The sequence below is a fragment of the Streptosporangium sp. NPDC002607 genome (assembly GCF_053592655.1).
Genome location: NZ_JBSFWD010000047.1, coordinates 1 through 55,017, shown reverse-complemented (window position 1 = coordinate 55,017; position 55,017 = coordinate 1). Strand labels below are relative to the sequence as shown.

Here is a 55,017-nt window from a genome sequence, read left to right as displayed (position 1 = left end):
ACCTCCGTCAGCGTGGCGGGGGTGTCGTAGAGGTCGAGGCCGAGCGCCTGCTCGACGGTGTCGATGCCCTTGGTCGTCAGGTGGACGTTGCGCGCCTGATCGTCGAGCTCGTAGTGGTAGCCCTTGACCAGCTGCCTGACCAGCGCCGCCATCTCCGGCACCGCGTCACCGGGGTCGGCGGCCCCGGCCAGCACCAGCGGCACCCTGGCCTCGTCGACCAGCACGGAGTCGGCCTCGTCGACCACCGCCACGGCCGGCGCGGGCACGATCAGGTCCTCCACCCGGGTGCTCAGCCGGTCGCGCAGCACGTCGAAGCCGATCTCGCTGACCGAGCCGTACGTCACGTCCGCCGCGTACGCCGCCCTGCGCTCCTCGGGCGTGGAGTTCTGCCCGATCCAGCCGCAGGAGACGCCGAGCGCCTCGTACAGCGGGCCCATCCACTCGGCGTCACGCCGGGCCAGGTAGTCGTTGACCGAGATGACGTGGACCCGCTTGCCCTGCAGGGCGTATCCGGCGGCGGCCATCGCACCGGACAGGGTCTTGCCCTCGCCGGTCGCCATCTCCGCGACGTTTCCCGACAGCATCGCCAGCATGCCGACCAGCTGCACGTCGTACGGCCGCAGGTCGAGCGTGCGGCGCGCGGCCTCCCTGACGATCGCGCAGAACTCCGCCAGGTCGTCGACCGAGGGCGTGGGCACCTCGTCGAGCGCGCGGATCCGCTCCTCGCGGGTCCCGGCATCCGCCACGACCTGCTCGAACTTCGACAGGTCGATGGTGCCGGGGCGTTCGAGGAAGCGCCTGAAGAGCTGAGTTATCGAGGCCACGTCTCCTCCAACGCCCGTTTACGGGCTCGCGTTCCGTCTCTTCGCACATTGTGATGCAAAGATCGATTGTTCATGGATCGGAGCGGGTTCGCGAGGCCTCGGAAGCGGCAGGCGGCTCGCCGCGGACATCGGGCCGGTGGGACGCCGAGGCGCCAGGTCACCGGCCCGGCGGATGACGCAAGATACGGATTTATCTGCGGTTTGTTATGTCATAGCGTAATAAATCGGACTTATTCTCTGCCGGGGAGGCGTGGACATCCCCGATGATCGGCACGAAGGTTGTGAGACCGCCGAACGTACGACGACCACCGAACATACGATGACCGCCGCGGAAACGACGACCGCCCTGGAGGCACGATGAGCCTGTCCGACCTGCAGCCCGTTCCCACAGACCAGCTCGCCTTCCGGCTGCCGCAGAAGTTCGAGACCGTCGCCGAGGAGCGCCGCCACCGCCAGGAGCGGCTGGCCGCCGCGCTGCGGCTGTTCGGCAGGTTCGGCTTCGAGGAGGGGGTGGCCGGACACATCACGGTCCGCGACCCCGAGCACCTGGACCACTTCTGGGTGAACCCGTTCGGCATGTCGTTCAAGCACATCAAGGTCAGCGACCTGATCCTGGTCAACCACGACGGCCAGGTGGTCGAGGGCCGCTACCACGTCAACCAGGCCGCGTTCGCGATCCACTCGATGGTCCACCAGGCCAGGCCGGACGTGGTCGCCGCCGCGCACAGCCACTCGGTGTACGGCAAGGCGCTGTCCTCGCTCGGCACGCTCGTGGAACCGCTCACCCAGGACGCCTGCGCGTTCTACGAGGACCACGGCCTGTTCGACGACTACACCGGCGTGGTGGTGGAGACCGAGGAAGGCCGCCGCATCGCGCAGGCCCTCGGCTCGCACAAGGCAGTCATCCTGCGCAATCACGGCCTGCTCACGGTCGGCGACAGCGTGGACGCCGCCGCCTGGTGGTTCATCACGATGGAGCGCTCGTGCCAGGCGCAGCTGCTGGCCAAGGCCGCGGGGCCCACCGTTCAGATCAGCCACGAGAACGCCAAGCTCACCCACGGCCAGATCGGCAACGACACGGTCGGCTGGATCAACTTCCAGCCGCTGCACGACCAGATCGTCGCCACCGAACCCGACCTGTTCGACTGACGGCCCGCGAGCCGCACGCCCTCCTTTCCGGGGACGGTCGTGCGGCTCGCGGGGACCCCGTACGGCTCAGGTCGTGCCCCTCTCGCCTCCCCTCTCGCCCGCGGCGAGCAGGGCGACCGCGCCGAGCAGCAGGACACCGCCGCACGCCGCCGGCACGGTGAGCCGCTCGCCGAGCAGCAGGATGCCGAGGAGCGCCGCGCCGACCGGCTCCACCAGGGAGATCACCGAGGCCGTCGTGGCACGCACCGCGGCGAGACCGGTGAAGAAGAGGCCGTAGGCCAGCGCCGTCGGAACCGTGCCGAGAAAGGCGATGATCGCCCAGGAGACGAACGGGTCGCCGGAGGGCAGCAGGCCCTGGGCCAGCGCGACGGGCAGCAGACAGAGCCCGCCGACGACGAAGCCGCCCATGGCGGTGCGGTACGGCTCGCCGGAGGAGGCCCGGTTGAGCAGTGTCACGCCCGCGTACCCGGCCGCCGACAGCAGCGCCCACCCGATGCCGGCCGCGGAGAAGGTCGCGGAGCCGTCGTCGAGGGTCAGCATCGCCAGACCGGTCAGGGCGATCGTGACCGCGCCCAGCCCGGCCGCGCCCAGCCGCTCACCCAGGAGCAGCCGCCCGCCCGCGGCGACGAGGACGGGAGTGGCGCCTATGGTGACCACCGTCGCCACGGCCAGCCCCGATCCGGCGATCGCCGCGAAGTAGGCGGTCTGGTAGACGGCCATCGCCACGCCCGTGACCAGGATCCGCCCGAGGGCGGCCCCGCGCCGGGACCTTCGGATGGTGAGTGGTTCGGCGGACCGGGTTCCGCCGAGGGCCGGGTCGTCTCCGGCGGGCCGGGTTTCCCCGAGGCCGAAGAGACAGCCGGCCAGCAGGAGCACGGCGGCTCCGGCGGCGAACCGCCAGAAGGAGACGGCGACGGGGCCGAGCCCGCCCGCCTGGTAGAGCAGCGCGCCCGCGGCACCGCCGGTGCCCCAGGCGGTCGCCGCGATGGACACGTACAGCAGGCCCCGCCGCACGGAGACATGCGTCATGGAGGTCTCTCCAGATGAGGTGATCGTCGTCAGGTCGCACGTATGCGGACGGCAAGCACCCACCGGACCGCTCGGGTCCGGTCGTCAGGAGAGAGGCCGCCCGCTAGTGGGCGGTCGGCGGGGCAGTGATCAGAAACACGGAGCCACCATAGCGAGGTGTTCCTCGCGACGGCCAACGTGTATCCCGCCCGTACCTGACAGCAGGTGACAGGTATGGGCGGGACGATCGTGCCATGACCATGACAGCGAAATTCCTCGCCGTGAACATAGACTGCGCCGAGCCCAGGCGACTGGCCGAGTTCTACGCGGCCGTCTTCGGCTACCAGGTGCAGTACGCGGAAGACACCTACGCCGGTATCGGCGACGGCACGATGACCATCTACTTCCAGCAGAACCTCGACCGCAAGCCCGCCGCCTGGCCCGGCCCCGACAAGCAGTTCCACCTGGACGTCCGCGTCGCCGATGTGGAGACGGCGGTCCGGGACTACCTGGAGATCGGGGCCACCAGGCCCGCCTTCCAGCCAGGCGAGGGAAAGTGGGTGGTGCTCGCCGACCCCGAGGGCCACCTGTTCTGTGTCTGCCCGATGGGCGACCAGTAGGTCGTCCCCGAAGCCCTCCGCTGCCGAACCCGGCGAGCGTGGACGGTCATCGCACCGGGCGGCCCGCCGCCGGGTGAGATAAGAGGCGGCGCAAGTATCTACCCGTTCGTCTCGCGCTCTAAGCTTGCGGGGTGACCCAAGAAGCGCTTCCTCCCAGATGCCCTGTTCGCTCCGCGGGGTGGCGATGACCTGGGTCGGGATATCGATCGCGTTGGTCGGTGCGCTGGGCTACGCCCTGGGGGCCGCGCTCCAGCAGTTCGAGGCGGTCTCCGAGGGCGCCTCGCTGAAGCTGATGAGGCGGCCCCGCTGGTGGATCGGCGGTGTCATCGGGTTCACCGGGGCGTCCCTGCACGCCGTCGCCCTCAGCTTCGCGCCGCTGATAGCGGTGCAGCCGATCAGCGTGGCGACACTGGTGTTCGCGGTGCCGCTGGCGGCGATACTGCACGGCAGACGCCCGCACCGGGCGGAGATCAGTGGTTCGATCGCGGTGGCCGTCGGGCTGCTCGGCCTGCTGCTGCTGGTTCCCGTGCACCCGGTGAAACCGCACATGACGAACCAGGAGGCGCTGGGCTTCCTCGGCTGCGTCGGGCTGGTCATCGTGGCGACCCATCTGCTGGGGCGGAAGATGGGCGGCTCGGCCAAGGCACTCATGCTGTCGGTCGCCGCGGGAGCGATGACCGCCAGCGTCTCCACCTTCGTCCGGGTGGTGGGCGGCAACTTCGGCGGCGACTTCGGCACGCTGCTCAGCTGGTTCACGGTCGCCATCCCGGTGCTGCTCGTCTGCGCGGTCGTGTTGCTGCAGAAGACCTACGAGGTGGGTTACTTCGGCATCTCCTACGCGGCGGTGCAGGTGGTCGACCCGATCACCTCGATCCTCGCCGGTGTGCTCCTGCTCGACGAGGCGGTGCCCACCGGCTGGCTGAACGTGGTCCCCGCGCTCTTCGCGGGCGCGCTGCTCGTCTGGGGGACGGTCACCCTGGGGAAACTCTCCCCGGACCACGGGGTTCCGGCCTCGGTGCGCGAGCAGGCGACGGTCTCGCCTTAGCCGTCCCGCGCCGGGTCACCCGGAGGGCGGTGTCCAGCCGAGCAACTCGTCCATCGCGCCGTTCACGCGCGAGGGGGCGAGCCGCCAGCTGAGCGCCGTCATCGTGTCGCGCAGCCGCACGGCCAGCGGGTTGCGCATCCGGGTGACGCGGCAGATCGCGGCGGACCTGGCCACGATCCCGGAGGTGCGCTCCAGCCGGGCGGCGGTGTAGCCGGCCAGCACGTCGTTCCCGCCAAAGGACACGGCACCCGTGCCGTCGCCGACCACGTGGGCCAGCACCACCGCGTCCTCGATCGCCTGGCAGGCGCCCTGGCCCAGGTTGGGGGTCATGGCGTGCGCGGCGTCGCCCAGCAGTGCGACCCTGCCGCGGTGCATGGCGGGCAGCGGGGTGGTGAGGTGGTGGACGTCGTTCCGCAGCACCCGCTCCGGCGTGGCGGCGGCGAGCAGCTCCGGGATCGGGGAGTGCCAGTCTCCGAACAACCGGCGCAGCTCGGCCGGCTGGTCCCCGCCGCCACCGCCCGCGGGGACGGTGTCGGTGGCGTAGCAGTAGGCCGTGTCCCCGGCCAGCGGCATGACCCCGAAGACCTTTCCGTGCCCCCAGCTCTCGTAGGCCTGGTCGGGTACGCCCGAGGCGGGGACGAGCAGTCGCCAGGCGGTGACGCCCGAGTAGCTCGGGGCGGGGTGAGCCGGAAACAGCGTGGACCTGACGGGGGAGTGGATGCCGTCGGCTCCGACCACCAGGTCCGCCTCCGTCCGCCCGCCGGCGAAGGTCACCAGGCCGCTGTCCGGGTCGACCCGGGTGACCTCGGTGTTCAACCGGACCGTACCGGTTTCGAGGCGCGAGGAGAGCGCGTCGAACTGCTGCGCGGCATGCTCGGCCGGGAAGACCCGTAGGGCTCGGCCGGAGCGTCGCGGAAACCGGAGAGGTCCGGGGCTCGAAAGGTTCGGCGGCGATCAGGGAAGCCGGAGAGGCCCGGAAGGGCGGATGGGCCGGTTCGGGAGCCGTTCAGCGGGCCGTGTCGGTGAGGCGGGTGCGGTGGGCGGGCCACTCGTCGTCCAGGATGCTGAAATAGGCGGTGTCGCGCCAGGTGCCGTCGGGGCGCCGGCGCTGGCGGCGCAGGGTGCCCTCGGGAACACCGCCGATGCGCCTGATCGCGTCCTGTGAGCGGATGTTCAGGTTGTCGGTCTTGAGCTGCACCCGGTTCACGCCCAGCTTGTCGAAGGCGTGGTCGATCAGCAGGATCTTGCACGCGGTGTTCACCGCGGAGCGCCACACGGTTCTGCCGTACCAGGTCCAGCCGATCTCGATGCTGTCGGCGTACCCGGGCGTGTCGATGTAGGTGGTCCAGCCGACCGCGCGGCCGGTCTCCCTCGGCACCACCGCGAACGGCACGTAGTTCGGTGCCCCGACCAGCCGTGCCGCGATCCGGGCCAGCTCGGCCTCGGTGCGCGGGGTGGGGGCGGGCATCCAGCGCCACACCTCGTCGTCGCCGCCACCGGCCAGGAACAGGTCGGGGATGTGGCCGCCGGTCAGCGGTTCCAGTCGTACGGTGTCGTCTTCGAGGGTGAGGGGAGCGGGCATCTGCGCGGTCATGGAAGGGACTTTAGGGCTCCGGGTGGACCTGTCCGAAGGTCCACTCGGCAGCTCTTCCCGGGGACCACTCGGGGGCCCGTCGCGTCCCGCCGCGTCCCGTCGCGGAACGGGGATCCCGTGAATTTCGGCATGGCCAGGTGTGTCGACAGGCGTACCGTCTGGTCGGTACACTCTCGGGAGACCGTGAGGAGACCCCATGGATTTCGCGTTCCACGCCGGGACCGGGCAGTCGCGGGGGCGGCCGCTCGACTTCATGGACGAGCTCGCCCGTCCGGTGCTCACGGCCCGGGTCGCCGGGCGCTGGGGATCTTTTGAAAAGCACATGACCTGACCTCGCCGTTCTCCCTCCCGCGTGCCGGGACTGCGGGCGGTGCCAGGGGGCCCGGGGTCACCGGGCCCCCGAATCGATGAAGATCGACGAAGGGAGCGTTCGTGGCGCTGGACGAAGAGGCGGTCAGGGAGCGCGCTGTCGCGTTCCTGGCCGCGCACGACCCCGCGGGGGATCGGCTGGAGTTCCTGCGGGCCAGGTTCGACGCCGGGCTGGCCTGGGTGCACTTCCCCGAGGGGCTCGGCGGGCTCGGGGCCGCCCGCGAGCTGCAGCACGTGGTGGAGCACGAGCTCGCGGGGACGCCGCAGATCAACCCCGGGCTGCAGACGATCGGGCTGGGGATGGCCGCGCCCACGATCCTGGCGTTCGGCACCGACGAGCAGCGCAGCCGGTTCCTGCGCCCGCTGTGGACGGGCGAGGAGATCTGGTGCCAGCTCTTCAGCGAGCCCGGCGCCGGCTCCGACCTGGCCACGCTCGGCACCCGCGCGGTCAGGGACGGGGACGAGTGGGTCGTCGACGGGCAGAAGGTGTGGACCTCCGGTGCCCACCACTCCCGGTGGGCGATCCTGGTCGCCAGGACCGACGTGGACCTGCCCAAGCACCGGGGGCTCACCTACTTCGTGTGCGACATGCACGCCCCCGGGGTCGAGGTCAGGCCGCTGCGGCAGATCACCGGCGAGGCCGAGTTCAACGAGGTCTTCCTCACCGGGGTACGGCTCGGCGACGACCTGCGGCTGGGAGAGATCGGCGACGGCTGGCGGGTCGCGCAGACCACGCTCATGAACGAGCGGGTCGCCATCGGCGGCGCGCCGGTCAAACGGGGCGGCGGCATGGTCGGCCTGGTCGCCGAAGCCTGGCGCACCCGGCCCGAGCTGCGCACCCACGACCTGCACCAGCGGCTGCTGCGCCTGTGGGTGGAGGCGGAGGTGACCCGCCTGGCCGGGACGCGGCTGCGCGAGCAGCTGTCCGCCGGGCAGCCGGGCCCCGAGGGTTCCGGTATGAAGCTCGCCTTCGCCTCGCTCAACCAGGCCCTGTCCGGGCTGGACGTCGAGCTGCGCGGCGAGGAGGGCCTGGCCTACGACGACTGGACCTTCCGCCGCTCCGAAGGCGTCGACTTCGTCGGCCGGGGTTCCGGATACCGCTACCTGCGCGCCAAGGGAAACTCCATCGAGGGCGGCACCTCGGAGATCCTGCGCAACATCGTCGCCGAGCGCGTGCTCGGCCTGCCCTCGGAGCCCCGCGTCGACAAGGACGTGCCCTGGAAGGACCTGCCCCGATGACGTACGACGCGAAAGCGGTGAGCGACCGGTGACACTGCTTTACACCGAGGTCGAGGAGGAGCTCCGCGCCTCCGTACGGGGCCTCCTCGCGGACCGCTGCCCGGCCGACGCCGTGCTGAAGCGGGTCGAGTCCGAGGCGCCGTACGACATGGACCTGTGGAAGACGCTGTCGCGGGAGATCGGGGTGGCGGGCCTGCTCGTGCCGGAGGACTACGGCGGGGCGGGGGCGTCGGCGCGCGAGGTCGCGGTGGTGCTGGAGGAGCTGGGGCGGGCGGTGGCGCCGCTGCCGTTCTTCACCAGCTCGGTGCTCGCCACGAAGGCCCTGCTGAACGTCGGCGAGGAGGACCTGATCCAGGAGCTCGCCTCGGGCGAGACGACGGCGGCGCTGGCGGTGTCGCTGGCGGCCTCGCCGTACCGGCCGCTGCCGGAGACCGTCACCATCACGGACGAGGGGCTCCTGAACGGGGAGGTCAGGGCGGTGGCCGGCGCGGACGTGGCGGACGTGCTGCTGGTGCCCGTCGGAACGGCGCTCTACCGGGTGGACGCGGAGAACGTCCGGATCGACGTGCTGCCCTCGCTGGACCTGACCCGGCCGATCGCCACCGTCACGTTCTCGGACACTCCCGGGCTGGCGCTCGGCGGGCTCGATGTGCGGAGCGTGCTGAGCTTCGGCGCGGGGCTGCTCGCCTCCGAGCAGCTGGGTGTCGCGGAGTGGTGCCTGGGCACGACGCTCGCCTACATCAAGGAGCGTCACCAGTTCGCCCGCCCGGTGGGGTCCTTCCAGGCGATCAAGCACCGGATGGCCGATCTGTGGCTGGACGTGGTGCGCGCCCGCGCCGCCGCGAGGAACGCCGCGGACCTGCTGGCCACGGCCCCGCACCCGCTCTCGCCTCCCGACGGTGTGGAGGCGGCCGGTGAGCGCGAGCTGGCGGCGGCGGTGGCCAAGTCGTGGTGTTCCGAGGTGGCGCTGCACGTCGCCGAGGAGAGCGTCCAGCTCCACGGCGGGATCGGGATGACCTGGGAGCACCCGGTGCACCTGTATCTCAAGCGCGCCAAGGCGACCGAGATCGCGCTCGGTACCCCCGGCGCCCACCGGGAGGCCGTGGCGGCTCTCGCGGATCTGCCCGCCCCCGTCTGACCCTCTCCCCGCTCGCGGGCCTGCCCCGCCCGGCCCGCGAGCGGGTGGGAACTGGAAGGCTTACTTGGTAAAGGGGGTCTGCTCCGGGCGGAGCGAGGTGAGGAGCAGGTCGGCGAAGTGCGCCCCCAGTTCCGCGCCCGAGAGCGGGCCCTCCGTGCTGTACCAGGTGCCCAGGTGGTGCACGGAGCCGAAGAAGAAGTCGACGACGATGTCGGCGGGCACGTCCTTCCTGAAGGTGCCCTCCTGCTGGCCCTCGATGACCAGGTCACGGAAGCGCTCGTGGTAGCGGCGCCGCTCGGCGCGGACGACCTTGCGGACGTCGGGCGTGAGCAGGTGCATCGACCGGAAGAAGATCTTGGAGTCGTCCAGGTTCTCCACGGTGGTCGCCACGACGTCCGCGGCGGCGGTGTGCAGGCGCTCGGCCACCGGCCCCGAGCTCTCGGCGAAGTGGGTCAGCCGCTCCATCTGCATGCGCAGCACCCGGCCGTAGATCTCGCGGAGCAGGTCGTCCTTGGAATCGAAGTAGTGGTACATGGCGCCCTTGGTGACACCGGCCGCCGAGACGATCCCCTGCACCGAGGTGCCCTCGAAGCCCCGCTCGGCGAAGAGGCGGGTGGCCTCGCTGAGCAGGCGCTGCCGCACCGGCTCCTGGTCCTGAGTCATGCGTGTCCCCCATGGTGTGGTGGAGGAAAGCGTACCGACTGGTTGGTCAAGCAGGCGGCCGATTGACGGAGACGTGTTACTTGCGTCACCTTCGTGATTGGACGATAGCTGGAGCCCCCAATTGGGTATTTCATAGTCCAAGGATCTTCAGTGTGGCAGGTCCCCCCACTTTCCTTCACGACCGCATCGAGCCAGGGGGGTTCGTCATGCCCGGCGGATCTATCTACGTGACGCCAGTCGACCAGGTTCACGGCCTGTCGCCCCAGGTCATGTACGAGCAGTTCTGGCTCAAGGAAGTCGCCCATCGCAGGAAGATGCGCGGGGTCAAGGCGGCGGTCGGCCTGGCGGTGGGCGTCGCGCTGGCCTACCGGTTCAACCTGTCCCCGCCGATCCTCGGGCTGCTGTGCGGCCTGCTCGTCGGTGCCGCGGACGCGTTCTGGACCTGGCGCGAGTACGACTCCACCGCCGTCTGGCGAGGCAAGCGCAGGGGCGAGACCATCACCGGCAGGCTGCTCCGCCGCAGGCTGCGCAGGGCCGGCTACCACGTCCTCGACGGCCGGGCCATCCCGGGCAAGGCCTCGATCGACCACCTCGTCATCGGTCCCGGCGGCGTCTGGGTGGTCGACAACGAGGCCTGGCACCCGGAGACCGAGATCGCCCGGTACGGCGACCGGCTGTTCCTCGGCGAGAAGTACGGCACGAAAACGGCGAAGGCGCTCGTCGAGGTCTCCGATTCACTGGCCGAGGTGCTCTCCCGCGAGACGGGCATCCCGGTCACCATCGAGCCGTTGCTCGCCGTGCACGGCGGGCAGCTCAGGCGGTCGGTCACCGCGGAGGGGCTCACCCTCCTCAAGCCCCGCCTGGTCGCGCGCTGGATCAAGGACGGTCCGCGGGCGGACTTCGACGACGCCCAGGTGGAGGTGCTCGCCAGGACCGCGGCCCGGGTGCTGCGCCGGATGAGCTGACCGTACGAGCCGACCGCGCCCGGCCCGCTCACCATGGGTGGGAGGGCCGGTGACCGCGAACGCCTCCGCCCGGTGGAATCCGCTCAGGCGAGTTCCTCGATGAAGGCCGCCAGCTGCGCGACGTTCCGGCACTCGTACATGGGCACGATCCCCCCGTACGCCGTCGCCACCGAGTCGCCGGTGTCCCACTGGGCGGTCGGCTCCGGGTTGAGCCAGTAGCTGTGCCGGGCGTCCCTGGTCAGCCGCTTCAGCGTCTCCAGCGCGGGCGGCTGGTAGTTGGACCGGGCGTCGCCCAGGATCAGCAGTGACGTCTTCGGTCCGATGGCGTCGCCGTACCGCTCGGCGAACGTCTCCAGCGCGTGGCCGTAGTTGGTCCGGCCGAACCGCACCATGTCGGCCTCCCTCACCAGCCGGGTCATCGCCTCCGCCACGTCGGCGCCGGGCACGAAGAACCGGGTGATCTCGTCCACCGTGTCCACGAACCCGAACGCGCGGACCTTGGTGAACTGCTCGCGCAGCGCGTAGGTCAGCAGCAGGGTGAAGTGGGCGAAGGCGGCGACCGAGTCGCTGGTGTCGCAGAGCACGACCAGTTCGGGCTTGTGCGGGCGGCGCGGCCTGTTGAAGGTGGTCAGCGGCACCCCGCCGCTGGACAGCGAGGCCCGTACGGTCCTGCGGAAGTCGAGGCGGCCGCGGTGGCCGAGCCGGTGCTTGACGGTCAGCCTGGCGGCGAGGCGCCGGGCGAGCGGGTGCACCTCCCTGCGGAGCCTGGCCAGGTCGGCCTTGGTGATCCGCAGGAAGTCGAGCTGCTCCAGCGGCGGGCGTACCGAGGATCGGGCGATCCGCTCGATTCCGGAGTCCTCGGCGATCCGGCGGCGCACGTCGCGGGAGACGGCGTCCTCGAAGCGCCTGGTGTTCTCGCCGATCCGCTGCCGGGCGACCTTCTCGGCCAGCCCGCCGCGCTCCTGGCCGGCGAGGACCTCGGCGAGCAGGCGCGCCATGAGCGTCTCGGGGGAGAGCGCCCGCATCACCGAGTAGGAGAACCAGTTCTGCCTGCCGGGACTCGCCACCTGGCGGCCGAAGCGCTCCACCATGGCCCGCGCGAACTCGTTCATCCCCTCGGCGCCCAGCAACAGCTCGGCCAGCCTGTCGCGCAGCTCGGGGAGTTCGGCGGTCTCCAGGTCCGGTTCGGCCTCGTGCGAGGGCCGCAGGCCGGTCGTGGAGGCGGGGAACCACAGGTCGAACAGCGTGTCGAAGCCCGGCCGGTGCGAGGGCCGCTTGACCAGCGTCGTGGCGTACGCGGCCCGCAGCGACTCCCGCTCGGTCAGGTCGATCACCTCCAGTGCCCTGGCCGCGTCCAGCCCCTCGGCCAGCGACACCGGCAGCCCCGCCTCGCGTAGCGCGTGCACGAACCCCACGTGCCGGTCGAGCAGGCTCACCTTCCGCCTCCCGCCCCGTGGGCCGAGCGCTCCGTGCCGGTCACAGGGCCAGCTCCTTGCGTGCCCGGGTCTGGTCGGAGGCGTGCTTGAGCACGACGCCGAGGGTGGCCCCGATCGCCGCCTCGTCCAGCTCGGTCCTGCCCAGCGCGATCAGGGTGTTGGCCCAGTCGATCGTCTCGGCGATCGAGGGCGCCTTCTTCAGCTCCAGGGCGCGCATGGTGGCCACCGTACGGGTGAGTTGCTCGGCCAGGGCGGTCGTGATCGTGGGCACCTGGGCCAGCACGATGTCGCGCTCGCGCTCCGGCGTCGGGTACTCCAGGTGCAGGTAGAGGCAGCGCCGCTTCAGCGCCTCGGAGAGCTCGCGGGTCGCGTTGGAGGTCAGCACCACGTAGGGCCTGCGTACGGCGGTGATCGTGCCGAGCTCGGGGATGGTGACCTGGTAGTCGGACAGGATCTCCAGCAGCAGCCCCTCCACCTCGACGTCCGCCTTGTCGGTCTCGTCGATCAGCAGGACGGTGGGCGTCCGGGAGCGGATCGCCGCGAGCAGTGGCCGCTCCAGCAGGAACTCCTCGGTGAAGATGTCGTCGTGGGTGGCGTCCCAGCTCTCGTCCTGTCCGGCCTGGATGCGCAGCAGCTGCTTCTTGTAGTTCCACTCGTACAGCGCCCTGGCCTCGTCCAGCCCCTCGTAGCACTGCAACCTGACCAGTTCCGCCCCGGTCGCCGCCGCCACGGCCTTGGCGAGCTGGGTCTTGCCCACACCGGCCGGCCCCTCGGCGAGGAGTGGTTTGCCGAGCGCTCCCGCCAGGAAGACCGAGGTCGCGATGGAGTCGTCGGAGAGGTAGTCGACGGCGCTGAGCCGCTCGCTGGCGTCGGCGGGCGAGGCGAACCACATGTGTGCTCCCAGTACAGGACCGAATGTTGTTCTAGCTTAGCCGCTGATCGTCGCGGATTTCGAAGCCCTGCCCGATGTGCGCTATCCTTCAAGAGCTTCAAGCGCCGCTAGCTCAGTTGGTTAGAGCAGCTGACTCTTAATCAGCGGGTCCGGGGTTCGAGTCCCTGGCGGCGCACCACGGTTGATACCGATGACTCGGGCATTCTCCATATCACGGAGGATGCCCACAGTCATTTCTGGCCCCGTGCGAGTTTGTGAGGGCTTTTACGGCCGCAGCCGGGTCGCTGATCTCCCCGCTTCGAGGGGGCGGTGACGGCCCGGTGGGGTCGGCGGTCGGATCGGTCGTATGCCGACCCGGAAGCCGAGGCCGGTCGAGCGGGCCGGGGTGATGGAGTCGCCGCCGACGCGGCAGGGGTAGCCGTTGGGAGCGTCGTCCGCGACCGCGGCGGGTGCTGTCACCGGGGCCGCGCCGAACATGGCGAAAACCAGCGGCGGGGGCCATCGGATCGGCGGGCGGCCGCCTTGGGCGATCAGAGCAGGCTTCGCAGAAACGCCCTGGTACGGATGGCGTCCGTGCCGGAGGCGTATTCGGAGGCCACGAAGTCGCTGACACCGGCATCGGCCAGGAACCGAATCCGAGCGGCCACCGTCTTCTCGTCGCCGACCAGGGCGACATCGGCGGGGCCGTCCACACCCTCCCGGTCGAGCATCGCCCGGTAGGACGGCACGTTGGCGTAGACCTCGTAGATCTTGGCGGCTCTCGCGCGTGCCGCTTCCACGTCGTCGGTGACGCACACGGGGAGAGCGCAGACGATCCGCGGCCGGGGGCGTCCCCCGGCCGCTTTGGTGATCGCGGGAATCGCGTACTCCGCGACCGTCTTGGGGCCGGTCATCCAGAGGATGGATCCGTCGGCTGCTTCGCCGGCCAGTCTCAACATCTGAGGGGCGAGGGCCGCGATGAGGACCGGCATCGTCCCCCTGCTGGGTGTTGTCAGGTGTATGTGAGCGCTGGCCGTCTCGCCGTCGAAGTCGACCCGCCCCTCGCGCACCAGCGGGATGAGGACGGAAAGGAACTCGCGCATGTGCCGGATCGGCCTGTCGTAGCTGTATCCGAACATGCCCTCGGTGATGAACCGGTGGGACAGTCCGACGCCGAGGGCGAGTCGTCCGCCGAGCGCGGCATCGGCGGTCAGCGCCTGCTGCGCGAGGGCCGCGGGATGTCGTGGATAGCTCGGGACGACCGCGGTGCCGAGCTCGATGTCCGGAGCGTCCTGCCCCGCCACGGCCAGGGCCGTCAGCGCGTCCAGCCCGAAGATGTGCGGCATCCAGGCGGATGCGAAGCCGTCCTCTGACGCGCGGATCAGCTTCCCGCGCAGTTCGTCGATCGCCTCCGGCCTGTTCGGCGCATCGAGCAACAGTCCCATCCGCATTCGTGTCCCCGTTCTCTTCGGTCGCATCTTTTGTTAACGACGAACAACCTTGATACACGTGTAGTTCGGTTCTACACAAGGGCTTGAATCGATAAGTTAACCTGAAGTAACCTCCTCGAAAGCAGGAGGCCGCAGTCGGCTGCGGTCTGGGCGGAGGGAGCAGCGGTGGAACGTCGGGTGTATGTCGCGGGTGTTGGGATGGTCCCCTTCACGAAACCCAGCGCTGGTCAGACCTATGACGCCATGGGAGAGCGTGCGATCCAGGCCGCGCTCAAGGACGCCGCGGTTGACTACGACCTCGTCCAGCAGGCATACGCGGGCTACGTCTACGGGGACTCGACCAGTGGCCAGAAGGTCGTCTACGGGGTGGGACTGACCGGGATCCCCGTGATCAACGTCAACAACAACTGCTCGACCGGCTCGTCGGCCCTGTGGCTGGCCCGTCAGGCGGTGGAACACGGCGCGGCCGAGTGCGTCCTGGTGGTGGGCTTCGAGCAGATGAACCCCGGGGCGCTCCAGAACGTGTGGAACGATCGGCCGCTGGTGTTCGACCGCTTGTCCGAGGCCATGTCCATGGTCCAGGAGCCGTCGGACGCACCACTCGCCGCGCAGTTCTTCGGCGGTGGCGGCGCCGCCCACATGGCCAAGTACGGCACGGCGCCGGGGACGTTCGCGAAAATCGCGGTGAAGGCACGCCGGCACGCCGCGAACAACCCGTACGCCGTCTTCCGGGCACCTGTGACCGAGGAGGAGGTCCTCGCCTCACCGCATGTGTACGGTCCCCTCACCAGGCTGCAGTGCTGTCCTCCCACCTGCGGGGCGGCGGCCGCGGTGCTCTGCAGCGAGGATTTCGCGCGCAGGCACGGCCTGAGAACCGACGTGGCCATTCGCGCCCAGGCGCTGACCACCGACACGGCCAGCAGTTTCACCTCGGGCGACATGATGCGGGTCATCGGCTACGACATGACCCGCGAAGCGGCCAGGCAGGTGTACGAGTCCTCGGGAATCGGCCCTGAGGCCCTCGGCGTGGTGGAGCTGCACGACTGCTTCACCACCAACGAGCTGGTCACGTACGAGGCCTTGGGGCTGACTCCGGAAGGTACGGCGGAGCGGTTCGTGATCGACGGAGACAACACCTACGGGGGCCGGGTCGTCACCAACCCCTCCGGCGGTCTGCTGTCCAAGGGGCATCCGCTGGGCGCGACCGGGCTGGCCCAGTGCGCCGAGCTCACCTGGCAGCTACGCGGCGAGGCGGCGGACCGCCAGGTCGAGGACGTACGGCTGGCCCTTCAGCACAACCTCGGTCTCGGTGGGGCCTGCGTCGTCACCCTCTACGAGAAGGTGTCATGAACATCACCGGTGCGATCGGGATGACCTTCCCGGAACACACGATCGAGGTGGAGCGGGGCAGGCTCCGCTTCTACGCCAAGGCGATCGGACAGCAGGATCCGCGCTTCGTCCACGTCGACGCTGCGATCGAGGCCGGTTACCGCGATCTGCCGGTGCCTCCCGCGTTCCTGTTCTGCCTTGAGATGGAGCGGCCGGGAGATCCGTTCGGCTACCTGAAGGAGCTCGACATAGACCTTCGCAAGGTGCTCCACGGAGAGCAGCGTTTCGACTATCACGCCATGGCCTTCGCCGGCGACACGCTGACCTTCGACACGAGCATCACGGACGCCTACCGGAAGAAGAACGGAGCGCTCTGCTTCCTCGTCCGCAGCACACGGGTGACCCGGGAGGGCGCGCCGATCGCGGATCTCAGTTCCACGATCGTGGTGACGCGATGAAGCTGGAGATCCCGCCGATCACCCGCACCACTCTGGCTCTGTACGCCGGTGCCTCCGGAGACCACAACCCGATCCACATCGACCTGGACGTCGCCCGGTCAGCGGGCCTGCCGGACGTGTTCGCGCAGGGCATGCTCTCGATGGCCTACCTGGGGCGCCTGCTGACCCAGCTGGTCGACCAGGAACGCATCCGCACGTACGCCGTGCGATTCACCGCCATCACGCCGGTTCACGCCAGGCCCACGTGCACCGCGGTCGTCACGAAGGTCGAGAACGGTCTCACCCATCTCGAACTGACGGTGACGACACAAGACGGCACCGAGACCCTCAAGGGACAAGCGATCATCGAAGGAGAATTGTGAAACTCGACGAAAGAGTAGCGATCGTCACCGGCGGCGGTCGCGGTATCGGGCGCGAGATCGCGCTGAAGCTGGCCTCCGAAGGCGCTCGGATCGTCGTCAACGACCTGGACAACGAGCCGGCCGAAGAGACCGCGGAGGCCATCCGCGCTTCGGGCGGCCAAGCGTCCACCTGCGTCGGCAGCGTCACAGAAGAAGGTTTCGCCGATCGAGTCGTCGCGGAGGCGGTCGAGCGCTTCGCCGGGCTGGACATCATCGTCAACAACGCCGGCTACACCTGGGACAACGTCATCCAGAAGATGAGCGACGAGCAGTGGGACGCCATACAGGACGTCCACGTCAAAGCGCCGTTCCGGATCCTCCGTGCGGCTCAGCCCTTCATCAGGGCCAATCCGACCGACCATCACCGCAAGGTCGTGAACATCTCCTCGGCCTCGGGTCTCGGCGGTCATCCCGGCCAGGCCAACTACTCCAGCGCCAAAGCCGCGGTCATCGGGCTCACCAAGGCGCTGAGCAAGGAGTGGGGCCGATACAAGGTCAACGTCAACGCGGTCGCCTTCGGGTTCATCGAGACGCGGCTCACGGTGGCGGCGGCCGGGGAGGAGACCATCCAGGTCGAGGGACACGAGATCAAGGTGGGGATCAGCACAGCGTTCCTCGACGCCTCGAAGTCCGCGATCCCGCTGGGCAGGGCGGGCACACCTGCGGAGGCGGCCGGAGCGGTCTACCTGCTCTGCGTTCCGGAATCCGACTACATCAGCGGCCAGGTCCTCCTCTGCGGCGGAGGCCTGTCCCTCTAAGGAGGTCCGATGTACCCGAGCCCGACGGCGCACGAGGACGCGGACCCGCCGTTCGACCTGGCCCACGTGCCGCTCTCCATGCTCGTTCCGACCATGGACTGGCTTGACGAGACGGAGGAGAAATGACCTACACCTCCTCGTGGATCACCGCCGACGTCGCTCTGCTGCGTGACACCGCCAGGCGGTTCTTCACCACCGAGGCCGTTCCCCGGCGGCAGGAATGGGAGGCCGAGCGGCGTGTCGACCGCGCCTTCTGGGCCCAGGCGGGCGAGATCGGCCTGCTGTGCGCGGGCGTTCCCGAGGCGTACGGCGGAGGCGGGGGCGGTTTCGCCCACGACTTGATCATCCTGCAGGAGCAGGCGCGAGCTCTGGAGCTCGGATTCGGCAACGCCGTACACAGCGGGATCGTCGCCCACTACCTCACCGCCTTCGGCACCGAGGACCAGAAACGACGTTGGCTGCCCGGCATGGCGTCGGGAAAGACGGTCGCCGCCATCGCCATGAGCGAGCCCGGCACCGGTTCGGACCTGCAGTCGATCACGACTCGTGCGGTACGCGACGGTGACGACTACCTGATCAGCGGGGCCAAGACCTTCATCACCAACGGCGGCGGCTGCGATCTGGTGCTCGTCGTCGCCAGTACCGATCCGCCGAGCCGAGCCCGCGGCATCTCCCTGTTTCTCGTCGATGCCGAGACACGGGGGTTCAGGCGAGGCCGGGTTCTGGAGAAGATCGGACAGCACAGCGCCGACACTGCCGAACTGTTCTTCGACGAGATCAGGGTGCCGTCCAGCGCACTGCTCGGCGGCGTCGAGGGGCAGGGGTTCGTCCAGCTCATGCGGCAGCTCCCGCAGGAGCGGCTGATCATCGGGATCATGGCGGTGACCGCCGCGGAGGAGGCGCTGGCTCAGACGGTCGCCTACGTCAAGCAGCGTCACGTCTTCGGCGAGCCACTGATCGCCAAGCAGAACACCCGCTTCGAGCTCGCCGAATGCGCCACGCTCGTTCACACGGGACGGGTATTCGCCGACTCGTGCGTCGAACGGCACCTGCGGGGCGAACTCGACCCGGCCACCGCCTCGATGGCCAAGTGGTGGCTGAGCGACGTGCAGTGCCAGGTCATCGACCGCTGCCTCCAATTGTTCGGGGGATACGGCTACATGCGGGAGTTCCCGATCGCCCGCATGTACGCGGACGCGCGGGCGCAGAAGATCTACGGCGGCACGAACGAAATCATGAAAGAGCTCATCGCACGATCCCTCTAGGAGGGGTTCATGTACCTGACCCAAGGTCTGCACCGCTCACTGCAGCAGAACCCGGACGCGCCGGCCACGATCTTCGGGGATCGGGTGCGAACCGTCCGCGAACTCGTCGACCGGGTGTCTCGCCTCGCGGCGGCGTTGCGGACGATGAACGTCGCCGACGGCGAACGCGTCGGGGTGCTCGCACTCAACTCCGATCGTTTCGCCGAGATCCTTCTGGCGGTGCCATGGGCCGGCGGCGTGCTCAACCCGATCAACATCCGATGGAGTCCAGCGGAGATCGTCTACTCTCTGGCGGAGTGCCAGACCGACGTCTTGTTCGTGGACGACGCTTTCGCCTCGCAGGTGCCCGTGCTCGAACGGGGGTATCCCGCGCTGAGAGCCGTGGTTTACATCGGTGATGGGACCGTTCCCGAGGGCATGGTCGGATACGAGGAGCTCATCGCGGCCAACGAGTCCATCCCGGACGCACGACGTGGCGGCAAGGAGCTTCTCGGCGTCTTCTACACGGGGGGCACCACCGGCTTCCCCAAGGGCGCGATGATCAGTCACGCGAACCTGTTCGTCTCCACGTTCGGCTCCCGTGCCACCGCGCCGACCGGACTGCCGGGCGGCAAGGCCCTGTTGTGCGCACCCATGTTCCACATGGCCGCGTTCGCCGCCTGGTACACGCAGCTCAGCATCGGCGGCACCCATGTGATCGTGCCGGCTTTCGATCCCGCCACGGTCGCCGAGACGATCGCCCGGCACCGCGTGAGTTACGCGCTCCTGGTGCCCACCATGATCCAGATGCTTGTCGATCATCCGCGGGTCGCCGAACACGATCTGTCCTGCGTGCGTCATCTGGTCTACGGTGCCTCCCCGGTCAGCGAGACCCTGCTGCGTCGGGCGATGCGGGTGTTTCCGCGGGCGGAGTTCGTCCAGGCCTATGGGATGACCGAACTCGCGCCCGTCGCCACCTTGCTCACCGCCGAGGACCACCGCGAGGGCACGCGACTGCGATCGGCAGGCCGGGCGGCCATGCACGCCGAAGTGGCCGTCGTCGGCCCCGACGACCGGGTCCTCCCCCACGGTCAGGTGGGCGAGGTGGTCGTCCGCGGCGAACACGTCATGCTCGGATACTGGAACAAGCCGGTGGAGACCGCCCAGGCGCTACGCGGCGGGTGGATGCACACCGGCGACGGCGGCTACCTGGACGAGGACGGCTACCTCTACATCGTCGACCGGATCAAAGACATGATCATCAGCGGTGGTGAGAACGTCTACTCCGCCGAAGTCGAAAACGCCCTGGCGGCTCATTCCGCCGTCGCCGCGTGCGCTGTGATCGGGATCCCCGATGCCGTCTACGGCGAACGGGTCCACGCCGTGGTCAAGCTCAAGCCGGGCGCGACCGCCACCCTCGCCGAGATCCGAGAGCACTGCAAGAGCCTCATCGCGGGCTACAAGGCACCCCGCAGCTGCGAATTCGTCGAGGACTTCCCGCTGTCGGCCGCCGGGAAGATCCTCAAACGAGAACTGCGCAAGCCGTACTGGGAGGCAAGCGATCACACGGTCCAGTGAGTCCATCCCTAACATGGACGGGATGAGCGGAACGGCAAAGGGCAGATCCAGGCCACGGGACCGCCGAGCGCAGATCCTGCGCACCGCGGCGACACTCTTCCACGACCGCGGCTACCACGGGGTGGGAGTGGACGAGATCGCCGCGGCGGTGGGAATCTCCGGCCCCGCGCTCTACCGGCACTTCCGCGGTAAGCACGACCTGCTGTGGCACGCGATCGACAGTGGGATGGCCGCGTTCGAGTCCGTGCAGAGCGATGACCTCTACACCTGGCTCGATGCCATGGTCACCGTGGGATTGGACGGCCGTGACCTGGGCGCCCTGTGGCAGCGGGAGGTCCGCAACCTGAACGAACCCGAACGCGCGGAGTTCCGGCGCCGGCTACGCCACCATGCCGAGCACACCGCGGACCTGCTGCGCGGCCGTCGTCCCGAACTCGGCCAGGACGACGCGCGGCTACTGTCCTGGGCGATCACGGCGGTCGTCGGCAGCCCATCGCACCACCGCGCCACTCCCGAGAGTTACCCGGCGTTGCTGCGGGCCATGGTGGCCCGCGTGGCCGGCAGTAAATCGTTGATCGCGACCGCCTCCTTCTCCGCACCCACGCCGGCCCTGCCCAGACGGGCCTCCACCCGCGAGGCACTGCTGACTGCGGCCACCCATCTGTTCAGCCAGTACGGCTTCGTCAGTGTGTCCAACGACGACATCGGCGCGGCCGTCGGCGTGACCGGCCCCACGCTCTACAAACACTTCTCCAGCAAGACCGAGATCCTCACCGCCGCGCTCAACCGAGGCGACGAAGCCCTAAAGCTCGCCCTCGACCGCGCGCTGTCCCGCTCGGCCGATCCGGCGCACACCATGGCAGAGGTGGTGGCCTTCTACGTCGACTTCGCCACCCACCATCCCGACCTCATCGGCGTGCTGATCAGCGAAGTGACCCACCTCCCCGCCGAAGAACGGCACGCCAACCGGCGGCGACAACACCAATACGTGGCCGAATGGACACGCCTGCTCCGCCTGGACCGACCCGACCTGTCGGAACCGGAGGCGCTGGCCCTGGTCCACGGTGCCCTCACCCTGATCAACGACCTGGTACGCCTGCCCCTGGCGCACACGCGAGCACACCTGACGAAGGAACTCACGGACCTCGCACTCGACGTCCTGCACGCCGCACCTCGAACAGAGCCGACGAGGTGAGAACGGTGAGATTCCCCAACCACTCGGGCGGACTCCTCGGGTGTCAGCCCTTGAGGCCGGATATCGCGATGCCGCGGGTGCCTTGCGATCACGAGATGGCCGGAACGACACAGAGTTTCGATCATCTGTCACAAGAGATTCACCGGACGGCCGACGTTCGCTGGTCCTCGGTGAGTCGGGTCAGCGGACCCGGCGGCCGTGGCTGGGCTCGCTCTGGCGGTTCGCCCGGTCCACGGCCGTCACGTGGTAGTGCGCGCCCCTGGCTCCCTCGGGGTCCAGCCAGCGCACGTCGCGGCCCGCGGGGATGACCGCGACCAGGTTGCGGGCGTCGGCGAAGTCACCGGGACCGGCCTGCCGGTCGAACCGGAAGACCGCGAACTGGAACGGGACGTCCCTGCCGGGGGCGACGATGTGCAACTCGGCGCCACCGGCCACCTTGTGCGCGGTGGCCAGGACCGGGCGGCGCGGTGGCCGGCCGCCCGCGAGACGCGGCAGCAGCGGGGCGAGGGCCGGGCGGGTGTAGTGGTCGGTCACGGCGGTGCTGACGCTGCCCAGCCGGTCCTCACGTACATCGCCGGAGTTGTACCAGATGTCGCCGCCGACCTGGGGGTTGTCCCGGTTGAGAGTGAGGTGCCGGGAAAGCTCGTCCGGCTGGAACCACTGGGCGGGCTGCCCGGCGGCACCGGCCTTGTAGGCGGCCTGGCCGATCCAGAGCTGGACGTCGGTGCCCGCCGCCACGCCGGACCACCAGGGGATCAGCTTGGCGTAGTCGGCGTTCGACTGGCCGATGTACCAGTAGATCTGCGGTGCGATGTAGTCCAGCCAGCCCTTCCTGACCCAGCCCCGCGTGTCGGCGTGCAGGTTGTCGTACGACTGGCTGCCGGCGGTGTCCGAGCCGAGGGGGTCGGTGGACCTGTTCCGCCAGATGCCCGAGGGGCTGATGCCCCAGGCGACCTCCGGCTTGGCCTGCCGTACCCGCTGCTGCATCTCCCGGACGAGCAGGTCCACGTTGTCGCGCCGCCAGGAGGCGAGATCGGGGAAGCCCGCGCCGTAGCGCGCGAAGGCCGCGGCGTCGTCGAAGGCCGTGGTGTTGACCGGGTAGAAGTAGTCGTCGAAGTGCAGGCCGTCGATGTCGTACCTGGTGACCGCGTCCATCATCGCGTCCTGCACGAACGCCCGCACCGCGGGGATGCCCGGGTTGTAGTACAGCTTGCCGCCGTAGGAGACGATCCAGTCCGGATTCCTGCGGCCCGGGTGCTCGGGGTGCAGTTTGGCCGGGTCCGGCTGCATCGACACGCGGTACGGGTTGAACCAGGCGTGGAAGGCCAGGCCGCGCCGGTGCGTCTCCTCGACCAGGAAGGCCAGCGGGTCGTAGCCCGGGTCCCGGCCCTGAACGCCGGTCAGGTACTCCGACCACGGTTCGTGTGGCGAGGGCCAGAAGGCGTCGGCGGTCGGCCGGATCTGGACGAAGACCGAGTTGAGCCGACGGGTCCGCGCGAGGTCCAGCCAGGCCAGGTACTCGGCCTGCTGCGCCTCGACGGTCAGGCCGGGCTTCGACGGCCAGTTGATGTTGAGCACCGAGGCGATCCACATCCCGCGCATCTGCCGCAGCGGCGGGATGTGGCCGTCGGCGTTGCCGGCGGCGAAGGCGGGCGTCGAGGTGAGAGCCGACAGGGGGAGAGTCGTCGCGCCCGCGGCCAGGGCCAGGCCGCGCAGGACGGAACGTCGGGTGGGTGCGCTCATGCGGACCTCCGGGGGGCTGAAGAAGAAGGCGCCGAGCGTGACATTGGCAGAAACTTACTTTCAAATCAATGACAATGAAGGAAAATATCGTTGAGATGCGATCCGCTCCAAGGCGTTCGGGCAGGCGGCCCGGTGGGGAAACCTGGATGCGCCGTGGTCGCCTCGGGTGGGGGCCACGGCGCGCCGAGGGGTCGGGTGGATCGGTGGTGATCCGGTGGCGGGTGCGTGTCGGTCGCCTGGAGATCGGCACTGGACATAAACCCATACAAGAGGTAGGGATAGTATGAAAAATTCCATGACATCCGAGGAGCAGCCATGGCAGTCAAAGTGATCGACGCGGCCGCGTACGTCCAGGAGTGGCAGGACTGGCACCACCGGCACGAGGTGGTGCTGGCCGATCCCCACGGGTTCCTCGCCGTCACGAACCTGCACTGGCTGACCTCTGAACCGCAGCGCCTGCCGGATGCTCCGGGGGAATGGTCGACCGGCGGCGAGGGCGTCGTCGTGACCCTCGGAGACGCGGAGGAACTGGTGGTGGACGGCACACCGGTGCGTGGCCGGTACGTGTTCGGCCTCATCCCCGAACGCGGCGCGATCAATGCCACCTGGGGTGACGCGGTGATCGAGGTGGCCAGGCGGGGCGGGCATGACATCGTCAGGCCGAGACACCCGGACCACCCGCTGCGTGTCGCGTTCGCCGGCACGCCGACCTTCCCGCCGGACCCGCGATGGCTGGTCGCCGGCCGCTACGTGCCGTTCGACGAGCCCCGGCCGACGGACGTCGGGGCGGCGGTGGAAGGGCTGCGGCACGTCTACGACGCGCCGGGGCGGGTCGAGTTCGAGCTCGACGGGCAGACGCTGAGCCTGACGGTGTTCAACGGCCACGCGCCGGGCAGCCTGATCGCCCTGTTCACCGACGCGACCTCCGGCGTGACCACCTACGCCGCCAACCGCGTCCTGCAACTGGGGGTGCCCGACGCCGGCAACCAGGTGACCGTGGACTTCAACCGGGCCACGAACCTGCCGTGCGCCTACACCGACTTCGCCACCTGCCCGCTGCCGCCGGCGGAGAACCGACTGCCGGTCGCGATCGAGGCAGGCGAGAAGATCCCCTACGAGCGCGGCTGACGTCCGGATGAGCACGCCCGTGACCCCGCTCATCCGTTCCCCGGGGGAGAGCATCGGCCGGTTCAACCGGGATCACGGCCGGAGGTCCGCCGGGTGGCGGGCGCGCCAGGCGGTGTAGTGCGGCTGACTTTCGAGGGATTCGCGGTGGGCCTCGGTGGCGAGGCGCGTCAGCTCCTCGGCCCGGTGGGCGAGGGCGCCGTCGCGGCGCCAGGCCGCCAGGTGCCTGATCCACAACGGTGATCCGGCGAGCGGGCGGACCACGAGCCCAGGTCCTGCGGGGAAGCTGGCCTGGCAGGGCGAGATCGCGTGCTTCTCGGCGATGAGATTACGGATCATCATCGGCTCGATCATGATGTACGGCATCTTCGGGACGAAGCCCTCGTTCTGGCAGGCGGTCACGAAACACTCCGGCCAGCCGACGCCGTCCGGCGGCGAGAGCACCCAGTCGTCGCCCGCCAGCTCCGCCAGCGGCACCTCCTCCAGCACCGCGAGGGGATGGGCCTCGGCCATCGCCACGAAGACGGGTTCCACGGCGATGGGACGTACGCCCACCGAGGGTGGGATGACCAGCTCGTGGCCGGGGTAGTCGATGAGGGTCGCGGCGTCCAGCCGCCGGGAGGTCAGCAGATCCAGCAGCAGGCGGGGAGAGTGCTCGGTGTGCACGGTGATCGAGGCCCCCGGGACCTCGAACAGCCGCCGCAGCAGGCCGCTGAACAGGGGGTTGGCATAGCCGCCGATGCGGGCGACGCTCGTCTGGCCGCTGGGCGGCAGGGCGCCTGTCATCAGCTCATCCACGGTGTGCAGCGCGGACCTGGCCCGGGTGAGCACGAACTGGCCGAACGGGGTCGGTGTCACGCCCAACCGGCTGCGCCGGAAGACCTGGCCGCCGAGCGTGGACTCGATCCGGTGCAGCTGGGCGGTCAGGGCGGGCTGGGAGACGCCCAGGGAGGCCGCCGCCTTGCTGAGACTCCCCGCGCCGGCGATGGTGCATAACGCTCGAAGGTGCCGTAGCTCCAGCTGCATGGGCCAAATATAGTGCGGCATAACGCTGGATTTATATGTCTCTGGGATAAGACGCGGTTCCCTCGTTCGGCGCACAGTTGACGGTGATCCCTACTTCCGAAGGAACCCCTATGCCAGTGACCTACCGCCGCTCCGGCCTCGTCTTCACCGATCACACGATCACCGTCCCGCTGGACCACTCCAGCCCGGACGGGGCGACGATCGAGGTGTTCGCGCGGGAGGTGGTCGCGGCGGGGCGGCAGGGGGACGACCTGCCGTGGCTGCTGTACCTGGAGGGCGGCCCCGGCCACAGTGCCCCCCGCTCGCCGGTCGGGTGGCTGCACCGGGCCACCAGGGAGTACCGGGTGCTGCTGCTGGACCAGCGCGGCACCGGGCGCAGCACTCCCGCCAACCGGCAGACCCTGGCCGGCCTCGACGACCCCGCCGCCTACCTGCGCCATTTCCGGGCCGATGCCATCGTCAGGGACGCCGAACTGCTTCGCGCGCGCCTTCTCGGGGACCGGCCGTGGAGCCTGCTGGGGCAGAGTTTCGGCGGGTTCTGCGCGCTGACCTACCTGTCGCTGGCCCCCGAGGGGCTGCGCGAGGTGATGATCGCGGGTGGGCTGCCGCCGCTGGCCGACCGGCCCGAGGACGTGTACCGGGCGGCCTACCCCCGCGTCCTGGCGCACAACGAGCGGTTCTTCGCCCGCTATCCCGGTGACCTGGCGATCGCCCGTCAGGTGGCCGACCACCTGCGACGGCAGGAGGTGTTCCTGCCCGGCGGGGAGCGGCTGACCCCGCGGCGCTTCCAGACCCTCGGGATCACGTTCGGCACGGAGAGCAGGTTCGACACACTGCACCATCTGCTGGAGGAGGCGTTCGCCGGTGAGAAGGAGCTGTCCGACGTCTTCCTGCGCCGGGTGGACGCGCTGGTCTCCTACGCCGAGCACCCGCTGTACGCGCTGCTGCACGAGGCGTCCTACTGCCAGGGCGGGGCCTCCAACTGGGCCGCGCACCGCGCGCTGGGCGAGTTCCCCGAGTTCGATGTGGAGCAGGGCGGCCCCGTCCGGTTCTTCGGCGAGATGATCTTCCCGTGGTTCTTCGACGAGGACCCGGCGCTGGTCCCGCTGCGGGCCTGCGCCGAGGCACTGGCCGCCTGCGAGTCCTGGCCGCGCCTCTACGACCCGGACCGGCTGAGCGGCAACACCGTTCCGGTGGCGGCGGTGATCTATCACGACGACCTGTACGTGGACCGCGACAGTTCCCTTCGCACCGCGAGCACGGTGCGTGACCTGACTTCCTGGATCACCAACGAGTACGTCCACGACGGGTTGAGGGTCTCGGGCGAGACCGTGCTGGACCGGCTCATCGCGATGGTCCGCCGGTGAGCCTGGGGAAACGACGGGCGCTCGGCTTCCCGCGCCTTCCGGCGGCGCGTACGGAACCGGCGGCCCGGCGTCCGGCCGGTGGTGTACGAGCGTCGATCGCCTTCCGCGGAGTAGCACCCCTTTTCCATAACCCGTGAATTATGGGAAAGGGCTCATCGTGTCCATCTCAACTGCCCATAACCCACCCGTTATGGGCGGCCTTGACCTGCGGCTCCCCGGCAGGCACGAACGGGCCGACAAGCTCGACACTCTCGTGTGATCACCCCGTTATCCGACACCGGTGACAATCTGCGGCATTCCCCAAGCAAGGAGAACCCGTGCGCAGATCGTCCGTGGTCGTCGCCACGCTCATGGTCATGGCGTGTCTGTCGACCGGCCCGGCTCACGCCGAGGATCCGGGCCAGACGCGAAAGGTCGAGGTCTTCGGCGAGCATGCCCCCCAGGGCTACACCGAGGTTCCGGTGGAGAGCGGCGACAAGGCGAGGGGCCTGGCCGTGCCGTCCGCCACGGTGACGCCGATCGAGGTCAACGGCCCCAGCGACAAACGCATCGACCTGGTCTACCTCGGTGACGGTTTCACCGAGGCCGAGCAGGACGCCTACACCGCCCAGGTGGCCAACAGCTGGAACATCCTGGCCCAGCGCGAGCCGTTCAAGAGCTATCGCAAGCTGTTCAACGTCTGGCAGGTGAACGTCGTCTCCAACGAGTCCGGGGTCGACAACGACCCGGTCAAGGGGGTGCGGAAGGACACCGCGCTGGGCGGTGAGTACTGGTGTGAGGACCTGGAGCGCCTGGTCTGCGTGGACATCCCCACCGCCCAGTCCTACGCCGGGCTGGCCCCCGCCTTCGACCAGATCGCCGTCGTGGTCAACAGCCCCACCTACGGCGGTGCCGGCTACATCGAGGAGAACCTGGTCACCTTCTCCGGCGGGCACCGGAGCGGCCCGGAGATCCTGCCGCACGAGTTCGGCCACTCCATCGGCGACCTGGCCGACGAGTACCCCTACTGGGCCTACCCGGACGACGGCAGCACCTACACCGGCGACGAGCCGCCCGACACCAACGTCTCGATCCACAACGCCGAGCAGCAGACCGCGCGGCGGGCCAAGTGGTGGTACTGGCTGGGCGCCCAGACCCCCGACGGCGGCGTGATCGACACCTTCGAGGGCGCCGCCTACTACAACCTCGGCATCTACCGGCCCAGCGACAACTCGCTGATGCGCTCCCTGCTCAAGCCGTTCAACCTGGTCGGCCGTGAGGAGATGGTCCGCACGTTCGTCGAGACGACCGGCCTGATCGACGACTCCACCCCGAGCGGCAAGGTCAGGGCGGGCAGCACCCTGACGGTCACCCCCGTGGGGCTCCCGACCGTGTCCACCCGCTGGTTCATCAACGGCCACGAGATCACCGAGTGGGCGGGCAGGACCTCGGCGGTGGCTCTGACCAAGAAGCCCAAGGACCACGGAAAGCCCGAGGCGCCGTGGTGCGGGCGCAAGGACCTGAAGGCCAAGAAGGGCGACTGCACCTACTCGGTGCAGGTCAGTGACTCCACCGACTTCGTGAGGAACCCCGCCTACAAGGCGGACACCCTCACCCAGTCGATCACCTGGACGGTCGGCAAGCACTGACCGGATCCTGCCACGCCCCGCTCAGGACGCGGCAGGACCGGATGGCGAAAGAACGGCGATCGCCGAAGGATGTTCCGCGGAAGCGGGCGTCCTTCGGCGATCGCGTGCGTTCAGCGCCGGGTCGTCATCCCGTCTTGGCGAGAATCGCCTTGGTCATCGCGTCGAGACCGATCAGGTTGAACTTCTTCCCGAGGGTGCGCATGATCGAGTTCTCCGACGGGCGGTAGATGCCGTACGCGTAGTCGGCGCCCCCCTGGTAGGCGCCGATCACGCCACCGTCGGGAGTGGCCTGACCCAGGTACTGGTACCACTTACGCCTGCCCGAGGTGAGCTGCGCGGCGGTGTACTTCGACACGTTCGCCGCCGACGGCTCGCCGCCGTTGTAGGTGGTGTTGAGGGTGGAGTACTCGTCCGCGAGGTTACCCATTGAATGTCCGAGTTCGTGCACCACGACCTGGCCGGAACTCGCGTTGCCGCCCGAGGCGGTGGCGACGCCGCCGCCCGCGCCGTACCCCGCACCGCCGTACTTGGTGCTGTTGCCCAGCGCCACCACCTGGTCGACACCGGGTGCCAGTGCGGCGTAGGACTTGGCGGTGGCGGTGTTCACGCAGAGCAGGCGCTCGATTCCCGAGCACCAGAACCCCATCCCGAGCGCGGTGTTCCTGCTGACGCCCTGGGTGGGGTCGTTGTCGACGCCCGACTGGCTGGAGACGACGTTGACCATCCACACGTTGAAGGAGTTCTTGTAGGTGCTGAACGGTTCGACGGCGGTCATCTCGGCCCACTTGCTCGCGGCGTGGGCCTGGAAGGTGGAGATCTCGGCGGAGGTGTAACCGTCGCCCACGAAGACCAGGTCGAAGCGCTGGGCGGAGGGGCCCGTCTGCTGCAGGGCGGTGACCGCGGCGGCCGGCGCGGCGCGCGGGGCGGGAGGCACCTGCCGCTTCGGGATCTCGACCTGCTGGATCGTGCCGTCGGGGGAGAAGACCTCCACCCGCTCGGTGGATCCCGGCGGGGACGGTTCGGTGGCGGCGGACGTCGGTGTGGCGAGGGAGGCGATGACGACCGGTACGAGCAGCGCCAGGCGGAGGGGGCGGGGCACGGCGTCTCCTTGGGGGTGAGCGCAGTGGATCTAGTGCCCACATCGTGAGTTATCGCTATACGCCCAGATAATCCCTTTTCGCGATAACCCTCCCGTTATAGTGGTGAATTCTGGGCCCTCACCCTCTCCATGTCGGGGACTCCGCCTCCGGTGACGGCCTGGAATGTGAGGGCGGCGGCAACTCTCAGTCGCGGGGGAGAGCCTCGATGGTCTCCAGATGCCTCTCGCCCCAGTCGCCGAGGGGGAGAAGCGCGGTGTTGAGCGAGTGGCCGAACTCGGTCAGCGAGTACTCCACCTTCGGCGGAACCTGGTGGTAGACCTCGCGGTGCACCAGGCCGTACGACTCCATCTCGCGGAGCTGCTGGATGAGCATCTTCTCGCTGATGCCGGACACCGACCGGTTCAACTCCCCGAACCGCAGCGGCTTGCTGTGGAGCGCCCACAGGATCAGTGCCTTCCACTTACCGCCCACGACGTCGACGGCGGCATCGAGCCCGCACGAATAGGTCCGCTTCTTCATTCGCGTTCTCCATACTTACAAAAAGGTTAGTACCTGACAAAATAGTAGGTACTTGAGGAAAATTCAGCAGAGCGTCAGCATCGAAACGTCCCAGCCGGGGTCACGAAGGGCCCGGGACTGGGACGTTCGCATGCCGACATCTGATGAAAGCGGGGGAAACAATGACGGCCGACAACCGATCGCCGGTGACGGTCCTGGGACTGGGCCCGATGGGGCAGGCGCTGGCGGGCGCGTTCCTCGGGAACGGCCACCCCACGACCGTGTGGAACCGTACGGCCGCCAAGGCAGACGCCCTCGTCGCCCGGGGCGCGGTCCGCGCGGACACGGTCGCCGACGCGATCGCGGCGAGCCCGCTGGTGATCGCCTGCGTGATCGACTACGACGCGGTGAGCGCGATCATCGACCCCTCGGTAGACGCGCTGAAGGCCCGGACCCTGGTCAACCTCACGGCCGACACGCCGGAACGCGCACGCCGGATGGCGGACTGGGCCGCCGGTCACGGCGTCGACTACCTCGACGGCGCCATCATGACCCCGACACCGACCATCGGCGGGCCGGCGGCGGTCGTCCTGTACAGCGGACCTGAAGCGCTCTACCAGGCCCATCGGCCCGCGCTGGCGAGCCTGGGCGGCACCGCCACCTACCTCGGCGCGGATCCCGGGCGGGCGGCGGCCCACGACGTGAGCCTGCTCGACCTCTTCTGGACGTCCATGAGCGGCCTCGTCCACGCCTTCGCCCTGGCCGGCGCGGAAGGCATCTCGGCCAGGGACCTCGCCCCGTTCGCCAAGGGGATCGGCGCCCTGCTCCCCGACCTCATCGACGAGTTCGCCCGCTACGTCGACGACGGCCACCACCCAGGCGACCAGTCCAACATCCTGTCGGCCGACGCGGGGATGGCACACATCATCCACGCGGCCCAGACCAGGGGCATCGACACCGGTGTGCTGAGCGCCGCCAGGGCCGTCACGCGACGCGCGATCGACGCCGGTCACGGCGACGACAGCTTCTCGCGCCTGGCCGAGGTGCTCGGGAGGCCGACACCGTAAAACGCACTCGAAGAGGGGGCGGCCCGCCACGACCGGCTCTGATGGTGGCGCCGCCCCCAACGGAACGATCACCGTCCAGGCCCGGCCGGAGTGGAAAGCAGGCGTAGAGTAGGAGGTACCGAGGACATTTCGTACGTTGGCATTCAGGTCGACGTCGCCCAAGGCGATAGGCGAATCCGGTCCTCCTACGGGCCGAGACGGGCCGGGCGATCATGACGCAGGCGCTTCTTTCCCACAGCACACCGCTCACCGACGAGGCACGTCTGAGTCTGGATCCCACCCTCGGCCGCAGGGGCGCCGTGGACGGGGCCTGGTGGCCACACTCCCAGGACGCGGCGGTGGAACTGCCAGACCTCATCGCCGCCGTCGACCGGCGGCTGGACCGGCCCGTCAGGCGGGTGGGTCTGCCCCTGGGATCCTGGGACGACATCCCGCACCGTGTCGCGGCCCCCGGCCGCCAGGTCAAGGTGGGCTGGTTCCGCAACATGGACCCACACGTGGTCACCCTGATCTGCGAGGCCATGGAACCCGTCAACCTGCTGGTCATTCCACCCGGCACCGAGAGCGGCACGGCCGCGCACGCGCTCACCCTGGCCACCAGGTGCGCGGGCGCCACCCGCCCGACCGACATCCTCACCGCCGCGGCCTCCTCGGACGTCAGCTCGATCGCCCGGGATGACAGCCGGGCCGTCTGGGAGGACGAGGGCGGACAGATCGCCGGCTGCGCACCGGCCGCCGGTCACCAGGGCCCGGATCCTCTCCGAGAGGAGACCTCATGACCGTTCTGCAATCTCAGACTTTTCACGGAGTGGGGCCCCAGGCCGTCGGTCCCGCCGCCACAGTCATCCATCTGCACGGCGAGATCGACGTCTTCAGCAGCGCGGCACTGCGCGAACGGCTGCTCCGCGCGTTGCGGCGCGGAGCGAACCCGCTCATCCTCGACCTGTCCGGGGTGTCGTTCTTCGACACGTCAGGGCTGGCCGTACTGGTCGGCATCCAGCGCCGCGCCAGATCGCTCGGAGTCACCTTCGAGCTGTCCGCGCCTCGTCACCAGACGGCGGCCCTGCTACGGGTCACCGGCCTGGACCGCACTTTCACCATTCGCTGAGCGTCAGTGGAGTGGATTCCCCGTCCCCCGGAGAGATGAGGAACCGGGGGACGTTCGCGCGTGTGACGTACGAGGGTCCGGACCTACGGCGCCCCTTCACCAGAGGGCGATGGAGCGGGTCAGGATCTTGGTGAGGTCGCCCTCGGTGACCGGCCGGGGGGCGGTGCTGAGCAGGCGCTGCTGCTTCATCGCGCCCTCCGCCAGCGCGGGGACGTCCGCCTCGGTGTAACCGACGCCGCCGATCCCGCCGGGGAGGCCGATGTCGCGCATCAGCCTGGTCAGCACGCCGGGCAGATATTCGGAAAGGTCGTCGGGCCTGGCGGCGGACGGGTCGAGCAGCTCGGCCGCGCGCAGGTGCCGCTCCGGCTGCGCCTCGAAGGTGAACCTGAACGCCTCGGGAGCGGTCAGCGCGACGGCCATGCCGTGCGGCACCATCGGCTCACCCGCCGGGTAGCCCTCGGGGTGGAAGTCCCTGACCCGCCCGGCGATCGGGTAGGCGTTGGCGTGCGGGATGTGCACGCCCGCGTTGCCGAACCCCAGTCCGGCGAACGTCGCCGCCAGCGCCATCCGCCCCCTGGCTTCGACGTCGTCCCCGTCGCGTACGGCGGTGCGGAAGGACTGCGCGAGCAGCGCGATGGCGCGCTCGGACCACATGTCGGCCACCGGGTTCGAACCGCAGTAGGGCACCCGCTCCTCGGGGCGTTTGCGCTCGTATGAGGTGTACGGCCGGGCGGTGTAGCTCTCCAGGGCGTGGCAGAGGATGTCCATCCCGGCGGCCGCGGTGACCCCGGCGGGCTGGGTCATCGTCAGGTCGGGGTCGACGACGGCCAGCACCGGGCGGAGCCGGGCGTGACTGATCCCGGTCTTCACCTTCAGGTCGAGCACGTCGAGCACGCAGATCGTGGTGCTCTCCGAACCGGTGCCCGTGGTAGTGGGCACCGCGACCAGTGGCTTGAGCGGCCGGGACGGGGCCAGGCCGCCGCCCACCGGCGCGTTGACGTAGTCCATCAGCTCGCCCGGGTTGGTGGTGAGCAGGTTGACCGCCTTGGCGGTGTCGATGCTGGAGCCGCCCCCGACGGCGACGAAGGCGTCCCACGGCCCGGAGGCGCGGGCGTGTTCGATGGCCGCCAGCAGGCTCTCGTCCGTCGGCTCGACGCGCACGCCCTCGTAGACGCTCGCCTCCATGCCGAACCCGGAGAGCTGCTCGGCGATCCGTTGCGGCGCGCCGGTCGCGGCCACCCCGGGGTCGGTGACGACGAGGACGCGCCGGGCGCCGTACTGCCCGAGATCGAAGCCGATCTCGGCCGAGGCGCCGGAGCCGAACTTCAGGGCGGGGGCGCCGTAGGTGAAGACGGACTCGGGATTGCCCGGAGCACTGAACACGCCCGGCTCCTCTCTCGCTGATCTTAGGAATGTCACAGGAGAGCCGTAAGAGGTACTCCGTGACACTTGATGCCCATTTCTCCGTCTGCCGACCCTGGATCTCGCTGATCTTCCCGGCGAGGTCAGAACGGTCTTGGTACCGACTTCTACGATTGCCGACACGTTCCCAGGCGGCACCCCAAGTGGTGATATCTGCCCTTATGGCAAGAGGAATGCATGCAAACGGCAAGCCGTCCTCACTAGCATCGCCGCCATGATGAAAAGAATGATCGCGGTGACCGCTGTCGCCGGAGTCGCCGTGCTGGCGGCCCAGCTTCCCGCGTCCGCGAGCTCCTCCACCGCGCTGCTCCGGCTGCGCGGCGGTTTGACGTTGGAGATCCCGAACTCCTGGCGGGTGTACGGGACCGCGGACCAGGTCCGGGTGGTGACCGGTGCCTGCGCGCGGCCCAACGGCGGTTACTTCCAGCCCAGGTGCGACAGCTTCTGGGTCATCGGGCCGAAGGCCCTCAAGACCGGTGCCGAGGGCTTCGGGCGCTACAACCCCGACCAGGGGCCGTTCTACCCGGCGTCCGACGTGGTGCCCTGCGCGACCAACCCCAAGTACGGCCAGGTCCTCGGCAAGGCGATCGCGGTCGGCTACCGCAACATCGGGGTGGCCCACAAGGCGCACTACCGGGTGTGGCCCGGCCGGTGCGTGACGTACACCGGCGGTGAGCAGAAGTCGACGTTCAACCAGCGTGAGTGGTACCTGCCCCAGTCGAAGATCCTCATTGTCGACCAGTGGGCCACCCCGGGCCTGGCCACCATCCTGAAGAACGCGGTCTGGGACAACTGACCGTCAGACCCGCCACCTGGAACCGGGCCGGCCTGCCCGCCCCTCGATCGCGGGCAGGTCGACCAGCCACGACTCCCGCCCGCCGTCGCCATCGGGCCCCGGTACGCGTACGGCGGGCGTGCTCGCGGCGGACCATCGTGGTGGTACGGGCCAGGTGGCGGTCACCCGGCGTCAGGTGAAGATCATCGGTTGTGCTCGCCGAAACCGTGCAGCAGGGTGTCGACCAGGCGGGTGGCCAGGGCGTCGGCGTCCTGCCCCTCGTCCGGTCCCGTCGCCGCCTCGTGGATCAGGGCGTAGTAGACGCGGCGGGTCCAGTCGAGGTCGGCGTCGCGGGAGCCGACTACCTGATCGACGGTGGCGCGATCAAAACGGCCTGACCGGTTACCCGGACCTCACCTGGTTCCGAAAAAGTGCGATCTACCAGTAATAACGTTTCGCGGGCAGGCTCGGCCGCATGACGATAATCAACCGGCTGGACTACCGGCCGTTTCCCGAGGACCCGCACAACTACAAACCGAACTCCCGCCACTGCCTCGTGCTCGATCCGGTCCGTCCGGACGGCGACTACGTCAAGGATCTGGTGCTCAACTTCGAGCTGCTCGCGCCGGATGAGGTCATCCCGGTGCACACGCACACGAACGAGGAGGTCCTCATCATCGACGAAGGCGAGGGCGAGGCGTTCTACGACGAGGAGTGGCGGCCGGTGGGCCCCGGAGCGGTGATCCTGGTGCCGCCGGGCATCGCCCACGGGTTCCGCAACCGTTCGGGGAGCGGGCTCAGGCTGCACGCGGTGTTCGCCGGGAGGGTGGTCGGCACCCGGCTGCTGGAACGCAGCCCCGCGCCGGGTACGGAGAACCTGCCGCTGCCGCCGCCGTCCCTCATCGACTTCCGCGAGCTCGCAGGCGGGGAGTGATCAGCCGAATACCTGCTCGGCGCGTGTGTCGTAGGTGGTGCGCGCGGCGTCGATCTCGTCGAGATGGTCCTCCGCCCAGCTGACGAGACCGTGGACGGCCTCAACCAGGGTGTGGCCCAACGGGGTGAGCGCGTAATCGACGCGGGGCGGCATCACCGGGTACATGGTGCGCGAGACGATGCCGTCCCGCTCCAGCTCGCGCAGGGTGACGGTCAGCATGCGCTGGCTGATGCCGTCGATCTCGCGCTTGAGCTCGGTGAACCGCTTGGTCCCCGCACCTAGCTTCGAGATCACGTACAGCGACCACTTGTCTCCCACCCGGTCGAGGATCTCGCGGGCGCGGCAGGCGGCCGGTGTGCGGGAGAGCGGTGCGCCCATGGTTACCTCCGGTGAACCGAGCAAGGAAAAAGTGCCTTCTTGTGCGATGAGACACGGCGACCGAGCATAGAGCCAGTTCCGAACAGAGATTAGGTCACTTTCAAGAACCGAGTTACTCATCAAGACCAAGGAGACATCATGGAAGCCGAAGTTGTCGAGATCCCGGGCTACCTGGCCGCGACGTGGGCCATCGATCCGGCCCACTCCTACGTGGGATTCGTCGTACGTCACCTGATGATCGCCAAGGTGCGTGGCCACTTCACCGGTGTCGAAGGCACGATCACCACTGCGGCGGAGCCCCTGGGGTCCAGCGTGACCGCGGCCATCGACCTTGCCTCGGTGAGCACCGGCAACGCCCAGCGCGACGCGCATCTGCGCTCCGCCGACTTTCTCGAAGTCGAGAAGTTCCCCACCATGTCGTACCGTTCCACGGCCATCCGGTTGGACGGCCGCGGCCACGTCATGGACGGCGAACTCACACTCAAGGACGTGACCCGGCCGGTGTCACTGAGGCTGGAGGTCAACGGCTTCGGCCCGGACCCCTTCGCCGCCGAGCCCTTCCGGGGCGGCCGCGCCGGGTTCACCGCGACCGGCGAGATCAACCGCATGGACTTCGGCGTCAGCTACAACGGGCCCATCCCCGGCGGCGGCATGGCCTTGGGGGAGAAGGTGGACATCGTCCTGGAGATCGAAGCCGCTCGCACGGGGGCATAAGGATCAGGCCGGCGGGGCATGCCGCTGCCCGCCGGCCAGGAGTAATTGCAGTTCGGTGATGACCTGGTGAACGGATGTGGTCACCGCGCCGGCGAGGATGGCTTGCCGTCGACCCGTATCCCTTTGGTGCGGGAGCGGGTGCCGCCACTCATGGGTGCCCTGAACTCGAAACCAAGACGAACCCAAGAGAGATTCAAACGGTCGAGGCGATGATCATACGTATGAACCTTGGGAAAAGCCTGTTGCGGATCGCCGCGGGGATGGCTCTCACGCTACCGCTCGTCGCCTCCACTCCCGCCTCTGCCGCCTCCGCGGAGGCCGCCCCCTACACCCGGATCACCATAAACAAGATCATTGCATGGCGAACGCTGTCGAACAACGGCGATGTGATCTTCGTCAAGATCTCCGGCCCCGGGATAATACCGCCCCTCGGCGTGACCTACCGTGTCTGGCCGGCGGCAGGTGGTAGCCGGTTCACGGCTTCGGGTAGGTGCGACAGTTTCGACGGGACCCCGTGCCCACCGGGTACCCGCGACGAGTCGGGCACGTTGACCTCCACCCCGTACAATCCGGTGTTCACCGCCAAAGGCGGCGTGGCCACCATCAACATCCGCCGCGACAACGAATACGCCTCCGATGATGACGTCTTCATCCAATCCTTCCATCTCAATCCGCTGACCCAGGAGAGCCGCTACACCCTGCGGCCGAACGCCGGCAGGACCGACACCTCTGACTACCAGGTCGACATGACGCTGACCCCCAGCTCGTCGCCGTTCTGACCCACCCGAAAACCTCAGCCTCCGCACGAGGGAATCCCACCGTTCGAAGGAGCGACGACAACACGAAGCACGACTAGTGGGGCTTGGTTAGGTGGGGATGGGCTGGGCGTGTCTGGGTAACGTGCGGCGGCAGGTTAGGTGAAGTCTGCGTTGATGCCATCGCCTGGGTGCGGAAGATGAGAAGTGGAACGGTGTCTACGAGGTGCCGTACGAACTGTTCACCGGCGAATCCGGTACAGCACATGCCGACGCAGCGGCCCGTCGGGCACGTTCGGGTGGTCGAAGTCGGCGGCCGGGTCACGGGTCATGCCGATCCGGCGCATCACCGCCTGGGAACGCAGGTTGGTGGTGGCCGTGATGGCGACGACCTCCGGCAGTTCCAGAGTCTTGAAACCGAACTCCAGGCAGGCCAGGGCGGCCTCGGTGGCGTAGCCGTGACCCCACGCCGAGCGGGTCAGCCGCCAGCCGATCTCCACCCCGGTGAACGGCATGCCCTCGTCCGCCGGATCCAGGCCGGTGAAGCCGATGAACTCACCGGTCGCCAGGACCTCCACCGCCCACCACCCGTAACCCCGGCGGTCGAGTCCGGCCTGGAAGCGCGCGATCGAAGCGGCACTCTGCTCACGGGTCAGCAGGTCCGGGAAGTGTTCCCGGACCTCGGGATCGGCGTTCATCGCCGCCCAGGGGTCCAGGTCGGAGTCCCGCCAGTGGCGGAGCAGGAGGCGATCGGTACGTAGTTCGGACATGCCGCCAAGCTAATGTGATCAAGGTCGGCGGGGCGACCGATTTTGCCGGGGGACCGTCGCCGCCCGGCGGGTCACCGGAAACCGTCATCGCGGCGACCGGCCTGGCCGGGAACGCGATGGCCATCGGCCACCGCCGTCCCGGCCTGAGAGGCCGTCGAAGCCGCCCGGGGACGTTCAGGCCGGCCGGCGCGGGCCGGCCTGGACGTCACCTGATCAGACGAGGTCGAACCGGTCCAGGTTCATCACCTTGTCCCACGCCGCGACGAAGTCGTTCACGAACTTCTCCTTCGCGTCGTCACTCGCGTAGACCTCCGCGAGCGCGCGCAGCTCGGAGTTCGACCCGAAGACGAGGTCAGCGCGGGTGCCGGTCCACTTGACCTCGCCCGTGGCGGCGTCGCGACCCTCGAAGGTGTTCGCGTCCTCGGCCGTCGCCTTCCACGCCGTGCCCATGTCGAGCAGGTTGACGAAGAAGTCGTTGGTCAGCACCCCGGGGGTCGCGGTGAGGACACCGAGCGGCGACTGCTGGTGGTTCGCGTCCAGCACGCGGAGGCCACCGACGAGGACCGTCATCTCGGGGGCGCTCAGGGTCAGCAGGTTCGCCCGGTCGATCAGCAGGAACTCGGCCGGCAGCCGGTTGCCCTTCCCGAGGTAGTTGCGGAACCCGTCAACGGTCGGCTCAAGCGCGGCGAACGACTCCACGTCGGTCTGCTCCTGCGACGCGTCCACCCGGCCCGGCCTGAACGGGACCTCGACGTCGACACCGGCCTCCTTGGCGGCCCGCTCGACGCCCACACCACCGGCGAGCACGATCAGGTCGGCGAGCGAGATCTGCTTGCCACCGGTCTGGGCGGCGTTGAACGCCTCGGCGATCCCCTCCAGGGTGCTCAGCACCGTCGCGAGCCGGTCGGGGTCGTTGACCTCCCACCCGTTCTGCGGCTCAAGGCGGATACGCGCGCCGTTGGCGCCGCCGCGCTTGTCACCGCCGCGGAAGGTCGAGGCCGACGCCCACGCGGTGGACACCAGCTCGGACACCGACAGGCCCGAGGCGAGGATCCGGTCCTTGAGGGAGGCGATGTCCGCGGCGTCGACGAGCTCGTACGTCACCTCGGGGAGGGGGTCCTGCCACAGCAGCGTCTCGGTCGGGACCTCCGGGCCGAGGTAGCGCACGACCGGGCCCATGTCGCGGTGGGTCAGCTTGAACCACGCGCGGGCGAAGGCGTCCGCGAACTCGTCGGGGTTCTCGTAGAAACGCCGCGAGATCGGGCCGTAGATCGGGTCGAACCGGAGCGCGAGGTCGCTGGTCAGCATGGACGGCGCGTGACGCTTCGACGGGTCGTGGGCGTCGGGCACCGAGTCCTGACCGGCGCCGTGCTTCGGCCGCCACTGGTGCGCGCCGGCCGGGCTCTTGGTCAGCTCCCAGTCGTAGCCGAACAGGTTCCAGAAGAAGTTGTTGGACCACTTCGTCGGTGTCGAGGTCCAGGTGACCTCCAGACCGCTACCGATCGTGTCCGCGCCCTTGCCGGTGCCGTAGGTGCTCTTCCAGCCGAGACCCTGCTGCTCGATGGGAGCGGCCTCGGGGTCGACGCCGACGTGGTCCGCCGGGCCCGCGCCGTGGGTCTTGCCGAAGGTGTGACCGCCCGCGATCAGGGCGACCGTCTCCTCGTCGTTCATCGCCATCCGGCGGAACGTCTCACGGATGTCGCGGGCCGAGGCCAGCGGGTCCGGGTTGCCGTTCGGGCCCTCCGGGTTGACGTAGATGAGGCCCATCTGGACCGCGCCGAGGGGGTTCTCCAGCTCCCGGTCGCCGGTGTAGCGCTGGTCGTCGAGCCAGGTGGACTCGGGACCCCAGTAGACGTCCTCGTCGGACTCCCAGACGTCCGCACGGCCGCCGGCGAAGCCGAAGGTCTTGAAGCCCATCGTCTCCAGGGCGACGTTGCCGGCCAGGATCATGAGGTCGGCCCAGGAGATCTTCTGGCCGTACTTCTTCTTGACCGGCCACAGCAGGCGGCGGGCCTTGTCGAGGTTCACGTTGTCCGGCCAGCTGTTGAGCGGCGCGAAGCGCTGCTGGCCGGCCCCGGCGCCGCCGCGGCCGTCGCTGATCCGGTAGGTGCCCGCGCTGTGCCAGGCCATCCGGATCATGAACGGGCCGTAGTTGCCGTAGTCGGCCGGCCACCAGTCCTGCGAGGTGGTCAGCACCTCCGCGATGTCCTGTTTGACGGCCGCGAGGTCGAGGCTCTTGAACGCCTCGGCGTAGTCGAACTCCTCGCCGAGCGGGTTGGAGACGGCGGGGTTCTTGGCGAGGACCTTCAGGTTGAGCCGCTCCGGCCACCACTGGTGGTTTCCGCCACCCTGGGTCGGGTGCGGGGCGCGCTCGTGCGCGACCGGGCAACCGCCTCCGCCGTCCGTCTTCGCGTCTACGACGATTGCATCATGGTTCTCAGACATGGGAATCCTTCCGAACTATGCGGATCACGGTGCTCAGGAACCGCGGGTGGTGGAACAGCCGGGGCACAGGCCCCAGTAGATGACCTCGGCCTCGTCGATCGAGAAGCCGTGGTGGTCGGACGTGGTCAGGCAGGGCGCCTCGCCGACCGCGCAGTCGACGTCGGCGACGGCACCGCATGACCGGCACACCACGTGGTGGTGGTTGTCCCCGACGCGTCCCTCGAACCGGGCCGGGCTGTCGCCTGGTTCGATACGGCGTACGAGTCCCGCCGCGGTGAGCGCGTGGAGGGCCTCGTACACGGCTTGCAGGGAGATGTGGCCCACGCGATCGCGCACCCCGGAGGCGATCGCCTCGACGTCGAGGTGGTTACCGTCCCGGACGGTCTCGAGCAGTGCGACGCGGGCGGCCGTCACTCGCAGGCCTGCCCCGCGTAGCTCCTCGGCGGTGGTTGGAGTCCCGGGTGCGGTCATGGTGCCAAACCCTAACTTCATAAACACGAACTGTACAAGACAACGAATAGTACAAGTCTAGCGCCGTGTCGAGCGATGTTCGCCCTGTTATGGCGTGACATGTCGTCCTGATGGTGATCTTGGGGGCGCAGCACGGTCGGGCCGTCTCGGCGGCGGAACGAGTACGCGTACGCGGAATCGATCACGCTACCGGCACCTGGTTACGCAAGATCGCCAACAGGGCGAACGCCGCCTGACGCGGCACCGGCTTCCATCCCGTGCTCGGCCCCGTCCTGTCCGGCACCGAACGAGCGTCGCGGCGGCGACGCGGCCACTCACGCGATTCTGGTTGAACAGCTCATTGCCCCACAGGTGAGGAGTTTCAGGACTCGTGGATGAGACGGTTCGCCGTCGGCTTGCGCCTCCCGTAGGGGGAGGCGCAAGGGTGAGGGCATGAACGGCGACACGCTCTACTCGATCGGTGATCTGGCCCGGCGGACCGGGCTGACGGTCAAGGCCATTCGGTTCTACTCCGACCGCGGGATCGTGCCGCCGACCGACCGTAACCCGGCAGGCCACCGCCTCTACGGCATCGACGCCGTCGCACGCCTGGACCTCGTGCGGACGCTGCGCGACCTGGGGCTGAACCTTCCCACGGTCCGGAAGGTCGTGCACCGGGAGATCTCGCTTCCCGAGGTCGCCGCAGCGCACGCCGAAGCACTGGCGGCGCAGATCCGAGTGCTACGCCTGCGGCGCGCGGTGCTGACGGCGGTGGCCAAGCGCGGGTCCACTCCCGAGGAGATGGATCTCATGCACCAGCTGGCCAAGCTTTCTGAGGACGAACGTCGACGTCTGATCGGCGATTTCCTCGACACCGCCTTCGGCGGCCTGGACGCCAACGCCGGATTCGTGGGGATCATGCGCTCGATGACCCCCGAGCTGCCCGACAATCCCGAGGCCGAGCAGGTCGAGGCATGGGTGGAGTTGGCCGAACTGTCCCAGGACCCGGATTTTCGCGCCAGCGTGCGGCGCATGGCCGAGCATCATGCGGCCGAGCGTGTCCAGGGCGACACCACGGTCCTGCGCCGCGACTCTGCCGCAATGGTCCGTGACCAGGTCGGCCCAGCCCTGGTGGCCGGCATCGACCCGGCCTCGCCCCAGGCCGATCCGGTCGTCGCGGCGGTCACGGCTCAGTACGCGGATGTCTTCGGCTGCGTGGACGACGTCGACCTTCGGCGCCGGCTGCTGACCCGGCTGGAAACCGCGAACGACCCTCGCAGGGAGCTGTACCTTCAGCTGCTCGCAGTGATCAACGGCTGGCCGGCCCCGGAAAGCCTGGTGCGGGTGTTCGACTGGTTCATCCAGGCCTTGCGTGCCCGGATACCGGGGTAGCGGTCCCTCCTCGACCCGGCCGTGGCCGCTCAGCGGGCGGACCTCTGGAACTCCCATGGGTCGTGCGCCGAGATGACGTCTATCTCGCCGCCGGACAGGCGGACGAGCTCGCCGAGCCGAAGCGAACGATCCACCTCGGCGCTGAGCTGCACGAAGTCCAGCATCGGATGAGAGCGTGGCGCGTCGGGGTCGACCTCCTCGATATCGAGCACGGGCTGGGCGTAGGTCGTCCACTCCTCGCCGAGTGTGTCGGCGTGTCGTGCCATGCTGCCATTCCCCGGTAGCGTCCGATCTTCAGGCAGGCGCCGACCCGTGGATGGACTCACCGTGAAGAAGCTGATCGTCCGGCTCTGGAGGCTCGTCAACGGCTCGCTCCAGTGGCGCATCCTCTGGCTCCGGCACGCCAAGTTCACGGTCGGTGTGACCGGGGTCGTGCGGGACGCGGACGGCAACGTTCTCCTGCTGAAGCATCGCTTCTGGCCGGAGGGCAGGCAGTGGGGGCTGCCGACCGGCTGTGCGAACAGGTCGGAGACCTTCGAGGACACGGTCTGCCGCGAGGTGCGGGAGGAGACCGGGCTGAAGGTCCACGTCGGAGAGCTCGTTCGGCTGAAGAGCGGCTACAAGCTGCGCCTGGAGGTGGCGTACGAGGCCGAGTTCATCGGTGGCACGCTTGAAATCGACGATTTCGAGATTCTGGAGGCGAGATGGTTCGCGCCGGACGAACTGCCGGAAGAGATGCAGGAGTCGCACCGTCTTCTCATCCACCGCGAGCATCTCTAGCCTCCATGCCGCGCCTGGCGCCGGGCGGTCACCTCGGTCGAGGACGCCGACCACGACGGAATCCGGAAGCTCGTGGCCGGCCGGTCGTGCCCTCGGCGGGACGGGTGTCCCCGGGTCTCAGCCGGTGGTCTCTTCGACGATGGAGTCGACCCGGTCGGGATAGAAGGCGACGTGGTCCTTGATCTCGGCGACGGCCGGGTGCGGCGACTCGTAGAACCACACCGCGTCCACCGACCGCTTCCCGTCCGTCGTAACGGTGTAGTAGCTCGCGTCGCCCTTGAACGGGCAGTAGGTGGCGGTGCCGGTCCGCTCCAGCAGCGAGCGGTCGACGTCGGTGATCGGGATGTACTGAACCGGCGGGTACGTCGCCTCACGCAGGGTCAACGCCCGCCGCGAGTCGGCGACCACCCGGCCGCCCACCGAGACGACGATCCGGGCCGGATTCGCCTCGATCGTGATCGGGTGATCGGGGCCGGGCTGCAGGATGGGCTTTTCGGTCATGGCGCGAACTCCTTTCTTCCAAAGGTAGTGCGCCGAGCCTCGGACCGCACTGCCGCCAACCCGGTACGGCCAGGGTGAACGGCCGGACCCTGGTCAGCCGGAACGTCAGGGCTTCGACGGCACGGGGGTGTCGGTCGTCAACCCGTTCGATCCCGCCGGGCATCCGCCGGGCGCGTAGGATCCGACAGCCGGACAACCGGGGCGAGTGCGAGGACGTGGCGTGAGTTTTGAACTCGGAGTCTGGCTCGGGGCCGAGCCGATCACCGCGCAGGAGGCGCTTCGCAGGTATCTCGTCTGGAGCCGGAGCGACGCCGTCCCCGGTGAGCCGAGCCCGGAGACGGCGGCCTTCTACGAGGAGCTGACCTCGCTCTTCCCCGACCTGACCGCCGAGAACTACGCGGTCTCACCGTGGTCCGCACCGCTGATCGTGGGGGAGGAGTTCGTGCTGATGGACGCGGTCTTCCCACGCGCCGGAGAGGTGTGCCGCGTGGTGCTGGAGCTGGCCCTGAGGCATCCTCTGGTGCTGTTCGAACCGTAGGCCCGGCGCGCGTCCGCCTTCAGGAGGAGACGGTCTCCGCCCAGCGATTGATCTTCTGCCCGCCGGAGCTCCAACGGTCCGTTCTTGTCCGGGCCGCTGCCTAATGTCCCTCATGGCGAAGGCGCCGCACGCTTGCGTCCGGGCGATCCGGACCGGTTCTCGGGAGATGCCGTCATGACCGTGTGGGAAGAAGTCCGCGACCTCATCGGCACCGGCGATGCTTTCAAGGTCGCGGCCAGGGTCGCCGCCCTTGACGACGCCGGGCGCGCGGAGGTGGCACGGGAGTTGCCCGGCCACCTCCCGGTGGCCCGGCAGGAGATGAGGGCGGCGGTGGAGAAGCGACGGTCCGACCGCTGGAACGAGCGAGACCGGGCCCGGAGGGCCCGGGGGGAGGCGTACAAGCGGTTCGCCCGCGAGCGCGGGATGTCCGATGCGGAGATCCACTGCCAGTGGGCGATGACCGACGGCTGGGGTGGCGACATGGAGGGCACCTGGGAGGATCCCTGGCCGGCCACCCCGGAGTACGGCGCGGGATACCCGGACAGGTCCGAGTACGACGCCTGGGTCGATCCGATGCGCGTCGCGGGAGCGGGCACGCTCCCCTGCGCGGCCGCGGCCTCCTGGCTTACCCGGCGCGGTTTCGAACGCGTCGGGGAATCCGCCGATCTCGTCGAACCGGTGCTCCAGGTGGTCGCCGCGCGTCCCGCCGAGTGGCAGGCCGATCTCGCCGTACGGCTCGCGCTGCGGATCCGCGTCCGGCCCAGGCGGTGGGAAGGCGACCTCGGAGACCGGAACCTGCCGCTCGCCCTGGCGCTGCTGCGCCACACCGGTGCCACACCGCCCGACCACGACCCGCTCGTGGTCGGCTGGGCCGACACGCCGCCGACCGCGGAACGGCTGCGCGAGGACCCGCTGCTCGACGTGCTGCTGCCCAGGCTCTTCCAGGCGCAGGGGGTGGGCCGCGCGCTGCGCGAGGAGCGGGCCGACCCGCTCGCCGCCGAGTCGTGGCTGGGCGCGCTGCGCACCCTGGCCGCCGAGGGAAGGGTGAGCCGGGAGGCGTTGCTGGAGGGCTGCGTGGGCCGGTTCCTGCGCGGGGGCGGCGCGACCGACCTGCGGTTCTTCGCCCGCCTGCACGAACTGCTCGAACCGTCTCCCGCCGAGGTGGCCTCCCGCGCCGGTGACTACCTGCGGCTGCTGCCGTCGGCGCCGGGGCCGGTGGCCGAACTGTCGCTCAGGCACCTGCGCCACCTGGAATCCCTCCCGCGGGACGATGCGAACGACCTCGACTCCGACGGCGTGAGCGAGGCCCTGTCCGGCCTGCTGTTCCGCGCGGAGAGCGGGCTGGTCAGGTCCGGGCTGGCCTGGCTGGACCGGTTCCTCCAGCGGGAGCCGGAACGGGCCGACGAGCTGTCGTCGGCCCTGGCGGCGGCGCTCGGCCACGAGGCGCCCGCAGTCCAGGAGCGGGCCGTGCGCCTGCTGGTCGGGCACGCGGCGGCCTTCGGCCCGCTCGGTGCCGAGGCCGTACGGGACGGGGCCGGGCAGCTTCCCGCCGGCCTGTCCAACAGGCTGGTCGGGGTCTTCGGCGGAGATCTCCAGGAGGAACCCGAGCCCGAGCCGGAGCCGGAGGAGCCCTTCGTCCCCGGCACGCTCCCCGCGCCGCCGCCAGCCACTGCGTTCCCGGTGCCGCGGACGCCCCAGCAGGTGGTCGCCCTGTACGGGAAGAAGGACTGGGTCGAGGCCGAGGGGTTTCTCGGCGGGTTCGTCCGCCTCGCCGCCGAAGATCCCGGTGGGCTCCGGGACGCGCTGGCGGCACACCCCGCGAGGCAGCCGACGCAAGGCAGCTGGACGAGTCCCGAGTGCTGGGGTGCCGCGATCGTGGCGGAGTTCGTCGATCCCGGCGCGGAACCCCTTCCGGATGGCCTCGCCTCCCCGGAGGAGACCAGACCCGGGTGCGGGATCCGCCCTGCCGGCCCGCGACCGGGGTCGCCGTGGACGAGGCTTCCCGGCCGGGATGAGGTCTGCGCGCCGGAGTGGCTCGTGCTGCGTCGTCACGCGGAGATCCTGGTCGCGCTCAAGGAGGATGTCCTGCCGCCGCTGCTGCTGGCCACGCCCACCCTCTCCACCGGCCACCTCGACCCCGTGGAGCTGGTCGCCCGGATCGAGGAGCTGGAGGCGGCGGGGGTGGAGCCGCTCCCGGCCGATCTGGCGCAGGCGCTGCTCAGGCTGCCCAGGACCGTCGACCCCGCCGCGGTGACGCGGGCCGCCGCGCTGACCTCGGCGGCCGGGCGCGAGACCGCCCGCCGGCTGGCGGGGAACGGGCTGCCCGATCCGGTGGTGACCGTCCGCCGGTTCTGCTCTCCCGGTGCGAAGCCGGGCTGGGAACTCACGGAGGACCCGGCCGGACACTGGCTCGACAAGCGCGAGCCGCAGCGGGTTCTCGAAGCGTGGCAGACCCTGGCGGTGGCCTCCATCACGCCGGGCGACATCACGCCGGGCGGCATCACCCCGGGCGCACCGGCCGGTGAGCGGACGGTCCGTGCCGCGGCGTCGCTGATCGCCGAACTCCTGGTCTCGCCGCCCCGGTTCCTGGAGGAGGGGCGCGGCCATCACGGCAAGCTGATCGGCTGGTGGCCGGGCGTCATGCCGTCCCACCGCGAGGTGATCGCCGCGCACATGGTCCCGCTCCGGTTTCGCAGCGACTGGACCGGTGGCCTCGTCGACGGGCCGCGGCTCACCGATCTCGCGTGCGCGCAGGGACCGGTCGGGCAGGCGACCGCCCTGCTTCTGGTGGAACGGCTCGCCCTGAGCATGTCGGTGTACCGGCGCCGGGCCGTGCAATACCTCCTGGCCACCGGGGACCTGCCCGCCGCCCAGCTGGGTACGGAGTTCGGGGAGCGGATACGCCGGTCCTGGCTCTCGATCTCCACGTTCCGGACGATCATGGAGGACGCCGTCTGCGTGGGCACCCACCGCGAGGCATGGGCCATGATCGCCGCCGCCCTGCCCGGCCTGCTGGCCGTTTCGGGCGGGCGGCCCCCCAAGGAACTGGTCGATTTCCTCGCCTTCGCCCGCCGGGTGGCCCGGCAGGTGAAGGCGACCGGCGAGATCCCCGAGGTCACGGCGGTCGCCGGGCGCAAGGGCTCCACCCAGGTCATCCGTGAGTGCCGCGGGCTGCGCGACCTGCTCTCCGCGCCGTGACAGCCGGACGGCGTCGTTCTCGATCGGCGTCGGCCACGGTCAGCGGCTGACCCCGTCGGACGGGCGGAGCAGGTCGAGGTCGGCGCGGCGGGGGAGGCTCTCCCAGTCGCCGTCGGCGGTCACCGCGAAGGCCCCGGCGGCGGAGGCGGTGGCGAGGCGCCGCTCGGAGGTCGCCCCGGCGAGGGTCTCGGCGATCCAGCCGGCGGCGAAGGCGTCCCCGGCGCCCACCGGGTCGAGCTCGGCGACCCGGTGGGGCTCCGCGTGCCGTACGGCGCCGTCGGAGAGCTCGACCGCGCCGAGGGCGCCGCGCTTGATGAGGACGTGGCGCGGGCCGAGGTCCGACAGGGCGTGGGCCAGGGTGAGCGGGTCGTCGCCCTCGACGATCAGCCTGGCCTCGGCCTCGGTGGCGAACAGGACGTCCACGGCGGCGACGGTCTCGCGCAGCGCGGCGGACGCCTCGGCGGGCGTCCACAGGGCCCGGCGGTAGTTGACGTCCATCGACACGATCGCGCCCGCGTCGCGGGCCTCGACGATCGCGGCCCGCACCGCCTCGGCGGCCGACGCCGACAGCGCGAGGGTGATACCGGTGACGTGCAGCACGCGTGCCGAGCGGATCAGCGAGACGTCCAGGTCGGCGGGGCGGAGCCGGGATCCGGCGCTCGCCGAGCGGTAGTAGCGCACGTCGACCACCTCGGACGTGCGCCTGCTCTTGATCATCAGGCCGGTGGGCGCCTCGGGATCGACCAGCATCCCCCGTACGTCGACGCCCTCGCCGGCCAGCGTCGAGCGGAGCAGTTCCCCGAACTCGTCGGCGCCCACCCTGCCGATCCAGGCCGCGCGCCCGCCGAGGCGGCAGACGCCGATGGCCACGTTGGACTCCGCGCCACCCACGCCGAGCCCGAAGTCGCGGGCGTGCCTGAGCGGGCCGGTACGCCGCGCGCTGAACAGCGCCATGCTCTCGCCGAGCGTTACCAGGTCGGTCATGGGAGAGGAGTCGTCCTTAGGGAGATCGGTGCCGGTTTCGCCGGTCAACGGGTCGTGCCGGTGGTGAGGTCGACACCGGTCCTGGCGTCGGCGGACGGACCGTGTCCGGTTTCGCCGGTCACCGGGTCGCCCCGAGCTTCCTGGAGATGCGCAGGGCCGTCTCGGCCACCAGGGGTCCCAGCTCTCGTACCCTCGTGGCGGTGATCCGGGAGGTGAGGCCCGAGATGGAGATCGCCGAGATGGCGACGTCGTTGTGGTTGAAGATCGGCGCCGCGACGCAGCGCACCTCGGGCTCGTTCTCCCGGTCGTCGACCGAGTAGCCCCGCTGCCGGATCCGGCCCAGCTCGGTACGGAGGCGCGCGGCGTCGGTGATGGTGTGCCGGGTGACGTACGGCAGCCCGGCGGTCACGATCTCCTCGACTGCCTCCTCCGGCTGCCAGGCGAGGATCGCCTTGCCCACGGCGGTGCGGTAGACGGGAGCGCGGCTGCCGATGCGCGAGGCCATGCGCACGTTGGTCTCGTTCTCGACCTTGTCGATATAGACCACGTCGGGCGGGTCGTAGACCACGAGATGGACCGTCTCCCTGGCCTCCGTCATCAGCCGGTGCGACTCCTCGGCGGCCACGGTCCGCAGGTCGAGCGTGGCCAGGTAGGCCTGCCCGAGGTGGAGGGCGCCGCTACCCAGCCGGTAGGCGCCGCTCCTGCGGTCGCGTTCCAGCAGCCTGGCCTCGATGAGCGGGGTGGCCAGCCGGAGCACAGTGCTCTTGGACATGCCGAGCGCCTCGGCGAGCCGGGTGAGCGACAGGCCGTGGCCCGCGCCCGCGTGGTCGCGTACGTGCGCGAGGACGGCGAGGGCACGCCGGAGCGAGGCCGACTGGTTGCGTTCCGGGGCGGGCTCACTCATCACGGCTTTCCATGGTGCTCCGGCAGATCGAATACCAGGTCAAGGTAGGCGAGCACGCCACCTCGCGCCAGCTTGCAGCACAACCTTCTGCACTGCACAACAAATCGGTGATCTGCTTCCCGTGGCGGACGGGGCTTCCTAGGGTCTGCCGCCAACAGGAGGAGGCGCTTTGAAGTTCCTGAACGTGGCCGTGGCGGGTGTGGCCCTGCTGGCCCTCGCGGCGTGCGCGCCGTCCACCGCCCCGTCGGCGGGCGGCGGCGACGAGAAGTCCGGAACCCTGCGGGTCTGGCTCTTCGACGAGCCCAACCGTGCTCCCAAGGAGAAGGTGGTGGAAGAGGCGATCAAGGAGTTCACCGCGGCCAACGCGGGGGTGAAGGTCGAGGTCACCTACATCCCGACGACGCCGGCCCGGCACGAGAAGTTCAAGGGCGCGTTCAACGACCCGGCCAGCGCCCCCGACGTCGCCGAGTACGGCAACACCGACCTGGCCGAGTACGCCGCCGCGGGCGGCTTCGCCGACCTGAGCGCCGACCTCGCGAGCTGGCCGGAGGGCAAGGACGTCGGCACGGACCTGCTCGGGTCCGCGACCGTCGACGGCAAGGTCTACGGCCTGCCGTGGTACATCGGCATCCGGGCCCTCTACTACCGCACCGACGTCTTCGAGGAACTCGGCCTCAAGCCGCCCACGACGATCAAGGCTCTGACCGAGACCGCCCGCGAGATCCGTGAGAAGAAGCCCGACCTGTACGGCGTCGCCGTCGGAGGGGAGTACACCTTCGGCGCGCTGCCCTTCGTCTGGGACGCCGGAGGCGACATCGAGAGCCTCGACGGCGACGCCGCCCGCAAGGGTGTGAAGAACTACACCGACCTGCTCAAGGATGACAACTGCCCGCCGCAGGCGTGTGCGAGCCTAACCGGCGGCAAGACCGTCGAACTGTTCGCCAGTGGCAAGGCCGCGATGGGCATCCTGGGCAACTTCAGCAGGTCCGCGGTGGACGCGGGCGCGGCGGCGGGCAAATACGCGGTGGTGCCGCTGCCGGGCACCGAGGAGGGGACGATCGCCCCGGCCTTCTCCGGCGGCAACAACCTCGGCGTCATGAAGAACAGCGGGCACCGCTCGCTGGCCGTCAAGTTCGTCCAGTTGCTGGGTGGCAAGGCCTACCAGACCAAGATGTACGAGGCCATGGGTAACCTGCCCACCCTGACCTCCGCGCGGGACGAGCTCGCGGCCTCGGACCCCTTCCTCAAGCCGTTCCTCGACACCGTCGCGGCGGGCACCCGCTTCGTGCCGATCGACCCGGCCTGGGTGAAGATCGACAACCAGAAGGTCATCCCGACCATGCTGCAGAAGATCGCCACGGGGCAGTCCACAGTCGAGCAGGCCACCGAGGAGGCCGCCGCGGCGGTGAAGGCGGCGTTCGGCCGGTCATGACCACCGCCACCACGACGACGGCGGGCTCCGGGGCCGGGGTCCGCCGGGCGGTGCCGCGCCCCGGCGGCGGGCTCAGGCCGTGGCTCTACCTGCTGCCCTCCGCTGCCGTGCTGCTGCCGCTCTTCGGCTACCCGATCTACATGCTCGGCCTGCTGTCGGTGTTCGACTACCGGCAGGCCCAGGTCAGTGGGGGAGAGCCGACGAGGTTCATCGGCTTCGAGAACTACGCGACGCTCCTGGGCGACCAGCGCTTCTGGTCGGTGCTGGCGCAGACCCTGGTGTTCGCCGCGGCCCTGGTGGTCGCGACGCTGGCCGTCGGCGCGACCCTCGCCGTCGTGCTCACCAGGGCGGGCCGGGTGCCCCGGCTGCTGTTGTCGCTGGCGGCCATGGCCGCCTGGGCCGCGCCCGCCATGACCGGCTCGACGGTCTGGATGTTCCTCTTCGACGCCGACCTGGGCCTGGTCAACCAGGTCCTGGGCATCGAGGGCTATAACTGGTTCTACGACAAATGGGTGACCTTCGGGGTCGTCGGTGCCACGGTGGTCTGGCACTCCTTCCCATTCGTCATGGTGACCCTCTACGCCGGGATCCAGGCCATTCCGGTCTCCGTCCTGGAGGCGGCAGCCCTGGACGGCGCCTCCGCATGGAACTCGTTCTGGCGGATCATCGTGCCGATGCTGCGGCCGCTGATCACGATCGTGGTCATTCAGTCGATCATCTGGGACTTCAAGATCTTCACGCAGATCTATGTGATGACCAACGGCGGCGGCATAGCGGGGCAGAACTCGGTGCTCAACGTCTACGCCTACCAGACGGCCTTCGGCTCGTCGGAGTACGGGCTTGGCGCGGCGATCGGCGTCGTCATGACCCTGATCCTGCTCACGGTCACCCTCTTCTACATCCGTGCCCTCTACCGTACGGGGGAGAAGCTGTGAGCAGGTCCCGCCTGATCGCCAACGCCGTGGCGCTGGTCACCGCGTTCGTCACCTTCTTCCCGATCTACTGGATGGTGCTCTCCGCGCTCAAGCCCGCCGGGGAGATGCAGTCACTCCAGGTGCGCCCGTGGACCCTGGCACCCACCTTCGAGCACTTCCGGCGGGTGCTCGGTGGCGAGAACTTCGGCCGCTACCTGCTCAACAGCCTGGGTGTCGCCCTGACCGTCGTCGTCCTGTCCGCGCTGGTGGCCTTTCTCGCCGCGGTCGCGGTGACCCGGTTCCGCTTCCGGTTCCGTACCACCGTGCTGATCATGTTCCTGGTGGCGCAGATGGTGCCGGTGGAGGCGCTCACCATCCCGCTGTTCTTCCTCGTCCGCGACCTCGGCGGGGTGGTGCCCGGAGTGGGCCTCAACACCCTGGGCTCGCTCGTCCTGGTCCACCTGGCGTTCTCGCTGCCGTTCGCCGTCTGGATGATGAGGGGGTTCGTGGCCGCGGTGCCCGAGACGCTGGAGGAGGCCGCGATGATCGACGGCGCGAGCCGGCCGGTGATCCTGTGGCGGATCCTCTTTCCCCTCGTCGCGCCGGGACTGGTCGCCACGAGCGTCTTCTCGTTCATCACCGCCTGGAACGACTTCATCTTCGCCAGGACCTTCATCATCTCGGCCAGGGACAACCAGACGCTGCCCTCGGCCCTGCTGGTCTTCTTCAAGCCCGACGAGAACGACTGGGGCGGCATCATGGCGGCCTCGACGCTGATGACCGTTCCTGTGCTGATCTTCTTCGTGGCCGTCCAGCGCAGGCTGGTGGCCGGGCTGGGCGGGGCGGTGAAGGACTGACACCCGCCGGGCTCCGTTCCCCTCTGTACCGATAATTTTTGCCTGGACCAGGGCAGAACTGTCCCTTGGGATGGTTGACAGGCCAAAATTGGTCCGTGGTCAGGATCGGATCGGTAGGAATGAGCGATTGCGAGGGTGGGAGGCTTCCGCCAGTTCTGGGCCAGTTGTTCGCTGACGAGGCCGACGGGAGCAGCGGGGGCGAGGGCCGGAGGCTCTCGGTGGACCTGCCACCGGGTGACGTGGTGTGGCCCGACCCCGGTTACGCTCAGCTCTCCTTTCGTCGCCGTCCGGCGTTCTGGCTCAGTGAGGTGGCCGTCTCAGGTGAGTACTGGGCACGGCTGCGGGCGCAGCACGAGCACTCCGGCCTGTGGCCGGTGCTGCTGGAGGACTCGGTGCAGCCCTGGTCGGCCGGTCAGATCGCCCCGGACACCGCCGTCGAGATCGACAACTACCACGCCGCCGCGTTCATGGGCGAGGTCTGGTCCGACTGGATCGCCAAGGCTCACATCGACCAGCTCGAAATCCTCGACCCCTTCGGAGTCGAATGTCCGGGTCCGGCCCCGGCGGGAAGGCTCGCCGCCGATCCCGGCGTGGTCGCCGACTGGTACGCGGGCCTGGTGGCCGAGCGCAGGACCCCGCTCGGACTCGTCGCGGTCGAGCGCGGGGCCGACGCCCTCGCCGTCATGGGCTGGCAGGGCGCCCTGAACCACAACGAGTGGATGGTCCCGCTCGCGGCGGTGGTACGGAGCTGGGAGGACAGGTTCGGGGTGCGGCTGGTCGGGATGGGGTTCAACACCCTCGACCTCAGCGTCGCCGCGCCCCCGACGACCTCGGAACACGCCCTGCACGTCGCCGCGGAGCACTGGACGTTCTGCCCCGACAGCATCATCCAGGGCGCGGGGAACCTCATCGACTACGCCGAGCAGATCAAGGGCAGGAACGCCTGGTCGTTCTGGTGGGACTGAGCTCGCCCGTCGTGGATCCCCCTTCGTCGAGGGAGGGCTTCCTCGGAGAGCGTGTATTCCCCAATGTGGATCTTTGAGGGTGATCTACCTCGGGGATGGTCTCTCCCCGGGCGTGGAAGGGCTTCGGGTACGGGGCGCGGGGGGTGGATCACCCTCGCGCGACTGGGCCCCTCGTGGGCGCGGAAGGCCCTCGGATACGGGTCTCCGGGGTGTGAAACCCGAGATCGGCAAGACGTTCTCGCTGGTAGGGCGGTTGTTGGTGGGACGGGGTCTCCGATGGGCTTCTCTTGAAGCTTGTAGGTAGATCTTCTGGGGTTTTCATGGCATTTGCTTTGCTTTGTCCGATTTCGGTGGGTAGTGTCCACGGATATCGGTTGGCGACCTGCCCTTCACAAGAGGGAGCGGCCGGCCGACGTCGAATCCCACCGGGCCCGCAGGGTCCGGGGAACCGGGGAACCACTTTCCCGGGGTGAATCCGCCGCGAACGTGCGGCGGTAGGGCAACTCCATCGCCCGAACCCGTCAGCTAACCCGGTAGACGAGCTGGAGAGGAGATCCCCCTCATGGATCACCGCGTCACCACGTCGGTGCCCGCCCTGCCCGTGCCGACCACCTGAACTTCATCTCTGTCCTTCGCCGCCGCGCCTGAGCGCGGCACCTGGACCGTGCTCCGCGTAGCGATCCGCTGATCTCGCCACGCCGCTTTTCCGAAGAGCGCGTCCCCGCCAGTGCACCCCTTGCCGTGTGTCGCAGCTGGCTGCCCCGTTCCCTCGTGAAAGAGCCCCTTCCTCATGCGTCTCCCCTTTGACCTGCCCAAGAACGGCCTGATCAAGAACCTCTCGTACAAGAACCGTCTCACCACCGCCGCCCTCGTCGGCGCGAGCGTGCTCGTCTCCGGCGGCGTCGCCTCCGCGCTGCCCGCCTCCCCCGCCGTCGCCGCCCCCGCCTCCGCCGCCTCCCCCGGCGCGGACACCGAGGTGGCCGCCAACGAGGCCGTGCTCCTCCAGGGCTCGACCAGGGCCTCCTACTTCTGGGACGACTCCTCGGGCCGGGCCGGCGACACCGGTCTGCCGGCCAGTGGCAAGCCGATGCAGAAGGGCATGATCGCCAGCCCGAGCTGGCCCCTGTTCACCGAGGGCTACGTCGTCTACAAGGGCAAGAAGGCCAAGTTCTTCGTCGGTGACCGCGGTCCCGGCGTGCCCTCCAACGTGGGCGTCATGATCGACCTTGACGCCAAGACCTTCGCCGACCTGACCGGTGGCCGGTTCAACCCCGCCACGCTCGGTGTGGACGGTAACGGCGGCATGGGCCACATCGACGTCAAGTACGTGGTCACCAAGTGGGGTGACGGCGTGGGCAAGAAGAACCACCCCGTGGCGTTCTCCACCGGTGCCTGGCGTTACCGGGACGCGAACCCGGCGAAGCCTCCGCAGACCGTCCTGGTCAAGTCCGAGCAGTCCAAGAAGGCTGTGAAGACCCAGCAGGTGAGCCAGACGTTCGCCAAGCCCAAGATCATGTCCGAGCCCCTCACCGCGCCCGGGGCGATCGTCGCCGCCAAGCCGGTCGCCCTGTCCGGCGCCGATGCCAAGGCCGCCGAGCAGGGTGTCCGGGACCTGGGCGCCACCGCCCCGGTGGCGGCCGCGACCCCGGCCGGTCCCTCCGCCACCACGGCCGCCACCCTGGCCCTGGCGGGAGTGCTCGCCGCGGGCGGTGCCACCTACCTGGTCGCCGGCCGCCTCCGCCGCAGGGCGGTCGCTGAGGAGAGCTGAGGCCCGGCGCGATCTCCGGCCGTCCCGCACCGACGCGATCGATGAGCTCACCGCCCCGGTAACGCCCGGGCGGTGAGCTCCTGCCGCGGCCCGGGGCCGGTGTGTTATGGGCCCGGCCGCGGCCGGGTGAGAGCACGCGCCGCT

The 55,017-nt window shown here is 69.4% G+C and carries 56 protein-coding genes, 1 tRNA gene and 1 riboswitch (1 of these 58 only partly in view); of the genes, 35 read left to right on the top strand and 22 right to left on the bottom strand.

Annotated features, from left to right (window positions below):
• Positions 1-815: the 5' end (the start) of an accessory Sec system translocase SecA2 gene (gene secA2 / locus ACWD3H_RS37090; RefSeq protein ID WP_451958339.1), read on the bottom strand. Its footprint begins 1,387 nt before the window's first position; only the first 815 of its 2,202 coding nucleotides appear in the window; the start codon lies at positions 813-815; its stop codon lies beyond the left edge, outside the window.
• Positions 816-1,181: 366 nt separating this feature from the next.
• Between secA2 and ACWD3H_RS37085 the strand changes: the two genes are divergently transcribed.
• The gene (locus ACWD3H_RS37085) at positions 1,182-1,973 is read left to right on the top strand and encodes a class II aldolase/adducin family protein (protein WP_355552292.1); all 792 of its coding nucleotides are present in this window, start codon (positions 1,182-1,184) and stop codon (positions 1,971-1,973) included.
• 66 nt (positions 1,974-2,039) lie between these two features.
• Here the strand turns inward: ACWD3H_RS37085 and ACWD3H_RS37080 are convergent, their stop codons facing one another.
• The gene (locus tag ACWD3H_RS37080) at positions 2,040-3,002 is read right to left on the bottom strand and encodes a DMT family transporter (protein ID WP_451958330.1); all 963 of its coding nucleotides are present in this window, start codon (positions 3,000-3,002) and stop codon (positions 2,040-2,042) included.
• 233 nt (positions 3,003-3,235) lie between these two features.
• Here ACWD3H_RS37080 and ACWD3H_RS37075 point away from each other — a divergent pair, with 233 nt between their 5' ends.
• Both ACWD3H_RS37075 and ACWD3H_RS37070 read left to right on the top strand, forming a co-directional pair.
• Positions 3,236-3,601 carry a VOC family protein gene (locus tag ACWD3H_RS37075; protein WP_451958329.1) on the top strand — a complete coding sequence of 122 codons (366 nt, stop codon included), beginning with the start codon at positions 3,236-3,238 and terminating at the stop codon, positions 3,599-3,601.
• 157 nt (positions 3,602-3,758) lie between these two features.
• Positions 3,759-4,646 carry a DMT family transporter gene (locus ACWD3H_RS37070; protein ID WP_451958328.1) on the top strand — a complete coding sequence of 296 codons (888 nt, stop codon included), beginning with the start codon at positions 3,759-3,761 and terminating at the stop codon, positions 4,644-4,646.
• 15 nt (positions 4,647-4,661) lie between these two features.
• Here ACWD3H_RS37070 and ACWD3H_RS37065 read toward each other — a convergent pair whose 3' ends face one another.
• The gene (locus ACWD3H_RS37065; protein WP_451958327.1) at positions 4,662-5,462 is read right to left on the bottom strand and encodes an FAD-dependent monooxygenase; all 801 of its coding nucleotides are present in this window, start codon (positions 5,460-5,462) and stop codon (positions 4,662-4,664) included.
• Between the two features lie 190 nt (positions 5,463-5,652).
• A complete protein-coding gene (locus tag ACWD3H_RS37060) occupies positions 5,653-6,240 on the bottom strand; it encodes a GNAT family N-acetyltransferase (protein ID WP_451958326.1) in 588 nt (195 codons plus the stop codon).
• A gap of 196 nt (positions 6,241-6,436) precedes the next feature.
• Here ACWD3H_RS37060 and ACWD3H_RS37055 point away from each other — a divergent pair, with 196 nt between their 5' ends.
• The 3 genes from ACWD3H_RS37055 (at position 6,437) to ACWD3H_RS37045 (ending at position 8,986) form a co-directional block, all read left to right on the top strand.
• A complete protein-coding gene (locus ACWD3H_RS37055) occupies positions 6,437-6,571 on the top strand; it encodes a hypothetical protein (protein ID WP_451958325.1) in 135 nt (44 codons plus the stop codon).
• Positions 6,572-6,672: 101 nt separating this feature from the next.
• On the top strand, positions 6,673-7,848 hold the full coding sequence (locus ACWD3H_RS37050) for an acyl-CoA dehydrogenase family protein (protein WP_451958324.1): 1,176 nt from the start codon (positions 6,673-6,675) through the stop codon (positions 7,846-7,848).
• Between the two features lie 28 nt (positions 7,849-7,876).
• The gene (locus ACWD3H_RS37045) at positions 7,877-8,986 is read left to right on the top strand and encodes an acyl-CoA dehydrogenase family protein (protein WP_451958323.1); all 1,110 of its coding nucleotides are present in this window, start codon (positions 7,877-7,879) and stop codon (positions 8,984-8,986) included.
• 60 nt (positions 8,987-9,046) lie between these two features.
• On the opposite strand, the gene ACWD3H_RS37040 is transcribed toward ACWD3H_RS37045, so the two are convergent.
• A complete protein-coding gene (locus ACWD3H_RS37040; protein WP_355552322.1) occupies positions 9,047-9,649 on the bottom strand; it encodes a TetR/AcrR family transcriptional regulator in 603 nt (200 codons plus the stop codon).
• Between the two features lie 206 nt (positions 9,650-9,855).
• Between ACWD3H_RS37040 and ACWD3H_RS37035 the strand changes: the two genes are divergently transcribed.
• The gene (locus ACWD3H_RS37035; RefSeq protein ID WP_451958322.1) at positions 9,856-10,614 is read left to right on the top strand and encodes a nuclease-related domain-containing protein; all 759 of its coding nucleotides are present in this window, start codon (positions 9,856-9,858) and stop codon (positions 10,612-10,614) included.
• An 83-nt stretch (positions 10,615-10,697) separates the two neighbouring features.
• On the opposite strand, the gene ACWD3H_RS37030 is transcribed toward ACWD3H_RS37035, so the two are convergent.
• A complete protein-coding gene (locus tag ACWD3H_RS37030; protein ID WP_451958321.1) occupies positions 10,698-12,050 on the bottom strand; it encodes a vWA domain-containing protein in 1,353 nt (450 codons plus the stop codon).
• Between the two features lie 40 nt (positions 12,051-12,090).
• Positions 12,091-12,942, bottom strand: coding sequence for an AAA family ATPase (locus ACWD3H_RS37025; protein WP_451958320.1), 852 nt, complete (start codon positions 12,940-12,942; stop codon positions 12,091-12,093).
• Positions 12,943-13,043: 101 nt separating this feature from the next.
• Between ACWD3H_RS37025 and ACWD3H_RS37020 the strand changes: the two genes are divergently transcribed.
• Positions 13,044-13,120 (top strand) — tRNA-Lys (locus ACWD3H_RS37020).
• A 352-nt stretch (positions 13,121-13,472) separates the two neighbouring features.
• Here the strand turns inward: ACWD3H_RS37020 and ACWD3H_RS37015 are convergent.
• Positions 13,473-14,366, bottom strand: a complete 894-nt coding sequence (locus tag ACWD3H_RS37015) for a TIGR03564 family F420-dependent LLM class oxidoreductase (protein WP_451958319.1) — start codon at positions 14,364-14,366, stop codon at positions 13,473-13,475.
• 171 nt (positions 14,367-14,537) lie between these two features.
• Between ACWD3H_RS37015 and ACWD3H_RS37010 the strand changes: the two genes are divergently transcribed.
• The 7 genes from ACWD3H_RS37010 to ACWD3H_RS36980 all read left to right on the top strand — a co-directional run bounded on the left by ACWD3H_RS37010 (position 14,538) and on the right by ACWD3H_RS36980 (position 21,335).
• Entirely contained in the window at positions 14,538-15,722 is a 1,185-nt protein-coding gene (locus ACWD3H_RS37010; protein WP_451958318.1) for a lipid-transfer protein, read from the top strand.
• Positions 15,719-16,159, top strand: a complete 441-nt coding sequence (locus ACWD3H_RS37005; RefSeq protein WP_451958317.1) for a MaoC family dehydratase N-terminal domain-containing protein — start codon at positions 15,719-15,721, stop codon at positions 16,157-16,159. Before ACWD3H_RS37010 ends, ACWD3H_RS37005 begins: the two co-directional genes overlap by 4 nt.
• Positions 16,156-16,521, top strand: a complete 366-nt coding sequence (locus tag ACWD3H_RS37000; protein WP_451958316.1) for a MaoC/PaaZ C-terminal domain-containing protein — start codon at positions 16,156-16,158, stop codon at positions 16,519-16,521. Before ACWD3H_RS37005 ends, ACWD3H_RS37000 begins: the two co-directional genes overlap by 4 nt.
• On the top strand, positions 16,518-17,318 hold the full coding sequence (locus tag ACWD3H_RS36995) for an SDR family NAD(P)-dependent oxidoreductase (protein WP_451958315.1): 801 nt from the start codon (positions 16,518-16,520) through the stop codon (positions 17,316-17,318). Before ACWD3H_RS37000 ends, ACWD3H_RS36995 begins: the two co-directional genes overlap by 4 nt.
• Positions 17,319-17,440: 122 nt before the next feature.
• Complete coding sequence (locus ACWD3H_RS36990; RefSeq protein ID WP_451958314.1) at positions 17,441-18,583, top strand: acyl-CoA dehydrogenase family protein; 1,143 nt, start codon at positions 17,441-17,443, stop codon at positions 18,581-18,583.
• Positions 18,584-18,592: 9 nt separating this feature from the next.
• Entirely contained in the window at positions 18,593-20,140 is a 1,548-nt protein-coding gene (locus tag ACWD3H_RS36985) for a long-chain-fatty-acid--CoA ligase (protein ID WP_451958313.1), read from the top strand.
• Between the two features lie 22 nt (positions 20,141-20,162).
• Positions 20,163-21,335: a TetR/AcrR family transcriptional regulator gene (locus ACWD3H_RS36980; RefSeq protein WP_451958312.1), complete on the top strand. Its 1,173-nt coding sequence runs from the start codon at positions 20,163-20,165 to the stop codon at positions 21,333-21,335.
• Between the two features lie 180 nt (positions 21,336-21,515).
• Here the strand turns inward: ACWD3H_RS36980 and ACWD3H_RS36975 are convergent, their stop codons facing one another.
• Entirely contained in the window at positions 21,516-23,078 is a 1,563-nt protein-coding gene (locus ACWD3H_RS36975; protein WP_451958311.1) for a glycoside hydrolase family 10 protein, read from the bottom strand.
• Between the two features lie 315 nt (positions 23,079-23,393).
• Here ACWD3H_RS36975 and ACWD3H_RS36970 point away from each other — a divergent pair, with 315 nt between their 5' ends.
• Positions 23,394-24,206, top strand: a complete 813-nt coding sequence (locus tag ACWD3H_RS36970) for a DUF1684 domain-containing protein (protein ID WP_355552342.1) — start codon at positions 23,394-23,396, stop codon at positions 24,204-24,206.
• A gap of 72 nt (positions 24,207-24,278) precedes the next feature.
• On the opposite strand, the gene ACWD3H_RS36965 is transcribed toward ACWD3H_RS36970, so the two are convergent.
• On the bottom strand, positions 24,279-25,229 hold the full coding sequence (locus tag ACWD3H_RS36965) for a LysR family transcriptional regulator (RefSeq protein ID WP_451958310.1): 951 nt from the start codon (positions 25,227-25,229) through the stop codon (positions 24,279-24,281).
• Positions 25,230-25,339: 110 nt separating this feature from the next.
• On the opposite strand from ACWD3H_RS36965, the gene ACWD3H_RS36960 reads away from it, so the two are divergent.
• Positions 25,340-26,596, top strand: a complete 1,257-nt coding sequence (locus tag ACWD3H_RS36960) for an alpha/beta fold hydrolase (RefSeq protein WP_451958309.1) — start codon at positions 25,340-25,342, stop codon at positions 26,594-26,596.
• A 317-nt stretch (positions 26,597-26,913) separates the two neighbouring features.
• Complete coding sequence (locus ACWD3H_RS36955; protein ID WP_451958308.1) at positions 26,914-28,224, top strand: M64 family metallopeptidase; 1,311 nt, start codon at positions 26,914-26,916, stop codon at positions 28,222-28,224.
• Positions 28,225-28,348: 124 nt separating this feature from the next.
• On the opposite strand, the gene ACWD3H_RS36950 is transcribed toward ACWD3H_RS36955, so the two are convergent.
• Together ACWD3H_RS36950 and ACWD3H_RS36945 are read right to left on the bottom strand one after the other, a co-directional pair.
• On the bottom strand, positions 28,349-29,323 hold the full coding sequence (locus ACWD3H_RS36950; RefSeq protein ID WP_451958307.1) for a M64 family metallopeptidase: 975 nt from the start codon (positions 29,321-29,323) through the stop codon (positions 28,349-28,351).
• A 184-nt stretch (positions 29,324-29,507) separates the two neighbouring features.
• Entirely contained in the window at positions 29,508-29,843 is a 336-nt protein-coding gene (locus ACWD3H_RS36945) for a winged helix-turn-helix transcriptional regulator (protein ID WP_355552357.1), read from the bottom strand.
• A 161-nt stretch (positions 29,844-30,004) separates the two neighbouring features.
• Between ACWD3H_RS36945 and ACWD3H_RS36940 the strand changes: the two genes are divergently transcribed.
• From ACWD3H_RS36940 to ACWD3H_RS36930, 3 genes are all read left to right on the top strand, one after another.
• Positions 30,005-30,889 carry an NAD(P)-dependent oxidoreductase gene (locus ACWD3H_RS36940; RefSeq protein WP_355552360.1) on the top strand — a complete coding sequence of 295 codons (885 nt, stop codon included), beginning with the start codon at positions 30,005-30,007 and terminating at the stop codon, positions 30,887-30,889.
• A gap of 212 nt (positions 30,890-31,101) precedes the next feature.
• The gene (locus ACWD3H_RS36935; protein WP_451958306.1) at positions 31,102-31,668 is read left to right on the top strand and encodes a DUF5994 family protein; all 567 of its coding nucleotides are present in this window, start codon (positions 31,102-31,104) and stop codon (positions 31,666-31,668) included.
• A complete protein-coding gene (locus ACWD3H_RS36930) occupies positions 31,665-31,997 on the top strand; it encodes an STAS domain-containing protein (RefSeq protein ID WP_355552366.1) in 333 nt (110 codons plus the stop codon). Before ACWD3H_RS36935 ends, ACWD3H_RS36930 begins: the two co-directional genes overlap by 4 nt.
• Positions 31,998-32,093: 96 nt before the next feature.
• Here ACWD3H_RS36930 and ACWD3H_RS36925 read toward each other — a convergent pair whose 3' ends face one another.
• Positions 32,094-33,380 carry a hydroxyacid-oxoacid transhydrogenase gene (locus ACWD3H_RS36925; protein ID WP_451958305.1) on the bottom strand — a complete coding sequence of 429 codons (1,287 nt, stop codon included), beginning with the start codon at positions 33,378-33,380 and terminating at the stop codon, positions 32,094-32,096.
• 253 nt (positions 33,381-33,633) lie between these two features.
• On the opposite strand from ACWD3H_RS36925, the gene ACWD3H_RS36920 reads away from it, so the two are divergent.
• Entirely contained in the window at positions 33,634-34,215 is a 582-nt protein-coding gene (locus ACWD3H_RS36920) for a hypothetical protein (RefSeq protein ID WP_355552372.1), read from the top strand.
• 3 nt (positions 34,216-34,218) lie between these two features.
• Here the strand turns inward: ACWD3H_RS36920 and ACWD3H_RS36915 are convergent, their stop codons facing one another.
• Positions 34,219-34,380, bottom strand: coding sequence for a hypothetical protein (locus tag ACWD3H_RS36915; RefSeq protein ID WP_451958304.1), 162 nt, complete (start codon positions 34,378-34,380; stop codon positions 34,219-34,221).
• Positions 34,381-34,406: 26 nt separating this feature from the next.
• On the opposite strand from ACWD3H_RS36915, the gene ACWD3H_RS36910 reads away from it, so the two are divergent.
• Together ACWD3H_RS36910 and ACWD3H_RS36905 are read left to right on the top strand one after the other, a co-directional pair.
• The gene (locus tag ACWD3H_RS36910) at positions 34,407-34,592 is read left to right on the top strand and encodes a hypothetical protein (RefSeq protein WP_451958303.1); all 186 of its coding nucleotides are present in this window, start codon (positions 34,407-34,409) and stop codon (positions 34,590-34,592) included.
• A gap of 77 nt (positions 34,593-34,669) precedes the next feature.
• Complete coding sequence (locus ACWD3H_RS36905) at positions 34,670-35,128, top strand: cupin domain-containing protein (protein ID WP_451958302.1); 459 nt, start codon at positions 34,670-34,672, stop codon at positions 35,126-35,128.
• On the opposite strand, the gene ACWD3H_RS36900 is transcribed toward ACWD3H_RS36905, so the two are convergent.
• Positions 35,129-35,506, bottom strand: a complete 378-nt coding sequence (locus ACWD3H_RS36900) for a winged helix-turn-helix transcriptional regulator (protein WP_451958301.1) — start codon at positions 35,504-35,506, stop codon at positions 35,129-35,131.
• A gap of 138 nt (positions 35,507-35,644) precedes the next feature.
• Between ACWD3H_RS36900 and ACWD3H_RS36895 the strand changes: the two genes are divergently transcribed.
• On the top strand, positions 35,645-36,220 hold the full coding sequence (locus tag ACWD3H_RS36895) for a YceI family protein (RefSeq protein ID WP_451958300.1): 576 nt from the start codon (positions 35,645-35,647) through the stop codon (positions 36,218-36,220).
• Between the two features lie 74 nt (positions 36,221-36,294).
• Positions 36,295-36,999: a hypothetical protein gene (locus ACWD3H_RS36890; RefSeq protein WP_451958299.1), complete on the top strand. Its 705-nt coding sequence runs from the start codon at positions 36,295-36,297 to the stop codon at positions 36,997-36,999.
• A gap of 218 nt (positions 37,000-37,217) precedes the next feature.
• Here ACWD3H_RS36890 and ACWD3H_RS36885 read toward each other — a convergent pair whose 3' ends face one another.
• From ACWD3H_RS36885 to ACWD3H_RS36875, 3 genes are all read right to left on the bottom strand, one after another.
• Positions 37,218-37,745 (bottom strand): GNAT family N-acetyltransferase, encoded by a 528-nt coding sequence (locus tag ACWD3H_RS36885; RefSeq protein WP_451958298.1) that lies wholly within the window; start codon positions 37,743-37,745, stop codon positions 37,218-37,220.
• Positions 37,746-37,958: 213 nt separating this feature from the next.
• A complete protein-coding gene (katG, locus tag ACWD3H_RS36880) occupies positions 37,959-40,190 on the bottom strand; it encodes a catalase/peroxidase HPI (protein WP_451958297.1) in 2,232 nt (743 codons plus the stop codon).
• Positions 40,191-40,223: 33 nt separating this feature from the next.
• Positions 40,224-40,661: a Fur family transcriptional regulator gene (locus ACWD3H_RS36875; RefSeq protein WP_451958296.1), complete on the bottom strand. Its 438-nt coding sequence runs from the start codon at positions 40,659-40,661 to the stop codon at positions 40,224-40,226.
• Positions 40,662-41,093: 432 nt separating this feature from the next.
• On the opposite strand from ACWD3H_RS36875, the gene ACWD3H_RS36870 reads away from it, so the two are divergent.
• Entirely contained in the window at positions 41,094-42,032 is a 939-nt protein-coding gene (locus ACWD3H_RS36870; protein ID WP_451958295.1) for a MerR family transcriptional regulator, read from the top strand.
• A 29-nt stretch (positions 42,033-42,061) separates the two neighbouring features.
• On the opposite strand, the gene ACWD3H_RS36865 is transcribed toward ACWD3H_RS36870, so the two are convergent.
• Entirely contained in the window at positions 42,062-42,298 is a 237-nt protein-coding gene (locus ACWD3H_RS36865) for a hypothetical protein (protein WP_451958294.1), read from the bottom strand.
• A gap of 61 nt (positions 42,299-42,359) precedes the next feature.
• Between ACWD3H_RS36865 and ACWD3H_RS36860 the strand changes: the two genes are divergently transcribed.
• A complete protein-coding gene (locus ACWD3H_RS36860) occupies positions 42,360-42,812 on the top strand; it encodes an NUDIX domain-containing protein (RefSeq protein ID WP_451958293.1) in 453 nt (150 codons plus the stop codon).
• A gap of 117 nt (positions 42,813-42,929) precedes the next feature.
• Here the strand turns inward: ACWD3H_RS36860 and ACWD3H_RS36855 are convergent, their stop codons facing one another.
• Positions 42,930-43,313: a DUF427 domain-containing protein gene (locus ACWD3H_RS36855; protein ID WP_350912687.1), complete on the bottom strand. Its 384-nt coding sequence runs from the start codon at positions 43,311-43,313 to the stop codon at positions 42,930-42,932.
• A gap of 220 nt (positions 43,314-43,533) precedes the next feature.
• Between ACWD3H_RS36855 and ACWD3H_RS36850 the strand changes: the two genes are divergently transcribed.
• Together ACWD3H_RS36850 and ACWD3H_RS36845 are read left to right on the top strand one after the other, a co-directional pair.
• Positions 43,534-43,851 (top strand): hypothetical protein, encoded by a 318-nt coding sequence (locus tag ACWD3H_RS36850; RefSeq protein WP_350912689.1) that lies wholly within the window; start codon positions 43,534-43,536, stop codon positions 43,849-43,851.
• 174 nt (positions 43,852-44,025) lie between these two features.
• On the top strand, positions 44,026-47,049 hold the full coding sequence (locus ACWD3H_RS36845) for a hypothetical protein (RefSeq protein WP_451958292.1): 3,024 nt from the start codon (positions 44,026-44,028) through the stop codon (positions 47,047-47,049).
• Between the two features lie 39 nt (positions 47,050-47,088).
• On the opposite strand, the gene ACWD3H_RS36840 is transcribed toward ACWD3H_RS36845, so the two are convergent.
• Positions 47,089-48,033 carry a sugar kinase gene (locus ACWD3H_RS36840; RefSeq protein WP_355552415.1) on the bottom strand — a complete coding sequence of 315 codons (945 nt, stop codon included), beginning with the start codon at positions 48,031-48,033 and terminating at the stop codon, positions 47,089-47,091.
• A 118-nt stretch (positions 48,034-48,151) separates the two neighbouring features.
• Positions 48,152-48,937 (bottom strand): IclR family transcriptional regulator, encoded by a 786-nt coding sequence (locus ACWD3H_RS36835; RefSeq protein ID WP_451958291.1) that lies wholly within the window; start codon positions 48,935-48,937, stop codon positions 48,152-48,154.
• Between the two features lie 169 nt (positions 48,938-49,106).
• Here ACWD3H_RS36835 and ACWD3H_RS36830 point away from each other — a divergent pair, with 169 nt between their 5' ends.
• The 5 genes from ACWD3H_RS36830 to ACWD3H_RS36810 all read left to right on the top strand — a co-directional run bounded on the left by ACWD3H_RS36830 (position 49,107) and on the right by ACWD3H_RS36810 (position 54,873).
• On the top strand, positions 49,107-50,369 hold the full coding sequence (locus tag ACWD3H_RS36830) for an extracellular solute-binding protein (RefSeq protein ID WP_451958290.1): 1,263 nt from the start codon (positions 49,107-49,109) through the stop codon (positions 50,367-50,369).
• The gene (locus ACWD3H_RS36825) at positions 50,366-51,304 is read left to right on the top strand and encodes a carbohydrate ABC transporter permease (RefSeq protein WP_350964520.1); all 939 of its coding nucleotides are present in this window, start codon (positions 50,366-50,368) and stop codon (positions 51,302-51,304) included. Before ACWD3H_RS36830 ends, ACWD3H_RS36825 begins: the two co-directional genes overlap by 4 nt.
• The gene (locus ACWD3H_RS36820) at positions 51,301-52,140 is read left to right on the top strand and encodes a carbohydrate ABC transporter permease (protein ID WP_451958289.1); all 840 of its coding nucleotides are present in this window, start codon (positions 51,301-51,303) and stop codon (positions 52,138-52,140) included. Before ACWD3H_RS36825 ends, ACWD3H_RS36820 begins: the two co-directional genes overlap by 4 nt.
• A gap of 164 nt (positions 52,141-52,304) precedes the next feature.
• Entirely contained in the window at positions 52,305-53,105 is an 801-nt protein-coding gene (locus ACWD3H_RS36815) for a DUF4253 domain-containing protein (RefSeq protein WP_451958288.1), read from the top strand.
• Positions 53,106-53,508: 403 nt separating this feature from the next.
• Positions 53,509-53,660: riboswitch (cyclic di-AMP (ydaO/yuaA leader) on the top strand.
• A gap of 235 nt (positions 53,661-53,895) precedes the next feature.
• Entirely contained in the window at positions 53,896-54,873 is a 978-nt protein-coding gene (locus ACWD3H_RS36810; protein WP_451958287.1) for a hypothetical protein, read from the top strand.
• The last annotated feature ends 144 nt before the right edge of the window (positions 54,874-55,017 follow it).

What these genes read in the sequence shown, in the direction of transcription:
- ACWD3H_RS37085 (WP_355552292.1), top strand. Translation starts at nt 1,182, where the DNA reads ATGAGCCTGTCCGACCTGCAGCCCGTTCCCACAGACCAGCTCGCCTTC.
- ACWD3H_RS37080 (WP_451958330.1), bottom strand. Translation starts at nt 3,002, where the DNA reads ATGACGCATGTCTCCGTGCGGCGGGGCCTGCTGTACGTGTCCATCGCG.
- ACWD3H_RS37075 (WP_451958329.1), top strand. Translation starts at nt 3,236, where the DNA reads ATGACCATGACAGCGAAATTCCTCGCCGTGAACATAGACTGCGCCGAG.
- ACWD3H_RS37070 (WP_451958328.1), top strand. Translation starts at nt 3,759, where the DNA reads ATGCCCTGTTCGCTCCGCGGGGTGGCGATGACCTGGGTCGGGATATCG.
- ACWD3H_RS37060 (WP_451958326.1), bottom strand. Translation starts at nt 6,240, where the DNA reads ATGACCGCGCAGATGCCCGCTCCCCTCACCCTCGAAGACGACACCGTA.
- ACWD3H_RS37055 (WP_451958325.1), top strand. Translation starts at nt 6,437, where the DNA reads ATGGATTTCGCGTTCCACGCCGGGACCGGGCAGTCGCGGGGGCGGCCG.
- ACWD3H_RS37040 (WP_355552322.1), bottom strand. Translation starts at nt 9,649, where the DNA reads ATGACTCAGGACCAGGAGCCGGTGCGGCAGCGCCTGCTCAGCGAGGCC.
- ACWD3H_RS37035 (WP_451958322.1), top strand. Translation starts at nt 9,856, where the DNA reads ATGCCCGGCGGATCTATCTACGTGACGCCAGTCGACCAGGTTCACGGC.
- ACWD3H_RS37025 (WP_451958320.1), bottom strand. Translation starts at nt 12,942, where the DNA reads ATGTGGTTCGCCTCGCCCGCCGACGCCAGCGAGCGGCTCAGCGCCGTC.
- ACWD3H_RS37015 (WP_451958319.1), bottom strand. Translation starts at nt 14,366, where the DNA reads ATGGGACTGTTGCTCGATGCGCCGAACAGGCCGGAGGCGATCGACGAA.
- ACWD3H_RS37005 (WP_451958317.1), top strand. Translation starts at nt 15,719, where the DNA reads ATGAACATCACCGGTGCGATCGGGATGACCTTCCCGGAACACACGATC.
- ACWD3H_RS37000 (WP_451958316.1), top strand. Translation starts at nt 16,156, where the DNA reads ATGAAGCTGGAGATCCCGCCGATCACCCGCACCACTCTGGCTCTGTAC.
- ACWD3H_RS36990 (WP_451958314.1), top strand. Translation starts at nt 17,441, where the DNA reads ATGACCTACACCTCCTCGTGGATCACCGCCGACGTCGCTCTGCTGCGT.
- ACWD3H_RS36985 (WP_451958313.1), top strand. Translation starts at nt 18,593, where the DNA reads ATGTACCTGACCCAAGGTCTGCACCGCTCACTGCAGCAGAACCCGGAC.
- ACWD3H_RS36980 (WP_451958312.1), top strand. Translation starts at nt 20,163, where the DNA reads ATGAGCGGAACGGCAAAGGGCAGATCCAGGCCACGGGACCGCCGAGCG.
- ACWD3H_RS36975 (WP_451958311.1), bottom strand. Translation starts at nt 23,078, where the DNA reads ATGAGCGCACCCACCCGACGTTCCGTCCTGCGCGGCCTGGCCCTGGCC.
- ACWD3H_RS36970 (WP_355552342.1), top strand. Translation starts at nt 23,394, where the DNA reads ATGGCAGTCAAAGTGATCGACGCGGCCGCGTACGTCCAGGAGTGGCAG.
- ACWD3H_RS36965 (WP_451958310.1), bottom strand. Translation starts at nt 25,229, where the DNA reads ATGCAGCTGGAGCTACGGCACCTTCGAGCGTTATGCACCATCGCCGGC.
- ACWD3H_RS36960 (WP_451958309.1), top strand. Translation starts at nt 25,340, where the DNA reads ATGCCAGTGACCTACCGCCGCTCCGGCCTCGTCTTCACCGATCACACG.
- ACWD3H_RS36945 (WP_355552357.1), bottom strand. Translation starts at nt 29,843, where the DNA reads ATGAAGAAGCGGACCTATTCGTGCGGGCTCGATGCCGCCGTCGACGTC.
- ACWD3H_RS36940 (WP_355552360.1), top strand. Translation starts at nt 30,005, where the DNA reads ATGACGGCCGACAACCGATCGCCGGTGACGGTCCTGGGACTGGGCCCG.
- ACWD3H_RS36935 (WP_451958306.1), top strand. Translation starts at nt 31,102, where the DNA reads ATGACGCAGGCGCTTCTTTCCCACAGCACACCGCTCACCGACGAGGCA.
- ACWD3H_RS36930 (WP_355552366.1), top strand. Translation starts at nt 31,665, where the DNA reads ATGACCGTTCTGCAATCTCAGACTTTTCACGGAGTGGGGCCCCAGGCC.
- ACWD3H_RS36920 (WP_355552372.1), top strand. Translation starts at nt 33,634, where the DNA reads ATGATGAAAAGAATGATCGCGGTGACCGCTGTCGCCGGAGTCGCCGTG.
- ACWD3H_RS36905 (WP_451958302.1), top strand. Translation starts at nt 34,670, where the DNA reads ATGACGATAATCAACCGGCTGGACTACCGGCCGTTTCCCGAGGACCCG.
- ACWD3H_RS36900 (WP_451958301.1), bottom strand. Translation starts at nt 35,506, where the DNA reads ATGGGCGCACCGCTCTCCCGCACACCGGCCGCCTGCCGCGCCCGCGAG.
- ACWD3H_RS36895 (WP_451958300.1), top strand. Translation starts at nt 35,645, where the DNA reads ATGGAAGCCGAAGTTGTCGAGATCCCGGGCTACCTGGCCGCGACGTGG.
- ACWD3H_RS36890 (WP_451958299.1), top strand. Translation starts at nt 36,295, where the DNA reads ATGTGGTCACCGCGCCGGCGAGGATGGCTTGCCGTCGACCCGTATCCC.
- ACWD3H_RS36885 (WP_451958298.1), bottom strand. Translation starts at nt 37,745, where the DNA reads ATGTCCGAACTACGTACCGATCGCCTCCTGCTCCGCCACTGGCGGGAC.
- katG (WP_451958297.1), bottom strand. Translation starts at nt 40,190, where the DNA reads ATGTCTGAGAACCATGATGCAATCGTCGTAGACGCGAAGACGGACGGC.
- ACWD3H_RS36875 (WP_451958296.1), bottom strand. Translation starts at nt 40,661, where the DNA reads ATGACCGCACCCGGGACTCCAACCACCGCCGAGGAGCTACGCGGGGCA.
- ACWD3H_RS36870 (WP_451958295.1), top strand. Translation starts at nt 41,094, where the DNA reads ATGAACGGCGACACGCTCTACTCGATCGGTGATCTGGCCCGGCGGACC.
- ACWD3H_RS36865 (WP_451958294.1), bottom strand. Translation starts at nt 42,298, where the DNA reads ATGGCACGACACGCCGACACACTCGGCGAGGAGTGGACGACCTACGCC.
- ACWD3H_RS36855 (WP_350912687.1), bottom strand. Translation starts at nt 43,313, where the DNA reads ATGACCGAAAAGCCCATCCTGCAGCCCGGCCCCGATCACCCGATCACG.
- ACWD3H_RS36845 (WP_451958292.1), top strand. Translation starts at nt 44,026, where the DNA reads ATGACCGTGTGGGAAGAAGTCCGCGACCTCATCGGCACCGGCGATGCT.
- ACWD3H_RS36840 (WP_355552415.1), bottom strand. Translation starts at nt 48,033, where the DNA reads ATGACCGACCTGGTAACGCTCGGCGAGAGCATGGCGCTGTTCAGCGCG.
- ACWD3H_RS36835 (WP_451958291.1), bottom strand. Translation starts at nt 48,937, where the DNA reads ATGAGTGAGCCCGCCCCGGAACGCAACCAGTCGGCCTCGCTCCGGCGT.
- ACWD3H_RS36825 (WP_350964520.1), top strand. Translation starts at nt 50,366, where the DNA reads ATGACCACCGCCACCACGACGACGGCGGGCTCCGGGGCCGGGGTCCGC.
- ACWD3H_RS36810 (WP_451958287.1), top strand. Translation starts at nt 53,896, where the DNA reads ATGCGTCTCCCCTTTGACCTGCCCAAGAACGGCCTGATCAAGAACCTC.